Genomic DNA, 56156 nt, shown 5'->3' on the forward strand with positions numbered 1-56156 from the left:
AGCCCGCGAGGTGCGCGCCGAGGGCATCACCGCCTCCTTCGAGCTGGACGAGAACTCCCGCTGGCGGCTGCTGAACGGCCTCGACGACATCAGCATCACCCTGCGACATGAACCGGCCATCACCGCATACGAGACGCGGCGCCCGGCCTTCAAGCCGAACACCGTTCCGCCGGACCTGTCCGTCACCCACTGAAAGTTCGGCCGTACCAGGGGGCGTCCGACCGTATTCGAAGGACGTTCATGGGACGGGGCACGCAGTTCACCGAGCGCCTAGCCTCCTGTGCGGGCGCCCTCACGACACTGCTGCAACGAACCAAGAAGGTACAGCCATGCCCCTGCCGACCAAAGTCGTCACCGTCATCGCCAAGGATCTCCCCACGGGCGTCGCCCTGAACACCGCGGCGCTGCTGGGGATCAGTCTCGGCCGTCACGTTCCCGACCTGGTCGGCGGGGAGAGCCGGGACGCGACGGGACACGTCCGCCCCGGCATGAGCACACATGCCGTGCCCGTCCTGAAGGCCACCACCGAGCAGCTGCGCACCCTGCACGAACAGGCGAGCCGGCAGGCGGAGTTGGTGGTCGTCGACATGAACCACGTGGCCCAGGAGTCCCGCACGTACGAGGCGTTCCTGGACTCCCTCAGCGGCACCAAGCCGGAGGACATCCGTTACCTGGGGTTGATGCTGTTCGGCCCTCGGCAGGACGTGGACTCCCTCACGGGGCGGCTGAGCCTCTACCGCTGAAGCTCACCGCCGCCACCACTCAGAGGAGCCCCATGACCACCGACGCCGAGTCCCCTTCCGTCCACATACCCTCCGCCGCCCCGCGCAGGACGTCCGCCGTCCTGTTTCTGACGGTGCTCGCCGTGTGCACCGCGGTGACCGCATCGACCATCTATCTCGCCGCCCCGCTCCTGAACCAGATAGCCCGCTCCTACCATGTGTCCCCGTCCACCGCCGGGTGGATCGTGTCGGTCGCGCAGTTCGGCTACGCGGCGGGCCTCATCCTCTTCGTACCGCTCGGGGACAGCCTCTCCCGCCGACGCATGATCGCCGTCTTGTCGCTGACCTCCGGCGTCGCGCTCGCCGTGGCCGGAGTCTCGCCTGACCTGCGCCTGCTGGCCTGCGCGGTGCTCGTCGCCAGTGCCACCACCACGGTGCCCCAGCTGCTCGTCCCGCTGGTGTCCGAGCGGGCGCCCGCCGAACGGCGCGGACAGTACGTCGCCGCCCTGATCTGCGGCATGTTCACCGGCTGGGTGGCGGTCCGGGTCCTCGGCGGGCTCGCGGGACAGGCGTACGGCTGGCGCGCCGTCTATGTGACGGCGGGCGTGCTCACCGTTCTCGTCGGGCTCGCCGCGTACGCGGTGCTGCCGACCGAGACGCGCGCCCGCAAGAAGCCCCGTCCACTGGCCGCGATCGCCGATGTGGCGCGGGTGCTCGGCTCCTCGGCCGCCCTGCGCCGGGCCTGTCTGAGCCAGGGCGCGATGTACGGGGTGTGGTCGGCGCTGTGGACCACCATGGCCCTGCTCCTCACGGGGAGCACCTACCACTGGTCGACGGCGTCGGCGGGCCTGTTCGGCCTGTTCGGCCTCGCGGCCAGCGCGGTCGCCCCGGTCTCGGGCCGCCTCGTCGACCGGTTCGGCGCCCGGAAGGTCGCCGAGTACTCCCTGGTCGTCGTGGCGCTGTCGGTGCCGTTCTTCTGGTTCGGCAACCGCGGCATCGCCGCGCTGTGCGTGGCCGGTGTGCTGATCCACGCGGGTCTCGTGGCAGGGCACGTGGCCAACCAGACGCGCGCGCTCACCGCGACCGACACTCCGTCCACCGCCAACACCGCTTATGTCGTCGCGGTGTTCGGCGGCGGCGCCACCGCGTCGGCCGTCGCCCCCGTCGTCTACGGGGCCTGGCACTGGCACGGCGTGTGCGGCCTGGCGGTCGCCTGTCTCGCGCTGGGCGCCGCCGTGCCGGCGATCGAGCGCCGCTCCGCGGCCTGACTCCCCCGCACCCCACCACCCCGGCATTCCACATACTGAGACGCACGGATCACATGGCGGCTCAAGTCCCCTCGGACGATTGACGGTTCATTCGCTTCCACGCGAGCCCGGGGGCACCTTGCCGAATACCTGCGAGCTCTTTCGACGAATTTCCCGCAGGAAGTTTTCGGCCGCCCCCGGCGCCCTTCAGGCTGGGTTACGGTCCTGATCGAACACAGGCAAGCGGCCCGCACAGCCATCCTGTTTCCTGCCACCTGACCATGGGAGAAACATGCCGTCCTCTGCGGCGCGACGCATATCCGTATTCGACACGACCTTGCGCGACGGCGAGCAGGCCCCGGGCAATGCCATGACTCCCGAGCAGAAGCTCGAAATGGCCTTGCGTATCGAGCAGTTGGGGGCCGACCGGATCGAGGCCGGTTTCCCGGCCGCCTCGCCGCGGGACTTCGAGGCCACCCGGCTCATCTCGAAGAATCTGAAGCATGCTCAGTTCGTCACCTTCTGCCGGGCCGTACGCGCCGACGTGGCGGCCGCGGTGGACGCCGGCGGCACCGAGCGCCACCAGGTCGAGACCGTCACCGTCGGCAGCGACATCCACCTGGAGCACAAGCGGGGAATCACCCGCGCGGAGGCGATCACGGAGATCGTCGATGTCGTCAACTTCGCCAAGTCCTACGGGGTCGAAGAGGTCGCGGTGGCGATCGAGGACGCCACCCGCGGCGCCGACGACCACCTGCGCAACATCACCGAGGCCGTGCTCGAGGCCGGCGCCAGCTGCATCGTCGTCCCCGACACCGTGGGCGCCATGGTGCCCGGGGAGTACGGCGAACTCATCGCCAAGTTCCGCGCGTGGGCGCCGGACATCCGCCTGTCCACGCACTGCCACGACGACTTCGGCCTGTCCCTGGCCAACGCCCTGGCGGGCATGGAGGCCGGCGCCGACGAGATCCAGGTGACACTCGGCGGCATCGGCGAGCGGGCCGGCAACACCTCGCTGGAGCAGCTCGCCGCGACGCTCGCCTACAAGCAGGACTTCTACGGCGCGTACACGGACATCGACCTGGCCGGCATGTACGGGGCCTACACCGCGCTGCGCGAGATCATCAAGCTGGAGCAGCCGCGCAACAAGCCGATCGTCGGCACCTACGCCTTCGGCACGGCCGCCGGCATCCACCAGCAGGGACTGCTGCGCAACGCGGAGACGTACGAGTACGTCGAACCGGCCCGGTTCGGCCGCGAGACGGAGATCCTCATCGGCCGGCACTCCGGCCGCGCCGTGCTGCGCCACCTCCTCGACGACCTCGGGATCGTGCCCACCGACGAGCAGTTGGAGGAGCTCTACCGGGTGCACATCATCGACCGGCCCGGCAGCGACTGCGAGGACCTGTCGGTGGTGCGCGAGCGGCTCGACACAGAGCTCGCCTCCTGGCCGCGCGAGGCCCGGTGAGCACCGTGTCCCCGCACCCTTCCCTCGCCCGTCGCACCGCAGAAGAGCTGGTGCGCAGCTACTACGAGCGGGTCGATGCCGACGACGTGGACGGCATCCTCGCCCTCTTCTCCCCCGACGCCGTCTACCGCCGCCCCGGCTACGAGCCGATGAACGGACGCGGCGAGCTGGAGTCCTTCTACCGCAGCGAGCGGATCATCGAGCGCGGTACCCACACCGTCACGACCGTGACCGAGCAGCTGCCCCGGGTGGCAGTTTCCGGCGAGTTCACGGGACTGTTGAAGAATGGCCGCCAAGTGACCCTGGAATTCGCCGATTTCTTCACCCTCGGCCCCGACGACCTGTTCATTCGGCGGGACACGTATTTCTACGCTCCCTTGGTGTGAGTGAGGAAATAGTGGCTGGCAACGCCAAGACCATGGGGACGTCGGTGACCAGTCGGGCGCTGGCCATTCTGGGCGCGTTCGACGCGGTGCACAGTGGCCTTTCGCTCTCCGAACTGTCCCGGAGGGCGGGCCTTCCGCTGGCGACCGCCCATCGACTGACCGGAGAACTCGAAAGCTGGGGCGCACTCAGCCGCGGTACCGACGGCCGCTACCGCATCGGGCTGCGCCTGTGGGAACTGGGCGCACTCCACACGGCCCGGATCGAACTGAGGGAAGCCGCCCTGCCGGTCCTGCTGTCCCTGTCCGAGGCGACCCGCGGCGAGGTCGAGCTGATCGTCGAGGACGGCGGCGACTCCGTGTGCGTCGAGTCCCTGGGGGCACGCGGCGACAGCGCGCACTCCGCGGGACGGCGCAGGCTGCGCCGTCCTCTGGACGAGTCGGCCGGCGGTCTCGCGCTCCTCGCCCACCGGGGTGCCGACGGCGAGACGGTGCGGCCCTGGCTGCTGCAGTACCGCAAGTACGGCTGTGTCATCCACGCCGATGACGCGCGCCCCGACCGGACCACGATCGCGGTGCCGGTGGTCGACGACGACCTCTCGGCAGTCGCCGCGCTCACCCTGACCCTGCCGGAGACGACGGCTGTCGGACATGGCCGACAGCTGCTCATCCCCGCCACGTCCGCCATCCAACGCGCGCTCTCGCGCGCCAAGGCCGTCGCCGCCTGACCCGGCCGCGACCCGGGCGCCCGGCACACCCCAGGCCGGGCGCCTTCCCATGCCCGCACGCACCTCGTCCCAGTGGGGAACCGTGACCAAACAAATCGTCGTCGTCGGCGCAGGCGCCGCCGCCGTGAGCGTCTTCAGCCATCTCGCGACCCTGCCCACCGTGTCCCGCGTGACGTTCGTGTCCCCGGGCACGGTGGGGCTCGGCACCGCGTTCGGCACCACCGATCCGGCGCTGCTGTGCAACACGTCCGTGGACGTCACGTCGCTGCGCGCCGAAGGCCCCTCCGACCTGCTGTCCTATCTCGCCTCCCGCGGGCACCCCGCGCACCGGGACGAGTTCGTCCCGCGGTACCTCGTCGGCCAGTACTGCCGCGAGCGCTTTCTGCGGCTCGCCCGCGAGGCCCGCCGCCGCGGCGTACGCGTCGCCCACATCCGGGACCGTGCCGTCGGCGTCCGCCGCACGGACGGCGGCCAGTACCGGGTGGAGCTGGCCGACGGCGGTGCGGTGACCGGCACCGACGTCGTGTTCAGCGCCGGGGTCGACACCCCGTACCTGCCGCCGCTGGTGCGTGCGTACGCCGACGATCCCCGCCTCACCCCGTCCCCGCACCCCGCCCACCGGCTGCACCGGATCCCCGAGGACGCCCGGGTGCTGTTGCTGGGCACCAAGCAGTCGGCGATCGACGCGGCCCTCGTGCTGTGCGGCCGCGGGCACCGCGAGGTCGTCATGACGTCCCCGTCGGGCGCCCTGCCCGCCGTGCGCAACCGCCTGCGCCGCCCGGCAGCCCCGCGGCTGAGCGCCCGGACCTGGCCGCGGCCGGGACAGGGTGACGCCGCCTTCGACCGGGCGGTCACCCGGCTCATGGTGTCCGCCGTACGGGCCGTGGCCCCGGGCGAGCCGGTGCGTCCCGCCCTGGCCCGTGGGCACGCCGAGACGCTGCTGCGCGAGGAGCTCGACCGGGCCGTGCGGGCCGGCGTGCCGTGGGAGGACGTCATGTCCGAACTCATCGACACGCTGAACGCGTCCGTGCCGCACTGGTCGGCGCAGGACCGCGCCCGGATCCTGCCCCGCTACCGGCCCCTGATGTCCCGCTACATCTCGGCGATCCCCGTGCGCAACGCCGAACTGCTCGCCGGGCACCTGCGGACGGGCCGGCTCGCGGTCGCCCCGCGCACGCCGACCGCCGTGACGCCGCACGCCGACGGCTGGCGGGTGACCCGGCCGGACGGCACGGCCGAGGAGTTCGACCACGTGGTGTGCGCCACCGGCTACCGGGTCGGGCCCCTGAGCGTCGACGGCGACGGCGGGCTGCGGATCGGCGAGGGCGGCACGGGCCCCGCGCCCGAGCTCCTGGACGACCTGCGGCTGCGGCTCCGCCCCGGGCAGGACGCCGAGCGCGTCTGGGTCGTCGGAGCGGGCGCCGCGAGCCGCTACCCCATCGTCAACTACCTGCGTGCCGCGGCGCAGCACGCCGCCGTCGTGGCCGAGCAGCTCGCCCACCCCGACGGCTCGGCACCCCACCCCCTCGTGGAAAGGACCGCCCTGTGATCGCTCTCGTCAACCCTGTCTCCAGCGGGGCCCAGCTCGCCGACGCCCTGCTGGAGGAGGGGGCCTCTTTCGTCGAGGTGTACACCCGCGAGCACACCCCCGCGGCCCCGCTGCGCCCCCGTAAAGCCCTGACGCACCACGAACTCGACGCAACGGCGCATGAGTTGAAGGCCCTCGGTGTCACGGCGGTGGTCGCGGGCAGCGAGTTCGGGGTGACGCTCGCCGACGAGATCGCCGAGCGGCTCGGCCTCGCGCACCACCGGCACGAGCTGCGCGCGGCCCGCCGCGACAAGTACCGGATGGCGCTCGCGCTGGCGGACGCGGGCCTGCCGCACGCCCGCACGGCCGCCGTGCACAGCGCGGACGAACTCGGCAGCGTCCTGGCCGAGTGGGACGGCTACCCCGTCGTGGTGAAGCCGTTCAGCAGCGCGGGCGGCGACGGCTGCCGGATCTGCCCGGACGCGGCGGCGGCCCGCGCCGCCTTCGACGCCGTCGTCGGACGGCGCAACCTGATGGGCGAGATCAACGAGGGCGTGCTCGTCCAGGAGTTCCTGGAAGGCGCGCAGTACATCGTGAACACCGTCGGCGCCGGAGGTCGTCACCTGGTGGCCGAGGTGTACGCGGAGCGCATCGACCGACTGGACGGCGAGCCCGTGCTGCGGCACATCATCACCCGCACCGCCCTGGACGAGGCGGAGCAGGAACTCGTCGACTACGTGCGGCGCTGCCTGGACGCACTCGGTGTGCGCGAGGGCCCGGCGCACACCGAGGTCATGCTCACCGCCCGCGGACCACGTCTGGTGGAGGTCAACTCCCGCCTCATGGGCCCCCACCTGTCCGCGGACGCCTACCACGCCGCGTACGGCTACAGCAGCGCGCACCTCGTCGCCGAACGGCTGCTGCGCCCGGCCGACTTCGCGCACCGCTTCGACCTGCCCTACGGTCCCGTCGGCTCCCTCGCCAAGGTGTATCTGCGCGCTCATCGCAGCGGCACCCTCGCGGCCCTCGACGGGCTGCGGCTGATGCGCCGGCTGCCCGGGTTCCACAGCGTGGTCCGGCTGCCGGTGCCCGGTGACACCATCAGCCACGAGCATCTGACCACCGGCGGCTGCGGCATCGCCTTCTTCGTGCACGAGGACCAGGAACTGCTGGAACACAGTCTGGGCATCCTGCACGACCTGGAGGACTCCGGTGCCCTGTACCGCGTCACGGAGACGGGGGCGTGAGGGTGCCGGCGCTGTGCATCGTGGCCTCGGTGCTGCTGCAGGCCACGGTGTACGGCATGGTGTCGGGCCGGCTCTCGGCGGCCGACAGTCTCGCCCTGTCCTGTGCCGGGTTCGGCGCGGCGGCCCTCGTGTTCAACGTGGTGCTCCTGCTGCGCCGACGGGTCGACCGGGGCCAGGACCGGTCTGCCCGGCCGCCCTGGCGGGCGGGTTCGCTGATCCTCGTGAACGTCCTCACGGCCGTCACCTTCCTCAGCTTCTACGTGGCGCTGAGCTGGGTGCCGTCCGCGCTGGCGACCGGGGTCGAGACCGCGGTCGGCCCCCTCGTCATGGCGTTTCTGGGCCTCACCCGCCTCGGCTCCCGACCCGGCCGACGCGCCTGGGCGGGCGCCCTCCTCCTGGCGCTGACCGGGCTCGCCGTCGCCCTCAGCTTCAACGACAGCGTCGACCTGGGGCGGGGCCGGGCCCTCGCCGGACTCGGTCTGGTGCTGCTCGCGGGGATCGGCGCCGCGCTGCTCGCCCTGGTGTCGGCCCGCCTGGGCCGCCAGGGGGTCGACGCGGTGCGCGTCACGGCGCACCGCTTCCATCTGACGTACGTGTGCGGGGCGTTGCTGCTGCTCGGCACTGCCGCCGACGGGCAGCGGCCGACGTGGGAGGCACCGGAGCTGATCGTGACCGGCGTGCTCGCGGTGACCGTGCCCCTGTTCCTGCTCCAGGCCGGTCTGCAGCGGACCGATCCGATGGTGAGCATGGTCCTCCTCACCTGCCTGCCCGGCGCCACGTACCTTGCGGAGGCCTCCTTCCACGGCGGTTTCCGGCCGCTGACCCTGGCACTGATCTGCGCACTGGTCGTGGTCGCGGCCTGGTCCGCGCGCGGCGGCCGCCGGCCGGTGGCGCCGCGCGCGGTCCGGGAGCCGGCCGAGGTGGCGGCACGGTCCCGGTGACCGTGGCGCGTCAGCCGTCCAGCACCGCGAGGACCGCCGCGCCGGTCTGCTCGCAGCGCAGCAGGTCCTTGCGGGCGACATCGATCCACGTCTGGCGGACCGTGCGCGCGCCGTGCGGGAAGATCCCGCCCTCGGAGTCCGCCGACCGGATGTGCTCGACGTCGCCGGGCCAGTCGGCCACGCGCGTGTGGTGCGCGGCGACCAGGTGCCGGGTCCATGTCTCGTACGCCGCCGCCATCTGTTCCGCGCCCGCCACCGCCTCCCGCTCGTCGTCGCTCACCGGGCGCAGCGCGGCGACGGCGTGCTCGCGCACCTGAGTCACCAAGGTGTCGACCACGCCCTCCGGATCGTCGTCGAGCGCCGCGAGGACCTCGACCCCCGGCAGCCGGTCCCCGGGCACGCCGAACTGCCCCAGTGCCTGCCGGTGGCTGGTCACCAGGGGCGTACGGGTGTCGGGTTCGGCGTCCAGGAGCAGCAGCCGGGGCGGCAGGCCCGGTTCGGTGCCGCGCACCTGCGCGGCCACCGCGAAGGCGAGCGGCGCGGAGGCGCAGTACGCGGCCACCGCGGCGACCCGGGGCCCCGCGCCGTCGAGGAGCGCCCGCGCGTAGGCGTCGCCGCGCGTGTGCCGGGGCAGCGGCCCGTCCAGCAGGTTCCGTACGACGGCCCGTTCAGTGGGCAGCCGCAGCTCGGCGAAGCGCGCCTCGGCCCGGTAGCCCGGGTAGTCGAGCACCAGCAGGGTGGGCGGCTGGGGTCGGTTCATCGCTGTGCGTCCCTTCGGTCGGGGCCGGTCGGGCGTGCCGCCACCACGGCGCGCAGCTGACCGGCCATGAGTGCCTCGGAGGTGTCGAGCAGCCGCCCCAGCGTCTCCAACTGCCGTACGGCGAGGCGGGCCTGCGGTGCCGCGCCGTCCGGGGCGGGAGTGGCCGGGGGTGCGGGAGGCGCGGCCTGAGCGGGCCGCGCGGCCGGGTCCGGGACCGTGAAGCGCTCACCCTGGAAGGGCCGTCCCGGCAGGGAGACGCGCCGCCCCGCCGTCACGCGTGTCCAGTCGAAGCGGATGCCGTGCCGGTACAGCGCGCCCACGGCCTCGGCGGCGCTCCCGCGGCCGGAGGACCATCCCGTGCCGGGAAGCGCGGCGCGGCTCAGCCGGGTCAGCACGTCGCCGGGGCCCAGCTCGACGAAGTCCGTGTGCCCCAGCGCGTGCACGGCCGCGAGGGTGTCGGCGTAGCGCACGGGCCGCCGCGCCTGGCGCACCAGATGGTCCGCGTCGACGACGGTGCCGACGGGCAGGACACGACCGGCGGCGCTGTCGCCGCACTGCGTGTGCGAGGGGGTGTACCGGATCCGGGCTGCTGCCTCCCGCAGCCCGGGCAGCACCGCGTCCAGGCACGCCGAGTGGAACGCCCGGTCCACCGCCAGCTCACGGCACGCAAGGCCTCGTTCGGTGAGCCGGGCGGACACCTCGTTGATCAGGTGTGCCGGTCCGGACAGGACGTGGGAGCGGGGGCCGTTGGCCGCGGCGATGTCCACCCCGCCGTCCGCCGCGGCCTCGGCCACGGTCGTCGCGTCCGCCGCGACCGCCAGCATGCGCCCCTCGCACCGGGCGTCGGCCATGATCCGGCCCCGTTCCGCCGCGAACCGGATGCCGTCCTCGACCGGGAAGGCACCGGCCACGCACAGCGCGGCCAGTTCACCGAGGCTGTGCCCGAGTACGGCGGCGGGCTCGATCCCGTACGACCGCCAGAGCGCCGCCTGCGCCACCTGCACGGCGAACAGCGCCGGTTGGACGTCCGGCGCCGACTCCACGGCGGCCGGGGCGAGGAGGAGGTCGCGGACACCGGGGTGCCCGTCCGCGCGCAGGGACTCCTCGCAGGCGTCGACCACGTCCCGTACGGCAGGGTGTTCGTGGTACCAGCCGAGGGCCGCTCCGGCCACGGGCACCCCCTGGCCGCAGAAGGCGAAGGCGGGCTCCGTCGCTTCACGCGCGGGGTGCGCGGCGGCGGATCCGTCGAGGAACTCGTCGAGGCTGTCGGCCAGTTCATGGGCGTCGGTCCCGTGCACCACGGTGCGCAGCGGCAGGTGCGCGCGTCCCGTGGCGAGGCTCGTCGCGACGTCGTGGGCCGGGAGTGCCGGGTGGGCGCGCAGATGGTCGCGCAGGGCGCGGGCGTAGCGGTGCAGCGCGTCGGCGGAGTGCGCGCTGAGCGGCAGGACCGCGGGCCGCGGGGCCGCTTCGGTCCTCGGTCGCGGCGGGGGTTCCTCCAGGACGAGGTGGGCGTTGGTGCCGCCGAAGCCGAGGGCGCTGATGCCCGCCCGCAGCGGGGTGTCGCCCTCGGCCTGCCATGGGCCGGCCGCCGTGACGAGTCGGAACGGGCTCTGTGTCCACGGCAGTTCGGGGTCCGGCGCGGTGTGCCCGACGGTCGGTACCAGCGTGCGGTGGCGGAGCATCAGCACCGTCTTGACCAGGCCCGCCATCCCCGCGCAGGTGTCCAGATGGCCCACGGAGGGTTTCACGGAGCCGATTCCGCAGCGCCCGGTCTCCCCGTCCGTTCGCCGGTAGCCGCGGGCCAGCGCCGTGAATTCGACCCGGTCGCCCAGTTCGGTGCCCGTCCCGTGTGCCTCGACGTAGCCGACCGACGCGGGCTCGACCCCGGCCCGGTCGAGCGCCGCCCGCACCGCGTCGACGTGTCCGCGCACGCCGGGCGCGGTGAAGCCCGCCTTGGCGTCGCCGTCGTTGTTGACCGCGGAGCCGAGCAGGACGGCGTGGATGTCGTCGCCGTCCGCGAGGGCCCGGTCGAGCCGTTTCAGCAGCACCGCGGCGACTCCGCTGCCGCCGACGGTGCCGTCGGACGCGGCGTCGAAGGCCCGGCACACACCGCTCGGCGACAGGATGAACCCGGGTTCGCTCCGGTCTCCGCCCTCCTGCGGCAGGCGGACGGCCGCCGCCCCGGCGAGCGCCAGGTCGTTCTCGCCGGTCAGCAGCGACTGTGCGGCCAGGTGCACCGCGACGAGCGACGTCGAGCACGCGGTCTGCACGCTCACGGCGGCGCCGGTGAGTCCGAGCCGGTACGCCACCCGGCTGGCCAGGAAGTCCTGCTGGGAGCCGATCAGCCCCTGCATGCGGGCCGCGGCTCCCCCGTCCTCCGTCCCGGCCGCCGCAGCCGCGCCGCGCCGCGCGTGGTACGGCGGCTGCGGACCGTACAGGTTCATCCCGGAGCCCGCGTAGACACCGACCCGGCGGGCCGCCTCGCGGTCGGCGTACCCGCCGTGCTCGAGGGCGTTCTGGCAGACCTCCAGGAAGATCCGGTGCGCGGGGTCGGTCTGCTCGGCCTCCCGGCCGCCGATGCCGAAGAACGCCGCGTCGAACCGGTCGACGTCGTCGAGCACCCCGGCCGCGTGCCCGGCCTCCGGCCCGAGGGTGCGCACGGCGCAGACCCCGTCCCGCAGATTGCGCCAGTACGTGTCCAGGTCCGGGGCGCCGGGGAACCGGACGGCCATGCCGATCACCGCGACGCGCCGCTCGCCGCCGGGCGGGGCGGCGGCCGGGGCGGGCGCGGGGACGGGGTCCGCCGGCCCGGCGGACAGGTGTGCGGCCAGCGCGGACACGCTGGCGTGGTCGAAGAGCGTGCTGTCGGGCAGGTCACGGCCGAGCTGCCGTTGCAGGGCGAGGCGTATCCGCGTCAGGCCGAAGGAGCTGAGCCCCAGGTCGAAGAAGGACGTGTCCGGGTCGGCGGGGCCCGCCAGCATGTCCTCGACGGCCGTACGCACCAGCGCGCGCCACTCCCCCGCGGTGCGCGGCGCCATCAGGACTCCTCCGTTCGCAGCCGCCGCGCCAGCGCACGGACAGTGGGGGCGCGGAAGAAGTCCGCGACCAGGACGCGCTGCCCGTGCTCGGCCCTGATCCGCTCCAACAGCCGTACCGCGGAGAGGGAGTTGCCGCCGAGGTCGAAGAAGGAGAGGTCGAGGTCGAGTCGGTCCGCGTCGTCCCGGCCGAGCTCCACGGCCCACAGCTTGCGCAGCGCCCCGTGCAGGTGCGCGTCCGGGTCGCCGGACGTGGTCGCGTCGGCGGAGGGCACGGCGGGCGCGGCGCCGTCGCGCAGGGCGAGCAGCGCGTCCCGGTCGAGCTTGCCGTGCACGGTGTACGGGAGCCGCTCCAGCCGGGTCCAGGACTGCGGGACCAGGTAGCCGGGGACCGTCGCGGCCAGCTCCTGCCGCAGGGCGGGCAGCGGGTCGACGGTGTCGGGTGCCGTCTCCAGGGCGACGTAGGCGGCGAGTTCGGTCTCGCCCGACCGGTCCGGACGGGCGAGCACGGCCGCCTCCCTGACGCCCGGCAGCGCGGCGAGCAGACACTGCACTTCGTCGGGTTCCACGCGGTGACCGCGGATCTTCACCTGGTCGTCGATCCGCCCGAGGCAGTCGAGCAGCCCGTCCGGGCGCAGCCGCACCAGGTCGCCGGTGCGGTAGAACGGCCCGGGCAGTTCACCGACCGGATCCGCGACGAACCGCTCCCGCGTCAGTTCCGGCCGGTCGAAGTAGCCGAGCGCCACCTGGGCTCCGCCGACCAGGAGTTCACCGCGTGCCCCGACGGGGGCCGGGCGGTCCGCGTCGTCCACGACGCGTACCAGGACGTTGTCGACGGGGCGGCCGATCGGCGCGTGCGTCGTCGTGTCGTCGAGCGTGACCCGGTGCGCCACGACCACGACGGAGGACTCGGTGGGGCCGTAGTGGTTGTGCAGTTCGAGGTCCGGGCGTGCGGTGGCCAGCGCCCGCAGTTCAGGGGTGAGCACGAGCGGCTCCCCGCCGATCAGCAGCTGCCGCAGCGAGGGGACTTCGGTGAGGTGGGGCGCGAGGTGCCGCAGGGGTGTGTACGGGATGCTGAGCCGCTCGACCTCGTGGTGGCGCAGTTCCTCGGCGACGGCCGCCGGGTCGTAGCGCGTCTCGTCGTCGAGGGTGATCAGCGCGGCGCCGGAGGCCAGCGTCGCGAAGATCTCCTGCACGCTGACGTCGAACCCCGGCGAGGCCCACTGCGCCGTGCGCAGCGCGCCCAGGGTCCGCAGCTGCCAGCGGATCAGGTTGGCCGGTCCGCGGTGCAGCACGACAACGGCCTTGGGCTGCCCGCTCGTTCCGGAGGTGTAGATGTGGTACGCGGCCGTCTCCGGGTCGCGGGGCCGGTCGGGCGGCGTCGTCGGCAGTTCGGTGCCGACGTCGTCGACGAGCTGGACGGGGCAGGGCAGTTCGCCGCCCGCGCCCTCCTCGTCGGTGACCACGAGCGCGACCCGGCTGTCCGTCAGGACGAAGTGGCGTCGCCGGTCGGGCTGGGCGCGGTCCACGGGCACGTACGCGGCGCCGCACTTGAGCACGGCCAGGACCGCGGTGACGAAACGGGTGCCGCGGGGCAGCAGCACGCCCACCCGGTCCCCCGCGGCCACTCCCCGCTCGACCAGTCGGTGTGCGAGCCGGTTCGCTGCGGCGTCGAGCTCGCCGTAGGCGATCCGGTCACCGGCTCCGGCCACCGCCACCGCGTCCGGAGTCGACCGCGCCTGCTCCTCGAAGAGTTGATGCAGGCAGGCGGGTGTGTCCTCGGTCGGCTCGCCGTGGGCCACGGCCCAGTCCGCCCGGTCCCCGGTGGTCAGGGCGGGCAGTGCGGACAGCCGCTGCCCGGGCGCCTCGACGGCGTGGCGCAGCAGGTGCTCGACGTACTCGACGAGGCGTCGCACGGTGGACTCGTCGAAGAGGCGGGTGTCGTACTCGACGGCGCAGCGCAGGCCGTCGGCGCGGTCGGACAGGTACCAGGACAGGTCGAACGGCGCCTGCCGCCGGGCCACGTCGAGCGTCCGCGCGGTCAGCCCTGTGCCGGCGAAGTCGGGACGGCTCGCCGTGTCGTCCCCCTCGTACTCCACCATCACCTGGAACAGCGGGTGCACGCCGGGCTCCCGGTCGGGGGCGAGGGCGTCGACGACCTGGTCGAAGGGGGCGTCGAGGTGCTCGACGGCGCCGCTCGTGCGGTCCCGCGCGCGCCGCACGACGTCCGCGAAGCACGGGTCGCCGGACAGGTCGAGGCGGAGGGCGACGCTCTCCACGAACATGCCGATGACGTTCGCGGCGTCGGCCGGGCGGCGACTGACGGCCGTGCCGATGACGACGTCGTCCTGGTGCGCGAACCGGCCGAGCACCGCACCGACGGCCGCGAGCAGCGAGCTGAACACGGTGCAGCCCGCCGCACGGCTGAACTGCCGTATACGGGCTGCGAGTTCGGCGTCCAGGTCGTACGTGAACGCCTCGCCGGCGGCCGGGACCGCCTCCGTACGGGGACGGTCGAGCGGCAGCGCCAGCACGGGAGCGTCGGCCAACTCGCGCCGCCAGAAGGCCAGCGCCCGCTCGGCGTCGCCCGGTTCCGGCTCGTGCGGTTGCCACGAAGGTGCCGCCCCGAGGCCGTCCGGCTCCCCCGGCCAGGCCCGGTAGAACGCGGCGACGTCCGCGAGGAACACCGGCGTGGACAGCGCGTCGAAGACGATGTGGTGGGCGACGAGGTACAGCAGATGCCGGTCCGGTGCGATCCGGCCGAGCCAGGCCCGGAGCAACGGGCCCTCTCTCAGGTCGATGTCCGAGGCGTCCGCGAGATCGCGCAGCCGCTCCAGGGCGGTGGCGTCGTCCAGGCCCGTCACGTTCACGACCGGGCAGTCGAGGCGGACGGAGTCGAGCGTGATCTGCCGCAGGTCGCCGTCGGCCTCGTCGTCCCTGAAGACGGTGCGCAGCTGCGGGTGCCGGTCCACGGTGCGCCGCAGCGCCACCCGCAGCGCGTCCTCGTCGAGGGCGCCCTCCAGGAGGAGCGCCTTGGGTTCGTGGTAGGTGTGCCGACCGTCCTGCATCTGCTCCAGGAGCCACATCCTGCGTTGCAGGGCCGTGGCGGGCACGGAGCGCGGCGGTGTCTTCCGCAGCTTCGGGGCGTGCGGCGCGGGAGCCGCGTCCGTCTTACCGTCGGCCGGGCGCCGGGCGCCGCGTCTGCGCACCTCGTCGAGGTACGGCAGCGCGTCGAGCATCTTGCGCGGGTCGACACCGAAGTCGATGAAGCACCCCACTTCGTCCACCCCGGCGTCGGCGAGGGTGTCGAGCACCGGCGCGACGCTCGACGGGTCGCCGATGAGGGCGCGTTCGCGGCGGTAGCTCTCGTAGGCCCGGTCGAGGACGAACGTGAGGTCGTCCTCGGGGGTCGCGGCCAGGTCGACGTCGATCCCGAGGCTGTTGGCCATGGTGTCGAACAGTTGCAGCGAGGAGCGCAGATAGCGGCGGAAGGGCTCCCGCGCCTCGGCGACGGCGCGCTCGGCGTCGTCGGTGACGTAGCTGTGCACGAGTACGGTGACCCGGCCCGCCGCCGGGTCGAGGCCGTGTGCCGCCCGGGTCCGCCGGTAGCGGGCGATGTTGTCCCGCAGGTCGTCGATGCTCTGCACCATGAGGTTGGTGACCACGTCGAGCCCGGCGGCCGCGGCCCGCTCGAAGCTCTCCGGGTTGGCGAGGACCGCCACGGCCAGGGGCGGTTCCTGCTGTACGGGCCGGGGATGCAGCGTCACGTCGAGCTGCTCGCCGGTACCGGAGCGTACGGACACGGGGCGGCCCGACCACCACTGCCGGAACACGTCCAAGTGCTCGTAGAGGACGTCGCGCTGGCGGCCGTAGTGCTCCGGCGCGAGGACGAAGTCGCGGGCGTGCCAGCCCGACGCGAAGCCGAGGCCGACGCGTCCGCCGGACAGGTTGTCCACGACGGACCACTCCTCGGCGACCCGCAGCGGGTGGTGCAGCGGCAGCACGACCGATCCGGCGTGCAGCCGCACCCGTGAGGTGCGTGCCGCCAGGGCCGCGGCGAGGACCGAGGGGTTGGGGAACAGGCCGCCGAAGGAGTCGAAGTGGCGCTCGGGGATCCACACGGCGTGGAAGTCGTGCTCGTCGGCGAAGACGGCCGCGTCGAGCAGGTGACCGTAGTCGACGGCGGCGTCCCGGGCCGGATAGTCGCCGAAGAAGTACAGGCTGAAGTCCGGTCCGTCAGCGGCTTGTTGGATGCCGGGTGACGGTACGGGGGTGGGTGCGGCGGCGGGCGAGGCGACAGGTGCGGCGGGCGCGACCGGGATCGGGGCCGGCGCCGGGGCCGCGGCCGTGGCCGGAGTGACAGCGCTCTCCAGCGCCCGCAGCTGGTCTGCGGCGAGCCGGGCGAAGGTGTCCAGCATGTTCTCGGTGAACCGGAGCTGACCGTTGATCACGTCGAGCACGGAGCCGGGGTCCGCCGCGTCCGGAACCCGTGGCTGGGGCGCCACCGCCGGCGGCGTCACCATCGGCGGTGTCACCGTCTGCGGTGCCACCGTCTGCGGTGCCACCGGCGGTGGTCCCGCCACCCGGTCCGCCAACTTGTCCGGGGTCTCGGCCCCTTCGAAGAGCTCACGCACCGGAACCCGCACGCCCCACCTGGCCTCCACCTCGCGGGCCAGAGCCATCAGGGTGAGCGAGTCGGCGCCCGACTCCACGAACGTCCGCCCCGGGTCGATGTGCCCGCCGGGTACGCCGATCCGCTCGGCAACCAGATCGAGCACGTCCTGCCGCTGAGCCGTCACCGCGCACGCCCTCCCTCGACCTGACCGCTTCCGGTGCGGCCGCTTCCGGCACGGCGCCAGAACGCGCCGAGTCCGTCGATGTCCTCGATCGGATCGTCGACCCCGTGCTGTGCGCGCCAGTCGTGCACGGCCTCCCGGCAGACCGGGATGTGGTAGTCGTCGACGATGACGAAGCCGCCGGGCGACAGCTTCGGGTACAGGTGGACGAGGGTCTCCATGGTCGACTCGTAGAGGTCGCTGTCCAGGCGCAGCACCGCGAGCCGGTCGATGGGCGCGGTGGGCAGCGTGTCCTTGAACCAGCCGGGCAGGAACTCCACCTGTCCGTCGAGCAGGCCGTAGCGCTCGAAGTTCCCGCGGACCGTGTTCAGGTCCGTGGCCAGGAAGGCGTTGTAGCGGTCCGTGGCGAGTTCACGGTCACCGTCGTGCCCCGCCTCGTCGGCGGGCGGCATCCCCTGGAACGAGTCCGCGACCCACACCCGCCGGTCCTCGACGCCGTGGGCCTTGAGGACCGCGCGCATGAAGATGCAGGTGCCGCCCCGCCACACACCGGTCTCGATGAAGTCGCCCGGCACCGCGTCGCGCAGCACCGTCTCCACGCAGTGCTGGACGTTCTCCAGGCGGCGCGCGCCCACCATGGTGTGCGCCGCGCTCGGCCAGTCCACGCCGAGTCTGCGGTTGAGCTCGTCGTACTCCTTCGCCGGGGCCCAGCTCGCCGGGATCGGAGCGTCCTCGTAGATCGTGTTGGTCAGGACCCGCTTCATCAGGTCCAGGTACAGCTGCGCGGTCTCGGGCACGGAAACCTTCCGGTCAGGGCACCAGTGGCCCTCGACCATAAGGAGGCTTCGCCCCGGCGCCGCGGCCGTCTTCCGGCGAGCGGAAGCCCCGGTCCCGCCGCCCCCGTTCCGTGCCATGGTCACCGGGGCCGGGCGCACGGACCTGGAGGAGCCGCAGCGAAGGAGACGCCGCATGCCCACGCCGCGCGTGGTCGAACTGATCGCACACCAGGCCCGGCAGGCCCCGCACGCGCCGGCCTGCGTGACACCCGGGGAGAGCCTCGACCACGGCGGGCTCGACCGCTGGGCGTCGGCGCTCGCCCACGACCTCGTACGCCTGGGAGTGCGTCCTGGAGACGTGGTCCTCGTCCAACTGCCGCGCGGTACGGCGCTGGCGGCCGCCGTCCTCGGTGTCATGCGGGCCCGGGGCGTGCTCTGCGTGGTCGACCCCGGCTACCCGCAAGAACGCGTACGGCACATGTGGCGCACCGCCGGGGCACGGGTGGCCCTCGTCGACCGCACGGCCCAAGTGCCCTCATCGACCGGTGTGTCGACGCTGCACGACCCCGAGGCGTCCCGCGCGCGAGCCGTGCCGACATCGGCCACCCTCGCGCCGCCCGCGCCGGACGACCTGGCGTACGCGGTCTTCACCTCGGGGTCGACCGGCGGCCCCAAGGCGGTCGCCGTACCGCACCGTTCCCTGGACAACCTGATCGGCTGGACCCTGGCCGCCACGTCCGGCGCACCGCTGCGCACCCTGCAGTTCGCGCCCCTCGGCTTCGACGTCTTCCTTCAGGAGGCCTTCACGGCCTGGTGCTCCGGCGGCTGTCTGTACCTGCCCGCCGACACGGAACGCGGCGACCTCCAGAGCCTGCTCGGCCGGCTCGCCGAGTGGCGGATCCAGCGCCTGTTCGTGTCCCCGGTGGCGCTGACCCGGCTCGCGGACCTCGCGCACACGCTCGGCCCCTTCCCTGCCGAGCTGCGCGAAGTGGCGGCCGCGGGCGAGGCGTTGCGGATCACGCCGGGGATCCGCGAGCTCTTCGCGGCGCTGCCGGAGGCGCGGCTGCACAACCATTACGGTCCGGCCGAGACCCATGTGGCCCTCGCGTACACCCTGACGGGACCGCCCGCGCTCTGGCCCGACCTTCCGCCCATCGGTCACCCGTTGCCCGGCACGACCGCCCACCTCCGCCCGGCCGGACCGGACGACGGGGCAACCGAGCTGTGGCTGTCCGGCGTGGGTCTCGCGGACGGCTACCTCGGCGACCCGGCCCGCACGGCCGAGCGCTTCACCGGCCTCGACACGGAGCGGGGGACGGTCCGCGCCTACCGCACGGGCGACCTGGTGCGGAGCGGGCCCGGCGGCGTTTTCGACTACGTGGGCCGTGTCGACGACCAGGTCAAGATCCGCGGATACCGGGTCGAGCCCGGCGAGGTCGAGGCCGCGCTGGCGGGCCACCCGGCGGTCCGGGAGTGCGCGGTGACCGCCTGGCAGCCGTCGCCCGACGCCGAGCGGCACCTGGTGGCCCACGTGGTGCCACACCCCGGTCGGCCACTGGAGACCGCCGCGCTGCGCACCCACCTCGCGGCCCTCCTGCCCGACCACATGGTGCCCCGGCACGTCCTGCGCGCCACCGCTCTGCCCGTCTCCCCCAACGGCAAGATCGACCGCCGGAGTCTGCCCACGCCCCCGACCGCGACCGCAGTGGCCGATCCGGGCGACACCTCACCAGAGGCCACGGTCCGCCGCATCTGGAGCGACCTGCTCGGCGCCGAAGTCCCCGACACCGCACAGGACTTCAGGGACCTGGGCGGCACCTCGCTCTCGGCGGCCGTCGTGGTCACCCGCCTCCATCACCGTTTCGGCGTCCGGATCGATCTGCGCGAGTTCCTCCGCACACCCACGGTGGACGCTCTGTGCACGCTCATCCAGGAACGGACCCAGCGGTGAGGCCGACCGCACCCGCCTCCGCCTGGCTGCGCGCCTTCCACCCGCCCGCCCCGACCACGGCGAACGGCGAGCGCCGCCGGAGACTGATCTGCTTCCCGTACGCGGGCGGGTCCGCGGGCTTCTACTTTCCGCTGTCGGCGGCCCTCGCTCCGGCCGTCGACGTCCAGGCCGTGCAGTGTCCGGGCCGTCAGGACCGTATCGACGAGCCACCGGTCGAGAACCTGACCGTCCTCGCCGCCGAGATCGCCCGGCGTGTGGTGGCACTCGACGGCCCCGCGCCCGTCCTGTTCGGCCACAGCATGGGCGCGCTGCTCGCCTACGAGACGGCCTGCCGCATGGAGTCCGCGCACGGGGTCACGGCGGCGCGGCTGATCGTCTCGGGCATGACGCCGCCCGGCGACACGCGGCCCCCGCGGCTCGGCGACGACGACGAAGTGCTCGCCGAACTCGCCCGCGAGCGCGACATCGATCCCGCCCTGCTGCACGGCCCCGAACTGCGCACACTCGTCCTGCCCGCCCTGCGCGGCGACCACCGGGCCCTGCGCGCCTACCGCCCGAGCGCGAACTCCGCGGTGTCCTGCCCGATCACCGCGTTCACCGGCACGGACGACCCTCTCGTCGCCCCGGAAACCGCCACCGGCTGGTCCCGGCACACCCGGCGTGCCTTCCGGCTCCGGGTCTTCCCCGGCGGCCACTTCTACCTCGACGGCTTCCCGCCACCGGTCACCGCGGCCGTGAAGGCGGAGACGTTCCTGGCCTGAGGGCCCCGACCGCGCGAGAGGACCGCCCACCCCGATGCCCGTACTGCCCACTCGTCCGCCACGCCCGCCCCGGCGTCGGGCGCCGCTGCCCGCCTTCCTCCATCTCCTCTCCCTGGGCACGTTCTTCATCGGCACGGATGTCTTTGTGATCGCCGGCATGCTGCCCGACATCAGCCGCTCCCTGGACGTGGGCATGCCCGCCGCGGGCCAGCTGATGACCGTCTTCTCCCTCGGCTACGCGGTTCTCGGCCCGGTCCTGTCCACCGCTCTGGCCGGGCGTGCCCCGCGCACGGTGCTGACCGGCGCCCTGACCGCGGTGGCCGTGGGCAACCTGGTGTGCGCGAGCGCCCCTTCCCTGGCCATGGCCCTCCTGGGGCGGCTGCTCGTGGCGGCGGGCGCCTGCCAGTTCACTCCCTTCGTCGCCACGCTCGCCTCCGCGTCGGCGCCCGAGGACCAGCACGGCCGGGCGCTCGCGCGGGTCAACGGCGGCCTGGTCGCGGGGTCCGTGGCCGGCGTCCCCCTCGGCACCTGGGCGGGCGCGGCGGTGAGCTGGCGGATGTCGCTGACGCTTCTCGCCCTGGGCACCGCGCTCGTCGCCGTCGGCCTGTGGCGAGGGCTGCGCGGACCGGTGCCGCACCCGGCCCCTGCCGGCACCCGCGCCCGGCTCACGGCACTGCGCTCTCCCCGGATCCGTACGGTACTGACCATCACCGGGCTCGCCGTGATCGCCGAATACTCCGTACTGACGTACGCAGGCGCGGTGTTCGCCCGCGCGACGAACCACGAGGGCGGCCAACTCGCGCTGCTCTTCCTCGTGTTCGGACTCGGCGGCCTGGTGGGCAACGCGGCGGCGGGCGCACTCCTCGACCGCCCGTGGGGCCGCCATCTCGTCCTGATCTCCCTGGCCGGGATGACAGCCGCGTTCCTCGCCATGCCGTGGGCCGCGACGCACCTCGCCACCGCCCTGCCCTGCATGGCGCTCTGGGGCGTCTTCGGCTGGATGTACGCCACACCCCAACAGCACCGTCTGATCTCCCTCGCCGGCCAGGCCGCCCCGCTGGCGGTCTCGGTCAACAGCTCACTGATCTACGTGGGCGGAGCGGCAGGCGGCGCCCTGGGCGGCCTGCTCCTCGCCGAGCTCCCGGCCCACTGGGCCCCGGTCCCCGCGGCCCTCTTCTGCGTCTTGGCCCTCCTCCCGGAACTCCGCTACCGCGTCCAAGCGAAGTCCCGGTAGCAGGTCACCCCTGTGAGCCGAGGCCCTACGCCGACGCTTCCGCTCGACGCCCCCACGTATAGACGGGATCCGACCCGTCGCGCCGCGCGGCGACCCACGTGGGGTCGAGGCCGTCGGTGAGGGTGACGACCCGCGACTCGTCGAAGACGACGACGCGGTCCGCGATGCCCCAGGCGCTGTCGCGGCGCTCGAAGCGGTCGACGTAGCGGCAGCGGATGATCGCCAGGTCCTGCTCGCCGCCGGGCTCGGCGGGTGCCTGCCGCAGGAAGCACAGACAGTAGGACTCGACGTCGGCGCTGTCCTCCCCGGTGAACTCCACGAGCACGTTGGAGATGAAGTGCTGGGAGGAGTCGATGGTGCGGTGCCGCGCGCGGATGTCCTCGACGAGTCCCGCGGCGTCGCCCGTGTAGGCGCCGTGGACGTCGGTCGCGTCGTCGAAGTAGCAGGCCGCGATGGCGTCGTAGTCCAGTCGGTCGACCGCGCGGGCGTAGCGGAACAGGACGTCCTGGATCTCGAAACGGTCGTCGGCGCGGCTCATGCGGGGACCTCCTCGGCGCGGGACGACAGACCGGCGGCGCGTGCGGCGGCTTCGCGTCCGGCGACCCGGCCGAGCACCAGGGCGTGGGCGACGGAGTTGCCGCCGCCGACGTAGCGTTCGCCGAGGATTCCGCCCGCGGCCTCCCCGGCGGCGTACAGGCCGGGGACGGACCGGCCGTCGGTGCCGAGCACCCTGGTGGAGGCGTCGATCTCCAGGCCGGTGTGGGTGCAGACCAGTTCGGCGGGGAGCATGCGCACCGCGAAGAACGGCCCGGTGGCGATGGGCGCGAGGTGCGGGTCGGCGCCCTTGGCGGCCAGTGACTCGTGGCGCAGGAAGTCGGTGTCGTGGCCCTCGGCGAACAGCTCGTTGAACCGGCCGACGCTCGCGGTCAGGTGCGTCGCGGGTACGTCCATCAGGGCCGCGAGTCCGTCGAGGGTGTCGGCGCGCAGCACGACGCCCTTGGCGACCTCCTCCTCGATCCGCTCTGCGGTCCAGTCGGCGTAGCCCTCCGGCAGTGCGGTGCGGGCGGCGTCGTCGAACACCGACCAGACCCAGCCGCCGTGGTCCTTGAGGATGCCGGGGCTCACCGCGTACGGGGCGTCCTCGTCCATGCAACGGCGGCCGTCGGGGCCGACGTTGATGCGCGAGGCGGGCGGGAATCCGCTCTGCCAGTGGTGGTGGCGCTGGAACTGGGCGGTCACCAGGAGCAGTCCCCAGCCCTGGCCGAACAGGGCCAGGTCGTGCCGCTCGGCGAGGCCTACGTGGTCGCCCCGCGAGCCCGGTGCGGCGACCACGAACAGGGCGTCCCCGGCGATCTCCGCGTCGGGCAGGAACCGGCGGACGAGGTCGGGGTCGGCCGCGACTCCCCCACTGGCGACGACGACGGCCGCCGCGGTGGCCTCCTCGCCGTCGATGACGACACCGCGGACGACGCCGTCGCGGACCACCAGGTCCTCGACGCGGCTGCCGAGGGCGAGGTCCACGTCGAGGCGGGCGCGTGCCTTGTCGAGCACCTGGACGAGGCCGTAGCCCTGGTCCTTGGGCACGTGGCCGCGCCAGACGTCCTCCACTCCGGCCCGGGTCAGACCCGGCTCGTGGGCGCTGTGCGAGACCTGCGCGGGAATCTCGACGCCGAGGTCGAGCAGCCAGTCGACGACGGCGCCGGACTCCTCGCAGAACATGCGGACCGGGCCCGGCCGGACCCGCCAGCCGTTGAGGTCCATGTAGTGCTGGAACATGCGCAGCGGCGAGTCCTCGACGCCGAGGCTCTGCTGGACGCCGGTGGCCGAGGCGGTCAGGAGCCCCGCGGACAGCTGGGTGGACCCGCCGATCTCGTCCTCGGACTCCAGGAGCAGGACGCGCGCGCCGGCCTGGGCGGCCGAGACCGACGCGGCGAGTCCGGCGCCCCCGGCGCCGACCACGATGACGTCGTAGTCGTACGCCCCGTTGTCGGGCTCAGACATGCTGCGAGCCTCCGTCCACCGGGATGTTGGTGCCGGTGATGTACCGGGCGCTGTCGGAGAGGAGGAAGTAGAGGGCGGCGAAGACCTCCATGGGGGCGCCGATGCGGCGCAGCGGGACGGTGGTGAGCGCGCGATCCATCGCGGCGGGGTCCTCGCGGACCCAGCGGGTCATCTCGGTGTCGATGTATCCGGGCGCGATGGAGTTGACGCGGATGTTGTCGGGGCCGAGCTCGACGGCCATGCACGTGGTGAGGTGCTTCACCGCGGCCTTCGAGGAGTTGTACGTGGCGCGGGTCGGCCGGGCGCGCACGGCGGCGACCGAGGCCATGTTGACGATGGCGCCGCCGCCGACGGTGCGGAAGTGGCGGGCGGCCGCCTGGCCGCCGTAGACGACGCCGTTGACGTTCACGCCGTAGGTGAGGGCGAGTTGCTCGGGCGATATGTCGGTGAACTCGGCCTGCGGGAAGACGCCGGCGTTGTTGACCCACAGGTCCAGCCGTCCGAACTCGCGTAGCGCGGCGGCGACCATCGCGTCGCCCGCGGCCGGGTCGGTGACATCGGCGCCGACCCCGACGACGCGGCCCGCGCCGTCGACGCCCGCCAGGTTGGCGTTGATCTTCTCGGCGACGGCGGCCATCGCCTCCTGGTCGAGGTCCGCGCCGACGCCGTTGACGCCGCGGCGCGCCAGCTCCTCCAGGAACAGGGCGCCCATGCCGCGGCCCGCGCCGGTCACGACGACGGTGCGGCCGGCCAGCTCGGGGTTGAGGGCGGGGAGGGCGTCGTAGTTGACGCGGCCCGGGTTGTCGGCGGGCGTCTGGGTGGTCACGAGAGCTCCTTGCGGTGTGGTGCGGATGCTGTGGGCCCGGCGCCGTCGCGTGTCACGCGGCGGCGTACGAGCTTCAGGCCGGCGGGGTCCTCGGGTGCGCGGCGCAGCCGGTCGTCGATCGTGGTGACGCGGTCGATGCGGGCCGCCCCGGAGGCGAGGTCGTGGGTGGTGACGATGAGGAGGTTGGCGCGGACGTCGTACGCGCCGGGTTCGTCGGCGGGCCGGACCAGCACGTTGGTGATGACGTGGTGCAGGTGGGGCGCGGCGGCGTGCAGGTCGCGGGCGAAGGCGGCGAGTGCGGCGCGGCCGGTGACCGGCTCGTCGTACGTCGGGGAGTCGAACTCCCCGTCGGCGGTGAACGTGTCGGCCCATCCGTCGGCGTTACCGGTGTCGATGGCGTGCGACTGGGCGGCGTAGAGGTGCTGGACCTCCAGGAGGGTTTCGAGCAGCGGGGTCACGGCTTCGCCTCCAGGCCCGCGAGGATGCGGTGGTAGAGCCCGCCGGAGGTGAGGCCGCCGTCGACGACCATCTCCTCGCCGGTGATGTACGCGGCGTCGTCGGACAGCAGGAACGTGACGACGCGCGCCATCTCCTCGGGCGTCGCGAGGCGCCCGGCCGGGACGGACCGCAGGCTCTCGTCGACGAAGGAGGTGTCGGCGGCCTGGTGCAGGAGCGGGGTGCCGGTGAGGCCGGGGTGCAGCGAGTTGACGCGGATGCCGTGGGCGGCGAGTTCGAGCGCGCCGACCTTGGAGAGGCCGCGTACGCCCCATTTGCTGGTGCCGTACGTGGCGGAGAAGTAGCCGACCATGCCGGCGATGGAGGAGATGTTGACGACGGCCGCGCCGCCGTCCCGGGCGCCCCGCGTCAGGGCGGGGGTGAGGGTCTTGAGGCCGTAGAAGACGCTGGACAGGTTGATGTCCATGACGCGGCGCCACTGCTCGACGGTGGTGTCGGCGATGGACGCGCGCAGGCTGACCCCGGCGTTGTTGACGAGGCCGTGCAGCGGCCCCGCGGTCTCGATCTCGTCCGCCAGCGCCGTCCAGGAGTCGGGCTCGGCGACGTCGAGCCGGACGGCCCGGCCCGATCCTCCTGCCGCGGCGAGTTCGGGGACGAGGGCCTCGGCGGCCTCCGTGTCGAGGTCCGCCGCCCAGACATGGGCTCCTTCGGCGGCGAGGGCGAGGCAGTCGGCCCGGCCGAGGCCTCCGGCGGCGCCGGTGACCACGACCGAACGCCCGTCGAAGCGGCGGCGGTTGTCGGATGCGGGGTTCACAGCTGAAGCTCCGTCCCGCGCGTCTCCTTGAGGAAGAAGGTGGCGACGAAGGTCATGAGCGCGGTCGCGATGAGGTAGCCCGCGGGCGCGAGGTTGTTGTCGGTGACGTTGATCAGCAGCGTGGCGATGAAGGGGGCGGTGCCGCCGAGCGCCATGTTGGTGACGTTGTTGCTCATGGCGATGCCGCTGTAGCGGTAGCGCGCCCGGAAGAGCTCGGCGTACGCGGCGAACGAGACACCGTTGACCAGGCCGATGAAGAAGGTCAGCGAGCTCTGGGCGAGGACCGCGAGCACCGGCCCGCCGTCGCGCATCAGCATGAACGCGGGGAGTCCGATGACCGCGGTGACGCCGCTGCCGAAGAAGAACACGGGACGGCGGCCGATGCGGTCGCCGACGTATCCGGCGATCGGGAGGCTGATCACGGCGACGATCATGGCGATGCACGTGGACGTGAACGCGAAGTCGGCGGAGTGTCCGCCCTCGGTCTGGAGGTAGCTGGCGGCGTACACACCGGCGACGTAGTAACCGCCGACGATCAGCGCGCCGAGGAAGATGACGAGGACGATCTGGCGCCAGGCGTGCGCGAACACATCGGCGATGGGGTACTTGGCGACCTCGACGGTGTCGCTCTCCTTGACGGCCTCGAACTGCTCGGTCTCGGGCAGTTGGCTGCGGATGTAGAGGCCGATGACACCGATGACCGCGCTGAGCAGGAACGGGATGCGCCAGGCCCAGTCGTGCAGGGTCTCCTCGCTGACGCTGGAGGTCAGCAGGAGCGCGACGAGGGAGGCGACGAGCGAGCCGAGGTAGGTGCCGGTGTTGACGAACGAGGTGTGGAACGCGCGGCGCTGCGTCGGGGCGTGCTCGGAGACGAACGCGTTGGCTCCGCCGAGTTCACCGCCCGCCGCGAAGCCCTGGATGCAGCGGCACAGGACGAGGAGGAGCGTCGCCCACAGGCCGAGGGTGGCGTACGAGGGGATGAGGCCGATGCCGGTGGTGGCGACGGCCATCAGCAGGATGGTCCAGGTGAGCGCCTTCTTGCGGCCGTACTTGTCACCCATGTGACCGAAGAGGATGCCGCCGGGGGCGCGGAGGAAGAACGCCACGGCGAACGCGGCGAAGGTCGACAGGAGCGCCGTGTTCGGGTCGCTCTCGACGAAGAAGTGCGCCGCGATCAGGGTGGCCATGTAGCCGTAGATGCCGAAGTCGTAGTACTCGACGACGGTTCCGAGGATCGCCGCTCGGATGACCTTCAGGGTGGCGCGGGGACTCCCGCCGTCCGGTGGTGACGCGGCGGCTGTCGGCTCACTCGTCGGCGTCGGTTCTGTGGCCAGGTTGTCCATGGGTCGGTCCTTTGGGAAGCGCTGTGCGGATGGTCGATCGCCCTTCGGTCTCCTCACGTCTGCCGTCCGGCCCAGACCCAGGCGTACTTCTGGTCGTCGGCGGACCGTCCGCCCTCGCCGAGTTCGAGGGGGCGGAAGGTGTCGACCATGACCGCGGACTCCTCGAAGTACTCCGCGCCGAGAGAGGCCTCGATCGCCGCGGGCTGCGGGCCGTGGGCGTGGCCTCCCGGGTGCAGGGAGACGGAGCCGATGCCGATGCCGGAGCCCTTGCGGGCCTCGTAGTCGCCGCCGACGTAGAACATGACCTCGTCGCTGTCGACGTTGGAGTGGTAGTACGGCACGGGTACGGCGAGCGGGTGGTAGTCGACCTTGCGCGGCAGGAAGTTGCAGATCACGAAGTTGTCGCCCTCGAAGACCTGGTGCACCGGCGGCGGCTGGTGGATCTTGCCGGTGATCGGCATGTAGTCCTCGACGTTGAACGTGTACGGGTACAGGCACCCGTCCCAGCCCACGACGTCGAAGGGGTGCGTGTCGTAGACGAACCGGGTGCCGAGCACGCCGCTCGGGCCGCCGCGGTGCTTGACCAGCACCTCCACGTCACGTGCCTCGTCGAGGTGGACCTCGTCCGGCCCGTGCAGGTCCCGTTCGCAGTAGGGCGCGTGCTCCAGGAGCTGCCCGTACTTCGACAGGTAGCGCTTGGGCGGGGCGATGTGGCTGTTCGCCTCGATCGGGTAGAGGCGGCTCGGGCCGTCCGTGGTGTCGGGGACCCAGCGGTGCGTGGTGGCGCGCGGCAGGAGCACGTAGTCGCCCGCCCGGTAGGGCAGCACACCGAACACCGTCTCGACGACTCCCGCGCCCGCCTCGACGTAGACGCACTCGTCGCCGATCGCGTTGCGGTAGAGCGGGGAGGGTGTGCCGGTCACGACGTAGGAGATGCGTACGTCGCCGTTGCCGAGCACGAGGCGGCGCCCGGTGACGGCGTCGACGGTCCCGGCCTTCTCCGCGTCGAAGAGGTCGTGCAGCTTGAGATGGCGGGGCTTGAGCGGGTGATTGGGCGCCGTCGACTGGTCGGTCGGCTCCCAGACCTCGCTGGCGACGATCGCCGACGGGACGCCGCGGTGGTAGAGCAGCGACGAGTCGGAGGAGAAGCCCTCCTCGCCCATCAGCTCCTCGTAGTAGAGCCCGCCCGCCTCGTCACGGAACTGGGTGTGCCGCTTCGACGGCACCGCGCCGACTCGACGGTAGTACGCCATGACTCCTCCGGCTTAACCGATAAGCGAACACCAGTGTTCGCATTTCGATGATCCTGAGTTAGGGTGTGGCGCATGTCAATACCCCTCGTCTTCCGGCACCTCGTGGACGACGCCGCGGTGTTCCCTCCCGGCCTTGCCCCGTTGCCACGTGCCGTGACCGAGCACGCGGGGCACCTCACGTCCGCCCACGCCGGTCTCGTCGGCCCGCTCGTCGTCGCCGCGGCCGACCTGGACGACCTGCCCCGGCTTGCCGCGCCCGACCTGTTCCCCGCGGGCCTGCGGGTGAGCGTCGTGGCCGGGTGCGCGGCCGTCCCGGCGGTCCTTGAGGCGGTCGGCGGGACCGACCGGCTCGTGCTCGCCGCCCTGGAGCTCAAGCCGGATCCCGCGCTCCCGGTGGGCGCCCAGCTCGCCGACCTGGCCTCATTGGACCTGCCCGCGACCGTGTATGTCGAGGTCCCGCGCCCCGGCCGCCCCGCGTGGGAGGAGGCCCTCGCCGCGGTCGCCCGGCACGGCTTCCGGCTGAAGTTCCGGACCGGGGGCACCGAGGCCGCCGCGTTCCCCACCGAGGACGAGGTGGCGGCGTGGATCCACGGCGCCGTCGCCGCGGGCGTCCCCTTCAAGTGCACGGCCGGGCTGCACAACGCGGTCCGGCACACGGGCCGTGACACCGGCTTCGAGCACCACGGCTACCTCAACGTCCTGCTCGCCGCCGCGCGGGCCCGCGCCGGGGCCCCGCTGACCGATATCCGGTCAGCGCTCTCCGAGCGTGACCCGGAGACGGTGGCCCGCGCGGTCGGCGCGCTCCCCGAGGCCGACGCGGCCGCCGCCCGGACCGCCTTCACCTCCTACGGCTCCTGCAGCGTCCTCGAACCACTGGAGGACCTGGTCACCCTGCGCCTCCTGGAACCGACCACCGCCTGATCCCTCCACGCCACCACGCCTGATCCCTCCCGAGCCACCACGGAACTCCGAAAGGGCCCCACACATGACCACCCCGCCCGCCACCTGGGTCGAAGCTGCGGCCGACAGCGCGTACGACGTCGACAACCTCCCGTACGCCGTCTTCTCCACCCCCGACACCGGCCGTCGCGTGGGCGTACGGATCGGTGACCACGTGCTCGACCTGGGCGCCGCGGCCACCGCCCTGCGCCCCGAGTGGACGGCGCTGCTCGACGCCCCCGCGCTCAACCCGCTCATGGACGCCGGTGCCGCGACCTGGGCGGCCGTCCGCTCCTGGACGGTCGAGCTGCTCACGGACGCCGCGCACCGCGACCGCGTGCGGCTGGTGCCGCTGGCCGACGCCACCCTGCACCTGCCGTTCGAGGTCGGCGACTACGTCGACTACTACGCCTCCGTCGACCACGCCACGAACGTCGGCCGGATCTTCCGCCCCGACGGTGACGCACTGATGCCCAACTGGCGCCACCTGCCGGTCGGTTACCACGGCCGCTCGGGCTCCATCGTCGTCTCCGGCACCCCGGTCCACCGCCCCTCCGGCCAGCGCAAGGCCCCCGCCGACCCGGCGCCCACGTACGGCCCTTCGCTGCGCCTGGACATCGAGGCCGAACTCGGCTTCGTCGTGGGCCGTTCGGTGCCGCTCGGCCAGCGGGTCGCGACCTCGGAGTTCACCGAGACCGTCTTCGGTGTCACCGGCGTCAACGACTGGTCGTCGCGCGACATCCAGGCCTGGGAGTACGTGCCGCTCGGCCCGAACCTCGGCAAGTCCTTCGCCACCACCATCAGCGCGTGGGTCACCCCGCTCGCCGCACTGGAGCACGCCCGCGTCGAGCTGCCCGGCCAGGACCCGGCCGTCCTCCCCTACCTTCAGGAAGAGGGCCCCTCGGGCTACGACATCACGGTGGAGGTCGAGGTGAACGGCACCGTCGTGGCGCACCCGCCGTACTCCTGCATGTACTGGTCGCCCGCGCAGATGCTGGCGCACCTCACGGTCAACGGCGCCTCGTTGCGGGTCGGCGACTTCTACGCCTCGGGGACCATCTCGGGCCCGGAGGAGGACCAGCGCGGCTCGTTCCTCGAACTGTCCTGGGGAGGCAAGAAGACGTGGACGGCGGGAGGCCAGGAGCGCACGTTCCTGGAGGACGGCGACGAGGTCGTCCTGCGCTACTCCGCGCCCGGGGCCCGGGGGCGCATCGGCCTCGGCGAGGTCCGTGGCAAGATCCTCCCCACCGTATAGCCGAGATTCGCACAGCTCGGATTAACAGCTCAGATTCACCCAGCTCAGATTCACCCAGCTCAGATTCACCCAGCTCAGATTCACACTGCTCAGATTCACACTGCTCAGATTCGCAAGGAGGTGCCGTGGCAGCGGCGAACGACTCCGACAGCGGCGGCTCGCAGACCCTCGAGCGCGGATTGACCATCCTCGTCGAGCTCGGCCGCCACCCCGAGGGGCTGAACACCAGCCAGGTGGCGGCCGCGACCGGGTTCCACCGCTCCATCGCGCACCGCCTGCTCGTGTCCCTCCACCGGACGGGGTTCGCCTCGCGCGACGACGACGGCCGCTATGTCGTCGGCCCGTCCGTGGCCGGGCTCCTCGGTGGTACGGGGCCCAACCTGCGCACCATCGCCGAGCCCGTCCTGCACCGCCTCGCGCGCCAACTCGACGCCACGGCAAGCCTGGTCGAGGTCGTCGGCGACGCCGCGGTCACCACGCTCGTGGCGGAGCCGCCGACCGACGGGCCGCTGTTCTGGTACCGCCGGGGCAGCCGAGACCCGCTCGACCGCGGCGCCGGAGGCCTGGCCGCCCTCGCCTCCGGCCCCCCGGCCCCCTCCGAACCGGACCGCGTCGGCGAGATCCGCGAGGCCGGCTACGTCGTCACGCACTGCGAGGTCAACGTCGGCGCCCACGGCATCGCGGCCCCGCTGCCCGGCTGGCCGGTCCGCGCGGCGGTCAACATCGTCACGGCCGACCCGTCCCTCGCGGACAAGGCGATTCCACGGGTCCTGGACGCGGCTTCGGCGATCGGGACGCTGAACGACCACCTGTGAGACGGCCTGCGCGTGGGCAGGATGTCGGCGCCGCCCCGGCGAAAGCCGTGCGGGAGGGCTGCGCAGCCCTCCGCCCGGGGGGAGAATGGCGGCGTCCGGCTTCCCCTCGGGGGAGCCCCGCGTTTCGGGGGAATCGCGATGAAGGATGAACAGAACAGGGGACCGCTCGCCGAGAAGGCGCCGAGGGCAAGGCGCGGGCGTGGGCGTGGGCGCGGAAAAGTGTGGGTGCTGATCGCCGGCCTGGTCGTGGGACTCACCGGCTCGCTGGTCGCCGTCGGCTTTCTGACGGCGAACGGGGAGCACGGCGGCCAGCCGGCCGGGAACGCGCCTCCGTCCAGTGTGGCGCCCAGCCGCAAGCCGGAGCAGGTGGTGTTCCGGGACGACGTCGCCGCGGATCGACGGTCGCTGCTGGCCGGGGTCATCAGCTGCCCGGAGAGGCTTTCGGCAGATGTCGGCGACTCGGTCATTCTCGGCGTTCTTCTGAACGCGGTGCCCGCATCGGCCGTCCCCGAGTCCGCGCCGCCGTCGGGTGCCGTCAAGAGGTGGGCCTTCCCCGTGGGTGGGGTGCAGGGCGCCTCGCTGACCGCCGCGAGCAGTCACGTCGAGGTCCGGCCGCTGGGCGACAGCAAGGCCGAGCAGGTCATTGCCGAGACAGGGGACACCGCCTTCTGGGAGTGGGCTGTGGCTGCGAACACGCCCGGGGTGTACGCCCTCAAGCTGGGGATGACGACCTTCCGTGGCACGTCGGACCAGGCGCTCGCCGCGCTCAGTCCGCCGCTCACCATCCGCTTTCAGGCGCACAACACGGTTTCCCACAGCGTGAGTTGGCTGCGTACCGAGGTGGTGGCGTGGGGCGGTGCCGCTGTCGCGCTGGTGGCGCTGCTGGCGTTCCGGGCCCCGCTGCTGGCCTTCGTCCGAGGGCGCCGTGAGACACGGCAGGAGCGTCGCGACCGGGGGCGTGACGGCTACATCTGACGCACCTGACGCACGTCTGCCGCGGTGCACACCGGTCACCGCCCCGCCGCCCCGCCGCCATCACCCTCACCATCACCATCACCGGAAGGCGGTCAGTGGCTGTTCAGGGGGTTGCCGTACTTGTGGGCCGTGGAGAGGTACGGAAGGCCGAGGGTGCGGGGTGAGAAGGCCTTCGAGTTGGTGGCCGTGCCCTTGGGGAGGAGCCAGGCGGCGCCGAGGGAGGCGTTCTCGCCCGGGGAGCCGACGGTGACGTCGGGGACGGAGTCGGCGTTGTAGTCGCCCGCGGAGACCGCCGCGCCGAAGGCGTCGCCCGTCTCGGCGACGCCGGGGACGCCGGACGTGTCCTGGTTCCACGCGATCGACCTGGCGGCGCCGCCCGCGTCGAGCAGGCCACGGGCCCCGCCGTGGAGCAGCCAGGCGGCACCCGCGCGCGCCCTGCTGCCGATGGCCTCGCCGGGAGCGCCCGCGATCAGGTCGTCGCGGCCGTCGCGGTCGACGTCGGCGACGGCGAGGGCGGCGCCGAAGCGGTCGCCGTCCTCGGCCACGCCGGGGACGCCCGCCGTGTCCTGTTTCAGGGTCTGGGCGCGGCTGCCGAACGAGCCGTTCGCGGCGCTTCCGTAGTGGACGTGGACGCCGCCGCCCTCGGCGAGTTCCTCGGGGCCGCACGGGTCGTCGATGTTCTCGTCGGCGATCTCACGGCACTCGCCGAGCGCCAGGTCGTCGTGACCGTCGCCGTCGAAGTCACCGGCGGCCAGGGCGCTCACGCCGGCGTTGTCCGTGTTCCAGAAGTTGGCCATCCCGGCCTGCTCGGCGTCCCACTTCCAAAGACGCACGTGCGACTGCGTGTTGGGGGTGCCCGCGGTCCAGTACGCCACGGCCAGGTCCGCCACACCGTCGCTGTCGAAGTCTCCGGTGGCCAGGACGGGGGCGCGGCCGCCCATGGGCGCCGCGACGACAGTCGTGATCATGCTGTCCTCGCCCCGGATGACACGGGCGACGACCTTGTCCGTGCCGCCGATCACGATCTCTTTGTTGCCGTCTCCGGTACCGGTGAGGTCGGCCGCCGCGACCGACTTGCCGTACGCGGCCGACGACGACGGCCCGCTGAGGACCGACGCCCCCGGTCCCGGACCGTTCTTCGAGCCGCCCACGGCGATGACCAGGCCCACGTCCGTACCGCGGCCCGTGATGTCCTCGCCGGGGACACCGACGAGGAGTTCCGCGATGCCGTCGCCGTTGAGGTCCGTCAGGACCACGGAGGCGCCGAAGCGGTCGCCCGCCTCAGGGGATCCGGGCACCTCTGCGGTGGCCTGGGTGACGCGGACGCTTCCGTGGGCGCCGACGCCCCTCGGGCCGCCCAGGACCACGTTCACGTACCCGGCCTTGGCCCGGCCGCCGACGGTTCCGTCGGGAACGCCGACGGCGAGGTCCGCGTAGCCGTCGCCGTTGAAGTCGCTCATGGCGGTGCGGGGCGCGGCAGCGGTGGCACCGGCTGGGAAGGCGAACCCGGCGGTGGCCGCGACGGCGACGGCTGTGGCGTACATCAGGATGCGGCGTCTGTGTGGCACGGGGCACTCCGGTTCGGTCGACGGATGCGAGGGGGCATCTGGTGTGACCGTCGAACGGCGGAGCTGGTTGTACGCGGGGCGCGTTCGCGTGAGCCCCGCGTCGACCGCGAGTGCGGGGCGGCTACACCTCCGCCGTCCCGCGTGCGTGCTGTTGTCGTGCTGTCTCCAGCAGGGACCGCCACGAGTCGACCCCGGGGCGGCGGCGCAGGAGAGCACGGCGCTCGCGTTCCGTCATGCCGCCCCACACGCCGTACTCGATGCGTTGATCCAGTGCGTGGGCCAGGCACTCGGTGCGCACGGGGCACGGCGTGCAGATGCTCTTCGCGCTCGACTGCGCGGCGCCGACGAGGAACATCTCGTCGGGATTCACGGCGCAGCAGCTCGCTTGCTCTTCCCATTTCACAGCACCCGGTTGCCCCGGTTCGCGGCTTGTACGCCGTCTGCCGCGCAACCCGGCGATCACGTCATGGGCACCCGGGTTCACCGTCGACGCGACGTTCTGCTGCGCGTCCAGCCTCCGGCTCCCGCCAGATGGAGTGCAAGCGCGGTGAGGCCGAGGAGCATGACGTTCACTGAGGCGAAGACGTCGTTCGTCGCGATGTCGGCGGCGTTGATCAGAAATGCGAGGAAGAACAGCACGGCAGCGGCTATGGCGAACATGAGAAGTCCTGTCCCTCGTAGGTGTCGTTGACTCCCGTGTGCCCGCTTTCGTGTTCCGTACTGCTTCCGGGGTAACAGGAGGGAGAGCGAGGACGCAGTGTCGCGGCCCTTGTCGAACGACAGACACCATGGAGGCGTCATGGCCGGCATTCTCGACCGGATCAAGCAGTTCAGCCGCAGCCCGCAGGGCAGGCGGGTGATCGCGACGGCGCGCCGGACGGCCTCGGACCCCCGTAAGCAGGCCCAGGCTCGCGCATGGCTCGCTCGGCTGCGCCGCCGGTAGGCGCACGGCCCGGGACACCGGCACCCGGCGCACCGTTGAGCCTCGCACCGTCCCCCGCAGGGCGGTACGAGGCTCAACTCCTTTGCATACAGGTGCTATTGCTCTGCCATCAGACCGGTACGCAGCTCGGCGACGACACGGGCGATCAGGCGCGACACATGCATCTGCGAGCAGCCGATCACCTCGGCGATCTGCCGCTGGGTGCGTTCCTCGACGAAGCGGAGGTGGATGAGGCGGCGGTCCCGCTCGTCGAGGTCGGCGATCAAAGGCGCCAGGCAGTGGAAGTTCTCCACGAGTTCGAATCGTTCCTCGTCGAAGCCGAGGAAGTCGCCCAGCAGGACTTCGGCCTCGTTGTCCCTGCTGGTGGTGGCCGCGTCCAAGGAGACACTGTTGTAGCCGTTGGACGCCTTCTGCGCCTCGGCCACCTCGGACGGGTCCAGCTGCATCAGCTCGGCGAGCTCGGCCGTGGAGGGCAGCCGGCCCAGGCGGGCGCGCAACACCTCGGTGGCTCGGGACAGTTCGAGCCGGGCCTCCTGCAGACGGCGGGGCACGTGCACGGCCCAGGAGGTGTCCCGGAAGAACCGCTTGATCTCACCGGTGATGTACGGCAGGGCGAAGGAGGTGAACTCGACCTCACGGCTGAGTTCGAAGCGGTCGATCGCCTTGATCAGACCGATCGTGCCGACCTGTGTGATGTCTTCCATGTCCTGCGGCCCGCGGTGCTTGAACCGCGACGCGGCGTACTGCACCAGGGAGAGGTTCATTTCGATGAGGACATTGCGTACGTAGCTGTGCTCGTGCGTGCCCTCTTCGAGCCCGGCGAGGCGGGCGAAGAAGTGCCGGGCGACGCCCCGGGCGCCCTTCGGCGCTATCGAGGCCGGGTCCGCACAGGCACGCGCGACCAGACTCTCCTGGTCCGCGCCGGCCTCGTCGACCGCTCGGTGAGTCTGCTCGCGTTCTGTCACGTTGGTCATGCGTCCGCCTCTTCGAATTAGTGGTCTGCTGTCGTGCTCGGTCACCTGCCGCAGCCCGATGGCGTCCGGTGTGGTGTCGTGGGCCGGTCAGGGAGCGGGCCCGCCTCGGGTGTGGCCGTTCGCGGCCGCGAGGTGGCTGGTGCGCGGCGCGGTGATGGCGAGGACGGCCGTGTCGTCGTGCGGTCCGCCGTCGACCCATTGCGCGGCGACCATCTGGAGCCGTTCGGTGACCGCTTCGGCCGGCAGACCCGCGCACTCGGCCAGCGTGTTGTGCAGGCGCTGTTCGCCGAACATGACATCGCCGAGCGGGCCGCCGCGGGCTTCGGTGATGCCGTCGGAGTAGAGGAGACATGTCTCTCCCGGTGCGAGGTCCACGGCCGCGGTGGTGGCCTTGAGCCGGTCCGTCGGGAGGACACCGATCAGCACCCCCTTGGTGTCCGCCTCTTCCACCCGTCCGTCGGTACGCAGGATCAGCGGGGCGGGGTGTCCCGCGCTGGAGACCCGCAGCCGCACGCGGCTTCCTTCGCGCCGGGCCGAGGCCAGGGCGAGTGTCGCGAACCGTGTCTGATGCGAGGACAGCAGCGCGTTGTTGAGCAGCGTGAGCAGCTTGAGGTGGTCGGCGGCGAACGGCAGCAGCGCCTCGATCGTGTTGCGGATCTTCCCGGTCAGTACCGCGGCCTCGAGTCCCTTGCCGCACACGTCGCCCAGGACCACGAAGGTCTCCGCGTCGTCGCTGTCGGCGGGATGGACGTCGTAGAAGTCGCCACCGATCCGGTCGGTGGCCGACGCCGCCCGGTAGCGGCCGGAGAAGTCGATGCCGTGCACGCCCTCCAGGGCCGGGGGCAGCAGATCCCGCATGAGGACGTCCGTGATGTGGGCCTGCTCGGCATAGATCCGCGCCGAGGACAGGGCCACGCCCGCGCGGGCGGCGAACAGCCCGGCGAAGGCCTCCTCGGTCTCGGTGAACGCCGCTTCCCGGCTCTGCCGCAGCAGCACGAGGGCACCGGCCGGGACACCGTGTCCGGGCAGCGGCACCACCACGATGGAGCCGATCTGCGCGCGTTCGGCCGTGAACTGCTCCGGGACCGCCCAGTCGGGGACGAGACCCGGGTCGATCCATCGCGAGGGCACGGGTGGGAAGCCCGCCAGCGCCTCCGCGAGCCCCGGCATGCTCTCCGGGTCCAGCGCGGCCTTCTCCTGCTCCACCGGCCCGCCGGTGACACAGCGGGTGACGGGGTGCAGGCGGCCGGAGCGGATGCCGACGACGACCACCGCGTCCGCGAGATGCCGCGCGGCCAAGCGGGCGGTCACCTCCATGCACCGGTGCACGTTCAGCGATGCCAGAAGCTCGCTGGACACCTCTTGCAGGAGCCGTGAGCGACCCCTCTCGTCGTCCAGTTCGGCGCGTACGTCGCGCAGTTCGCGGTCGTCGACCAGCCACCACGACACTCCGCCGTCGGCCGCCCGGCTCGGGAACGCACCCACCGCCGCCCCGCCGATACGGCCTCTCACCACCACGGACGGACCCGCTCCGCCGTCCGCAGCGGTTCCGGCGACGTCGGCGTGCGCCTCGGTCAGCCAGGAAGGCGCCACGTCCGCGAGCAGCACACCGGTCCGCACGCCTTCGAGGAGGACGACGGCCTCATCGTTGCAGGACAGCACGCGGCCCGCCCCGTCCACCGTGACCGACGGGTACGACGCGCCGCGGCCGGCAGCGGGGCCGGTGCTTCGGGAACTCACTGAATCCGTTGGGGACTTCATCGCGCGGGTCCCGCACAGTGCGGGATCCCCACCCCCCTTCGCCGGAAGGCCCGGGGCAGCCATCAACGCCGATGGCCGCCTCGGGCCACTCCATGATCGTGACCAATCGTCATTGTTGCCATAGGGCAACAGTCGCACGATCGAAGGGTACGCGACAACCACGCCCACCGCGGTACCCCCACGGCCCCGCCGTCCGACAAGAGTTGTCGGCCCGTCACAAGTGGGCGCCGGGTACCCCGGACAGCGGAGACAAACCGAAATCGCAGGCAGAACAGGCCCTTTCGGTGCCCGTCGACACGTCCCGCCCGCGTCCGGACCCGAGGTGTTCCGCCAAACCTTCACGGCCGCTCCGGAGACCGACACGGCACCGGACGGATACTTTCCGCGTAACGGGAATACGGGGAGCAGGAGTACCGACAGCCTCATCTCGCGAGAGGTTCACTTCATCTCATGCACGACCGTGACGGCCCCGGTGACTTCACCGGCCCGCCGGCAGCACCCGGACCATCTCTCGCGCCGGAAACGACGGCAGCGGTCGACATGCTCGTGACCTTGTGGACGCGTACCGCCAGAACCGGCACGCCGCACCTCTCCGCCCTGCAACTCCAGGCGCTGCACACGACACGGGCCACACCCGGCATCAATCTCGGCACCCTGGCCGAGACGATCGGCACCGTGCCGTCGGCCGCCAGCAGACTGTGCGACCGGCTCGAAGCGGCAGGCCTGATCCGCCGCGAGCCCGCACCGGCCAACCGCCGCTCGATCGGCCTGACCCTAACCGGCCGAGGGCACGACGCGCTCGATGCCGTGTCCGCCCGGCGCGAGCGCCTGCTCGCCGAGGTGCTCGACCGCATGCCGGACGACGAACGCCGACAACTGCTGACCGGGCTGCACGGCTTCGCCGCGGCGTCACGCGCCTCTGACACCGACGGGTCGAAGCCCTCCTGAGGCGGTCGCCGGTCAACCATCGGCCTGTCCGGCGGCACGGAACGCAAAGGTGGGCCCGGCCGTCCCGGGCCGGGCCCACCTTTCAGCGCACGCCTTGTTCAGGCGCGCATCACCATCTGTACCACCGGCCCTTTCGGCCGCCGCTCGCCGCGGGCCGGATGACGAACCCGAGCAGCCACACCACGAGCACGATGACAGCGATCCACCACAGGGCCTTCAGCGCGAAACCCGCACCGAAGAGGATCAGAGCCAGAAGAAGAACCAGAAGCAGGGGAACCATTGTTATTACCTCCTGGCCACCCAGTGCTCGCATCCCACACCCACAAACACGGGAAAGGCGCGTTATCTTCGCGAGGTGAGGGGTATTCGACCCGGATTTGGGTGCCCCATTCCTCCCTGCTGACGTACAGAATCCAATGACGCCGAAGATGTTTGTCCCGCCGCTGAGCGGTCAATCGGAGGGCAGCACGTGACGTCGACGCCAAGGGAGTGTGAGCGGAGATGACCGCCGGCAAGAAGGCCAAGGCAAAGGCCGAGCAGGTCACTGGCGCCGCCAAGGAAGCCGCCGGACGCGCCATGGGCAACGAACGCCTCACGGCGGAAGGCCGCGCCCAGCAGATGAAGGGCGACGCACGCCAGGCCAAGGAAAAGACCAAGGACATCGGAAAGCACTGAATTCACTGCGCTCTGGCGCGTGGTGGGCGGCACCGTTCATGGAGCCGCCCATTACGCGTGCGCGGCCGGACATCAGGAGCCGGCGTCGCGGCCGAACCAGTCCAGGCACAACACCAGCGCGTCGTCGGCGACTTCGGGCCCGGATCCCGCATCCAGGTACTCGGACAGCTCGTGCAGGACCGCGCGGGGCACGGCGGCGGCCGGCAGGAGACGCGCCGCCTGGATCGCACGCGCCAGCCTCTTCTCGCCGAAGGCCTCGCCCTTGTCCGAAACCGCCGCGAACACGCCGTCGCTGACGAAGACCAGACGGTCCCCCGGCACCACCTGGAAGTCCTGGGTGACGTAGTCGGTCTCCTCGAACATGCCCAGCGGCAGCTGTTCGTCGAAGGAGATGTGCTCCACCGTCCTGCCCCGATGGCGCCACAGCTGCGGAGAGCCTCCGTCGACGACCTTGACGCGTCCGGTGTCCAGATCGAAGGAGAGCAGCAGCGTCGCCACGTACTGCTCACCGCGGTACTGGGCGTACAGGGCCTGGTCGGCCAGCGCCGCCTGGTCAGCGATGTCGATCCCCGCCCGCCGCGCGTTGCGCAGGGCGTTGACGGCCAGGCTGGTCAGCAGCGAGGCCTGGATGCCTTCGCCCATCCCGTTGGTGATGCTGAGGGTGAGCGTCTTCGCGGTCTCGGCCCAGTCGAAGTTGTCGCCGTAGATGGCGTACGCGGGCTCCAGTTGGGCCCCGATCGCGTACTCCTTGCGGCCGCAGGCCCGTCCGGGCAGGAGGTGCCACTGCACCTCCGCCGCCAGCGTGAGGCGACTGGCCCGACGGGCCTGGAGGTATACGTCCGTGTCCCGTTCCGCGACGAGGATCTCGTGTCCGATGACGTCGGCGATCTCCGTGACCTCGTCGACGACGTGCGGCGGGGCCTTCTCCTCCGGCAGCCGCACGGACAGGATTCCGAGCCGGTCGCCGTGCGCGGTCACCGGCACGTGCATCTCGAGGGAACCTTCGTGCAGGACGGTCTGCGCGGACTCACGGCCGTCGAAGGCCCGTCCCTGCGGGCTGCCGTGGACCGGCAGCGTCCGACCGCCGTCCGGGCCCGCGTCGACGGATCGAAGCACCTTGGAGCTGTAGTCGACGAGCAGCAGATCGACGTGCAGCGCTCCGTAGTGCTCGACCAGCGCGGCCCGCGCCGCGGGCAGGAGATCGTACGGTGCGGCGGTGCGCAGCGCGCGCTCCACGGCCAGGAAGTTGGTCACGGCAGCCTTCGTTGGTGGTGCGAGCACAGCTCAGCGGTGGTCGGAGAGATCACGGCGAGCACATCGTAGCCGCTGGGCAAATATTGCCATGGGGCAACGGTTCGGTGCATCTCCCGCCCGAAAGGGGGTCGGGAAAGCGGGATCAGGCAGTCTCGGACGTGTCGTCGTCCGCGGCCCGCTCCAGGCCGACGTGGGCCGTCGCGGCCTGCTGCAGCTGCTCCAACCCCTCGGACAGCATGCGGAGATGAGCAGGCTTCATCGTCCGCAGCACCGCCTCCACTTCGCGCGTGCGCGCCAAGCGCAGTTCCTCGAGCACCTTCGCGCCCTGAGCGCTCAAGGTCAGTTCGATCTCGCGCCGGCTCGTCGCACTGGGGACCCGCTCCAGCAGGCCGGCGGCCTCCAGGCGGTCGCACAGGCGGCTGACGGAGGACGGTCCCGTTCCCAGCACGTCTCCCAGCGTGCGCTGGTTGACACTCCCCTGCTCCTCTATCGCCTTCAAGGCGCGCAGCTGTGAGGGAGGGATGGGCCCCGACGGCGTCTTCTCCCGGGCCCGCCCCCACAGCACTTCGAGCAGCTCGCCCACGTGGTTCGCGGTGTGCGCCACCTGCTCAGGATTACGGGGAGGAAGATTGCGGGGCATTCATGCACCCTCTCTGTCGGAGAGTGACGTGGCTGACTGTCGGACCAGATTAGTCGGACCAGATTAGTGGAAGTGCTACCTGTTGCGCCGGGCGATGTCGGCGTTCAGAGCGGTGGCGAAGGTGCACCACGCCGCGTAGGGAATCAGGGCGGCGGACGCCGTGCGGTCGATGCGCGCGGTACGCCTCACCAGGTCCCACGACGAGAGTGCGGTGGCCGCGGTGACGGCGAGTCCCGCGTACGGGGTGCGCGCCTTGAAGAACGACCAGCCGAAGCCCGCGTTCAGTACGAGGTTCACCCCGAACGCCCGCCCCCACCGACGGCGCTCGTCTGCCGGAGCCTTGCGCAGAGCGCGCCCTCCGGCGCCCGCGATGGAGAGGTACAGCGGCGTCCACACCGCGCCGAACGCCCGGGGCGGCGGCTGCCACGGTGGCTTCTTCAGCGACCGGTACCAGGCGCTGCCGGGGTCGATGGCCAGCGAGCCCGCGACCGCCGCGGCCACCACTGCGGCGCTCGCCACGCCATGGCTTCGCAGTGCGCTCGGTGTCGACCGGTGCGCCGAGTCCGTCAAGGTAGTCAATAGCCGCATACCTTCGCCGTTCCCTGCGCACGAGCAAATACTCTGCCCGAAACCCTGTGGTCTCACGGCGTCGCGCGCTCCCGGCCACACTGCGGGCAAAACCGGAAGCGGCTACTCCCTCCGGCCGGCGGACGGACACAGACATCCGGCCCACGCCGCGTTGGACGAGATCAAGGACGACGAACCCACATCGCGCAGCATCCCCAGAGGCTTCTCCTCCTGGAAGGAGTTCCTGCGCTTCGTTCTCGTCGCCCTGGTGATCGCCGCGATCGCCGGACTGACGTCGGGAGGCCTCCGCATCGCCCTCCTTGCCACCATCACTCCGCTGCTGGTCCTCGCGCTCGCCTATCTGGACTCCCGAGAGTCCCGCGCCGCGCGAAGGTCCGGCCCCCGCGCGGCCGACAGGTGAGCGGCCGGGCGGGGGAAGACTGTCCCCGTCCGGCTCCGGCACGACGACATGGCTCTGCGCCGCCCGGACGGGCGGCGCAGCACACTCAACTCTCGCACCAATGGGCGTTACTCCGCCGCCATCAGCCCCTCACGGAGCCTGGCCACCACCTTCGAGATCAGGCGGGACACGTGCATCTGGGAGTAGCCGAGTTCGTCGGCGATGTCCTGCTGGGTGAGCTCCTCGACGAAGCGGAGGTGGATCAGGCGCCGGTCCCGCTCGTCCAGGTCCGCGATCAGCGGGGCGAGCGAGTGGAAGTTCTCCACGAGTTCGAAGCGGTCCTCGTCCATGCCGATGAACTCGGCGAGCATCGTCTCGGACTCGTCGTCGGCCCCGTTCACCGCCGCGTCCAGGGAGACGCTGTTGTAGCCGTTGGCCGCCTTCTGCGCCTCGGCCACCTCCGCCACGTCGAGCTGCATCAGCTCCGCAAGCTCGGCCGTCGAGGGCGAGCGGCCCAGCCGGGTGCTCAACTCCTCGTTCGCCTTGGACAGTTCGATCCGTGCCTCCTGCAGCCGGCGCGGCACATGCACGGCCCAGGACGTGTCGCGGAAGAACCGCTTGATCTCACCGACGATGTAGGGCACGGCGAACGACGTGAACTCGACCTCACGGGTCAGCTCGAACCGGTCGATCGCCTTGATCAGGCCGATCGTGCCCACCTGGACGATGTCCTCCATCTCCTCGGGCCCGCGGTGCTTGAACCTGGAGGCCGCGTACCGCACCAGGGAGACGTTCACCTCGATCAGCACGCTGCGCACGTAGCTGTACTCGCGCGTGCCCTCCTCCAGCTGGGCGAGGCGGTCGAAGAAGTGCCGGCCGATCTCACGGGCGTCCCTCGGACGGACAGATGAAGGATCGACATAGGCCCGCTCGATCAGACCCACCTCGACCCCGTCGGCCGTGAGGTGCGTCTGCTCGTCAACTGCCGCCGTGGTCATTGCCGCCAGCCCCTGTCTCTCGACGTGTGTTCTTCGGACGTCCCCGTACGCCTGCGATTACCCCCGAGTCATGCACGTATACATACGGTCAGGCATGTTCTGTGCACACTTCGTTCACGCCAGCGCCAGAACCGCCGTGACCGTCTTCCCGCCCGGCTCCCTGTCGACCCGCACGCGCGAGCACAGGCGCTGGACTATCTGCCAGCCGTATCCGCCCTGCCGGCCGGGCACCGGCGACCTTTCCTGCGGCACCTCACGGCTGGCATCGCTGACCCGCAATTCCAGCTCGTCCCCGACCAGTCGGGCGGAGAAGCGGGTCACCGCACCCGCGTGCATCAGCGCGTTCGTGACCAACTCACTGACCACGAGGAGCGCGTCGTCCCGCAGCAGCTGCGCGCGGGCCAGGGGCAGGCCGCAGCACACCTCCATCAGTACCGAGCGGACCTGCATCCGGGCGTCTGCGCAGCTGATCTCCTCGCCCTCCACCTCTGTTGCCGCTCCCCCCGCTTCAACAACGGTCGTCGCGCCGTCGGCTGTGGCGTCGTACATGTACGGTCACCGCTCTCATCGAATCGGTCCGTTTCCGTCTGCCCGACCCGGCAGGCACCACACGTTGCGCGGCGTTCACACCTGCCCTGTCACGGTCGGCGCGGCCCGTTCCGCAGGGGTCCGACGGGATCCGACGAGGAAACGGTGCAGGGCATGTGGGACGCTCTGCGGGTGAATTCCGACAGACAGAGCATCGAGCTCGCCCGTCATGAACGGGTGGTCATCGTCCCCCTGCGCAACGACCTGGACTTCTCGCACGCGCCCGAGGTCATGCTCGCGCTGGACAGCGCACGCTCCGACCCGGACACCGACGGCACGCTCCTCGACCTGGCCGGTCTGACCTTCGCCGACAGCACGCTGCTGAACCTGATCCTGCGCGCCCACACCGATCACCAGGCGGCATCGAGGCCCTTTGTCCTGGCCGGCCCCTACCAGAGCCCTGTCGAAAGGCTCTTCGACATCACCGGTGTCGGCGAGTTCCTGGACCGGGCCGACAGCCGCGAGGACGGGGTGCGGCGCATCCACGCGCTCCTCGACGACGACAACGCCCCGACGCCCGACGAACCGGCCCACTGACCGCGGCCACCGGCCGCGCCGGGCCCGCCCGGACGGGCGGGCCCTCACGGTGCCGGTCACTGCGCGCTGGAGCGCGCCGCGTCCAGTTCGGTGGCGGCGTCGGCCGTGGCGAGGGTGCCACCGGCGGTCTCCAGGTGGGCGCGCACGAACCACTGGAACTGCTCCAGGTCCCGCAGCTGCCCGATCAGCAGGTCCTCGGTGGCCGCGTCGATGGCCCCCACTTCCTTGACCGCGGCACGCAGGTCGCCGATCACACCGGTGTAGACGAGATCGAGCGCGCCGAGGTGGGCGATGGCGTCGGCCCGGCCCACGCTGTAGTCCTGCCACGTGCGCTCCGCGACCAGCGCGCCCGGCGTACCCTTGGCGACCCCGCCCAGGGTGGCCATGCGCTCGGCGATGTCATCGACCATGGCCCGGACGCTGTCGACCTGCGGGTCGAGCATTTCGTGCACGGCGATGAAGTGCGGGCCCACGACGTTCCAGTGCACGTGCTTCAGCGTCAGGTGAAGGTCGTTCAGCGCGTGCAGTCGCTGCTGGAGCAGCGCGATCATGGTTCCGGCATCCTTGGTCGTGATGCCGGGCACGGTGTACTTCGGGGCAGCCTCGGAGGTCAACGTCATATCTCCTGTCTCGTAGGGGATTGTCCCGCCCCCATTACCCGGCTTCCCGCTCGGTATGTCCGCACAGATGCCCACGAAAAAAGTGATGCGATCGAGCGGAAATGGTGCGCATGCCACGCGAAGGCCGGGGCAGTTGGTGTCCGACACCCCACAGGACAACAGAACAGGCGGAGCCTCGTGCTGAACCCCGACCCGAAGGCCGTCCGGACACTTCTGAGCCGGTATGCCGACGTGCAGTTGCGCTACTCGGAACGGCCGACCCAGGAACTCGAGCGGCAGCTCGACGACGTCACCTACACGTTGTGCGTCAGCACCGGGACCCGGTCCGTGCGGGACGCCCTGATGGCGGCCGACCGCATCCTGGAGGACGCCGCGGCGGCACACTCCGACGACGAGCCACAGGCCGCCTGAACTCTTCCGCCACGCGTGCTCGGCACGACGGCGGCATGCCATGATCCTACTCTGCAGTAGCTTCACGCTGCGCGTCGGAAACCGAAGGTCGACACTCGTCCACCGCATGCCGTCAGTTGGAGGAATCCCGTGGCCCGCGTCTTCACCGTGAGCGACAGCATCGACATCGCCGTGCCGGCGGACGCGGCCTACGAGGCCGTCAGCCGCCCCGCCGACATGGGGCGCTGGAGCCCGGAGAACCTCGGCACGACGGGCGAGTCCCCCGCGGAGCCGGCCGGTCTCGGCACCACGTTCGTCGGCCGCAACAAGCGCGGGGCGTTCCGGTGGGCGACCCGGTGCACGGTCACCGCGGCCGAGCCGGGTCGCCGCTTCGCGTTCCGCGTCCACGCGATCGGGCTCAAGCGGCCCTTCCTGCGCGGCCCCATCGCCACCTGGGAGTACCGGTTCGAGCAGGTCGACGGCGGCACCCGCGTGACGGAGACCTGGACCGACGACCGGCGCGCCTGGCCGACGTTCGCGGCCAACGCCTTCGACCGAGTCGCCACCTCGGGGAAGACGTTCGCCACCTTCCAGAAGCGCAACATCGAGGTGACGCTGCGCAACCTCAAGCGCGAACTCGAACTCGGACACGACACCGCGCACTAAGCGCGCCGGCCCTGCGGGTCGGCGCGGGTCAGCCCACCAGGTCGGGAGAGCGCAGCATCTCCGGCGGGATGCCCCACGCGTCGACGAGGTCGACCGCGAGGGGCCTGACCTTGTGGCAGAGGTTGTTGATCTCACGGCTGATCGTCTTGGAGCGCTGGACGGTCAGCCGGCCGTGTTCCATGAACCACGCCCGGTCGGCCTCGATCGTGGACAGGGCGAACAGGTCGCACAACAGCCCCAGTGCCACCTTGTTCCCGTCGTCCGGCAGCGTGCGCAGCTTGTCGACGAACGCCTCCAGGACCAGGCGCTCGACGTGCGCGCGGGCCACCGAGATCACGTGATCCTGTACGTGGGAGAAGACGGCACCGGGATCCCGCTTCTCGTCCACCCCGCGCTTGAGCCGCCGGGCCAGGCCGGCGAGCATGTGCTCCTCGCGGAAACGGACCATGGCGAGCTGGTAGTCCGGGTCGAGCAGACCGGCCTCCTGGTCCCACTCGTCGCCACCGGGCAGCAGGTCGCGCACGCGCTCCAGGAGCTTGTGCACCGAGGTCTTCTCGATGACCGTCTCCACGGCCTGCCCGGTCACGAACCGGACCATGCCGAGCTGGTCGAGGTCCTCGAACTCGTGCGCGTAGTTCGTGAGGAGCCCCTTCGCCACGAGCTGCAGCAGGACGTGGTTGTCGCCCTCGAACGTGGTGAAGACGTCGCTGTCGGCCTTGAGCGCGGCGAACCGGTTGACGGCCAGGTAGCCGGCGCCGCCGCACGCCTCGCGGCACTCCTGGATCGTCCGCGTCGCGTGCCAGGTGCCGAGCGCCTTCGTGCCGGCGGCCCGTGACTCCAGCTCCCGCCTGGCCTGCTCGTCGTCCTGGTCCCCCGAGAAGACCTCGTGCAACTGGGTGCGCACCACGTCCTGGGCGAAGTGCAGGGCGTAGGTGCGGGCGAGCAGCGGCAGCAGGCGGCGCTGGTGCATCCCGTAGTCGAGCAGCAGCTGCTCTCCTCCGTCCGCCGCCGCCTCGAACTGCCGACGGCGCACGGCGTACTTCGTGGCGATCGCCAGGGCGACCTTGGCCGCGTTGATGGCGCCGCCGCCGACGCTGACCCGCCCCTGGACCAGGGTGCCGAGCATGGTGAAGAAACGGCGTCCTGGATTCTCGATGGGGCTCTCGTACACGCCGTCGGGCGTGACGTCGGCGAACCGGTTGAGCAGCGCCTCGCGCGGCACCCGCACGCCGTCGAACCAGAGGCGACCGTTGTCGACGCCGTTGAGCCCCATCTTCCGGCCCGCGTCCTCGATCCGTACGCCCGGTGCCGGTGCGCCGTCGACACGGACGGGCACGACGAACGCGTGCACCCCTTCTTCCTTGTCGCCCACCTTCAACTGGGCGAAGACGACCGCGAGTTCGGCGTGCCGGGCGGCGTTGCCGATGTAGTCCTTGCGCGCGGCGTCGCCGTGCGTGGTGATCACGAACTCCTGGCGCGTGGCGTCGTACGTCGCCACGGTGCCGAGCGCCTGGACGTTCGAGCCGTGCCCGGTCTCGGTCATCGCGAAGCAGCCCATCAGCTTCCCGGTGATCAGGTCCGGCAGATACGCCTGGTGGTGCCGCTCGGTGCCCAGGTGGAGGATCGCGCCGCCGAAGAGGCCGAACTGCACCCCCACCTTCACCAGGAGCGACAGATCGCCGTAGGCGAGTGTCTCGAACGCGGCGATCGACGCACCGATGTCGCCTCCCCCGCCGTACTCCTTCGGGAACCCCATCCCCGTCTGGCCCGTCGCCGCCAGCTCGACCGCGAGCTCGCGCACCCGCTCGCGGAACGCGTCGATGCCGAGCTCCTCGGCCTCTTCGAGGACGGAGGCGTGCGTCGACAGGTTCGTACGCACCAGATCGCGGATCTCGGCGTACTCGCCGTCGAGCAGCGCGGTCAGGGCCGGTACGTCGACGTCGGACGGTACGTGGCCGCCGGAGGACTGGGAGGCGTCGTTGATCATGGACTTCTGGTACCCCGTGAGGACGGAATGCAAGCGGTCCGAGTTTCGCGCGGCCCGGGGTGGCGAGGGAGGGCAGGCTCGTCGGACGTCAGGCGTTGTCGGCGATGAAGCCCGTGATCGCGGTGACGACAGCTTCGGGCTGCTCGTCGGGGATGAAGTGTCCGGCGTCGGGCACGACGACTCCGGTGACGTTGTCGGCCCAGGGGCCCAGGGAGGCGGCCATGTCCGGGACGGAGCCGTGGCTGCTGGAGATTCCGAGGACGGGCACGGTCAGGTGCCGCCGCTCCAGCGCCTCGCGGTTCTTGCGCGCCGACTCCCCGGCGTCCCGGTAGTACGCGAGGGAGGCGCGCAGGCCGCCGTCGGCGGCGACGGACGCCGCGTAGTGGTCGAGCTCGGCGTCGTCGAACGTATCGGGAGACAGGGCCTTCACCTTCAAGAACCAGCCGACGTATTCGCGTTCGCGCCCGGCGAGCAGCGCCTCGGGCAGGTCGGGCACGGTGTGGAACGCGAAGTGCCAGGTCTTCCACGCCCGGTCCGGGTCGGTGGGGATCGCCTCGGGGAGCGTGATCCCGGGGATTCCGGCGTCGAGCAGGGCGACCGCGCGCAGCTCGCTCTCGAAGCCGAGCGCGAGGGAGAAGGCGACCCAGGCGCCGATGTCGTGGGCGACCAGCGAGTAGGTCGACACGCCGAGAGCCCGCACGGCGGCGTGCACGTGTGCGGCGAGCACGTGCGTGTCGTAGCTGCCCTCCGGACGCTCGGAGTGGCCCTGACCCGGCAGGTCGATCGCGATGACGTGGAACCGGTCGGCGAGGCCGGGCATCACCTTGCGCCAGGCCCACCACGTCTGCGGGAATCCGGCGAGCAGGACGACGGTCGGGCCGCTCGACCGTCCGCCTTCGACGGCGTGCAGGCGGACGCCGTCCGCGTCGACCCAGCGGTGGGTGAATCCGGCCAGATGGCGCAGGGGCAGCTCGGGGACAGGGTTGCTTTCGGGGACGTGCGGGCTGCTGGTTGCCGGGGCGGTCACGTGGATCCTCCATCGGTGGCAGGCGTGCGGTGGGTGCGGGTGGGCGACGGTGACCACTGCTGAAGGCTACATCATCTTGAACTGATCAGTTCAAGATAGAATGGTGGGCAGCACGGTCCGCACCATCGACGCATCAACGAGGAAGTGCCGCGTGGCAGGCAAGAAGCAGTTCGACATGGACACGGCGCTCGACGCCGCGACGGTCCAGTTCTGGCGCGACGGCTACGCCGACACCTCACTGGACGACCTGTGCCGGGCAACCGGCCTGAACCGCAGCTCCATCTACTCCTCCCTCGGCGGCAAGGACACGCTCTTCCTGCGCTGCCTGGATCGCTACACCGCGCGCTACGGCGAGCAGTACGACGCCGCCCTGTCGGGTGCGGCCTCGGACCCCGTCGGCGCCGTGCGTGCGTTCTTCGACGTCACCCTCAAGCGCCTCGCCGACCCCGAACTGCCCGACGGCTGCCTGATCGTGCAGTCGGCCATGGCGATCCCGGTGCTGAGCCCGGGCGTCGCGGCGCACGCCAAGCACGCGCTCGGCCTCCAGCACCGGCGCCTGCACGCCGCGCTGAAGGCCGGCCGACTGGCCGACCAGGACGCCGAGGCCTTCGCGATGCACGCGGCGGCCGTGAACCAGTCGCTCGCCGTCATGAGCAGGGCCGGGGCGAGCCCGGCGCAGCTGCGGGCCATCGTGGGCGTGACCGTTGACGCACTGTCACAGGCGGTGCCCGCGTGACGCATCAGCGTGTGCCGTCGGCCGGCAGCTCCAGGTGGAGTTCGTAGCCGCCGTCGGACGTCGGGCCGGCCGCGACGGTGCCGCCGAGGAGTTCGGCGCGCTGGCGCAGGCCGAGGTGGCCGTGGTGTGCCCCGGGGAGCCGGAGCGCGGGGCGGGTGGACGACGTGTTGGTGACGGTGACGTGGAGGGTGCCGTCGTGCCGGTGGATGCGGACGGTCGCGGTCGCGCCGGGGGCGTGCTTGCGGACGTTGGTGAGCCCTTCCTGGACCGTGCGGTAGACGGCGCGCTGGACAGTGGGCGGAAGAACGTCCGGTGGATCGGTCTCGAGCCGGACCGGTATGCCACTGTCGCTGATCAGCCGGCGGAGATCGGCGAGTGAGGGCTGCGGGGTCAGCTCGGTGGGTCTGCTGCCGGATGCGCGCAGGACGCCGACCATGTGACGCAGTTCGTCGAGCGTCTGCACGCTGAGATTGCGGATCACGGCCCCGACCCGCTGCGCCTCCGCGTCCCGGCCGCCCACCTGGAGTGCGCCCGCCTGCACGGCGATCAGGCTCACCTGATGGGCGACCACGTCGTGCATCTCCCGCGCCAACTGCGCACGTTCCTTCGCCAACACGGCCTGCGCGGTGAGGAGTTCCTCGTGCTCGCGCGCCTGCGTGATCTCGGCGAGTCTCAGCGACAGTTCTCGACGAGCCTGAACAAGCTGCCCGAGAAAGACAGGGGCGACGGCCGTGGCCAGGGTGTAGGTGATGTGGACCCACGTGTAGGTCTCGGACAGTTCCTCGGGCTCCAGAGTCGACCACGGCCAGGGCATGAAGTCGCAGAACGCGAAGGCGAGGGCGCACCCCGCGAGCAGTACCCGGCGGCTGCTGAGCGCGGCGAGTGTGTAGAGCGCCACCATGGTGGCGAGGACGGCGTCGCCGACCACAGCGGTGGGGATCGTGAGCACGAAGACCGGCAGCGGTCTGATCCGCCGGGCCGCGAGCGCCGCGGCCGACAGGAGCCCCGCCGCGGTGGCGAGCCGCTCCTCGCTGTCGACATTGGTCCACACGTCGAGCAGGGCGACACCGACCAGCAGCCCGTCGAGCACCGCCGGAGGCGGCCACCGGAAGTGCATCACAGCGCACCGCCCGGGCTGGTCCCCAGCAGACCCGCGCGTTGGGCGATCAGCGCCGCTCGGACGCGGTTGCCGACCCGCAGTTTGTCGAGGATCACGCTGACGTGCCCCTTCACCGTGCCGGCGCTCAGGTGCAGCCGTGCGCCGATGTCGGCGTTGGCCAGTCCTTCGGCCATCAGCACGAGGACAGCGCGCTCACGTTCGCTGAGCGTCCCCACGAGGTGGACGGCGGCGAGCTCGGGAGCCCCTTGGTCGAGGTAGCCGTTGACGACCGTTCGCGTCACCCGGGGCGACAGGGCCGTGCCGTGTGCGGCCAGGAGACGTATCAGGCCCGGCAGTTGTTCGGGGTCGGTGTCCTTGAGGAGGAACCCTGCGGCTCCCGCCCGCAGTGCGGCCGCGACGTACTCGTCTGCATCGAACGTCGTGAGCATCGCCACCACGGGCGGAGCCTCCAGGCGCTGCAGCTCGGCCAGCACCGTCAGACCGTCCACGTCCGGCATACGAATGTCGAGCAGCACCACGTCGGGCACCAACTCTCGGACAGCCGAAACAGCTTGACCACCCGTCACACCGGACACCGCCTCGATGTCGTCGGCGGCATTGAGGATGAGGGCGAAGCCCGTGCGCACGAGCGCCTCGTCGTCCACCACCAGTACTCGGATCATCGGCGCTCCGCTCGTCGTCCGGCCCTCCCCTGTTCCGTACCATCCTCGGGGCCGGTTGTCCTCACGGCAGTGTTCGTTCCGGACGATCGGCTGGATGCTTTCGGACGATCGACGGGGTGGATCCGGAAGGCCGACGGGTGGGCCACCGCGCGCCATGCGCGAAACCTGGGGTGATGGCACACAACGCATCCCCCACCTCTCAACAGGCGGCGTGGACCGAGGCGGCGGCGGAAACCCCCTCCCCCGCCGCCGCCTCTTCACCGACCAGGCGCTTGATCGGCATCGACCTGGCACGCGGACTCGCCGTCCTCGGCATGTACTCCGCCCACGTCGGCCCGGACGTCACGGTGGGCGGCCCCGTCGGCTTCCTGCTGGAGACGGCGCGCGGGCGCTCCTCCGCCCTGTTCGCGCTGCTGGCCGGGATCTCGCTCGTCATCATCACCGGCCGCCCACGCCCCCGCACGGGTCGCTCCGGCCGCCAGGCCGTGGCCAGGGTCGTGATCCGCGCCCTCGTCCTCCTCGCGCTCGGCTACGCCCTCACGGCGCTGGACACCGAGGTCGACGTGATCCTCAGCTTCTACGGCCTGCTCTTCCTCGTAGTCCTTCCGTTGTACCGGCTACGGGCGTCGACGCTGGCTCTCATCGCCGCCGGCGGAGCCCTGGTCCTGCCTCAGTTGCTCCACGCGATACGCAACTCGATCGCGCTCGACGGAGGTTGGGCGGACACCGTCGTCCAGGCAGACCCGCTGGCTCGGCTCACGGACACGGACGGGCTCGTCGAGTTGCTCTTCTCCGGTGCGTACCCGGTCCTCACGTGGGCGCCGTTCCTGATCGCGGGCATGGCCGTCGCACGGCTCGACCTCGCCCGCCCCCGGACCCGAACCCGGCTTGCGCAGGTCGGTGCGTCGCTCGCCGTGCTCGGCTACGGACTGTCCTGGCTGCTCCTGCACCTCGTACCGAACGCCCTCACCACGATCGCGGGGGCCACGGACGGAGGCTCCGCCACATCGGCCTGGTGGTCCGACACGGTCGGCGAGCCGGGGAACGCGACCCCGCTGTCCTGGCTGCTGGTGGCCGCACCGCACAGCCAGACCACGTTCTCCATCCTGGGCAACACCGGAGTCGCGCTCCTGACGGTGGCCGCCTGCCTGACCGTCACCGACCGACTCCCCCGCCTCACGCGCGCCCTCTCCCCGGTCTCCGCGGTCGGCAAGATGGCCCTGACCGCCTACGTCCTGCACATCGTCGCCCTCTACCTCCTGCTCAACGTCTGGTACGTGGCCCCAGTCGACGGCGACGGACTGTCCGCCCTGCCCGTCCTGCTGGCCTTCATCACGTCCGCGCTGCTCCTGGCGGTGCTGTGGAACCGCCACTTCCGCAGGGGCCCACTGGAATACCTCCTCCACGCAGCCACCTGGCCCACACGCCGCGGCAAGCGCCCACCACCCACCCCGCCCCACCCCTCAAACGAGCCGCGCGACGCCTGACCCCTGTGCACGCCACAGCCTGCCCTCACCGCCGCACGGCAAGTCCCCGCTCGTCATGGGTGGCGGCAGGCCAGGGGCGCCGCGTGCGGCTGAGGGACCGCTGGATCCAGTCGGCGATGGTGTCCAGCTCGGCGTGCAGTTCGCCGCTCTCGATCCGGATGTCCGGCGCATCAGTGCGCCGCAGGAAGGCAGGGAGATTAAGGAGCTGCTCCCGGATCCAGGTGACGGGATCCGCCGTCAGTCCGGCGTCGAACACCCGGTCTCCGGGCTCACCGTCCTTGACGACCGGGTGCCAGTGAATGCGGTCGGCACGCCCGGGAGCGGACTCCAGGAGGTCGAGCCGGCAGAAAGCGGGCCGGAGCGACCAGCGGTCCGACGCGTAGATGCTGCCCTCGTGATGCTCGTCCACGGCCCGGAACTCGACCCGCAGCCCTCTCTCCCGGACATCCGGTCCCGTCTCGGCCGGATCCAGGAAGTCGATCTCCTCGGTTGTGATCGCCAGTTGTCCGAACTTCCAGACCATGTGCATCTCGGCTCCTCCTTGCCATCCGTACACACCAAACATTCCAGACCACGACGGCCTCGTGGGTGGTTCCGGGGGGGAGCTGAGGTCGAGCGGTGGCCCGCGGAACACGGCCTGCCGCGAACCGGCCGGAGTCGGCGAAGCCCCAGCGTGGCGGAACGGTCCCGGGGCGCCGTGTTCTACGGTGCCGGGATGTTGCGAGTTCGGGAGATGACCGAGAACGACATCGACGCGGTTTCAGCGATACGGGTACACGGTTGGCAGGCCGGTTACGCCGGCATCCTCCCGCAGCCGTACTTGGACGGTATGACCGTCGAGGACGACGCCCGTGAACGCAGGGTCCGGTTCGGCCGATCGCCGCGCGACGTGCTGAACCTGGTCGCCGTGGACGACCGTGCGGGGGTGGTGGGCTGGGCATGTCTGGGGCCCTGCCACGGCGACGCGCCCCCGGGAACCGGCGAGGTCTACGCCCTGTACGTCCGCCCCGAACTCACCGGGAACGGCATCGGCACCGTCTTGATGAACGCGGTTCATTCGCACGCCAACGACCAACGTCTCAGCGCATTGACGCTCTGGGTGCTGCAAGACAACGTACGCGCCCGCCACTTCTACGAATCGCTCGGCTACGCCGCCGACGGATCCTCTCAAAGCGACAGCTATGGCGGCACGTTGATCCCCGAGGTGCGTTACCGACGCGCCCAGCCCTGACGGCTCACAGCCCAGTTGCGTCGGGCGAAGGGCCGGCGGACGTTCAGGCGGCATGTGTCTCATCCGTGCAGTGCCCGATAGGCGGCCAGCGCCCCCGGGTGCAGTGCGATGCCGCCCGTGCCGATCAGGCTGCGGACGTCGAGGAACTGGGTGCCGACGGCGTTGCCCGGGACGAGGGAGCCGGCGTGTTTCACCAGCAGGCGGGTGAGCGCCTCCGCCACGTCGCGGTGGAGGTCGGGGCGGCACACCAGCAGGTTGGAGACGCCGATCGTGGCGACACCGCCCGCCGCGCGGTACGCGCCCTGCGGCAGCGGCACCTGCTCCAGGCCCGCCGCGGCGCGGCTGTCCCGGTCGCCAAGCCGGGGCAGCAGCTCGGCGAGCGGCAGGAAACGCAGACCGGGCCGCTCGTCCAGCTCCTTCAGCGCCGGCAGGGGGACGCCGCCCGCCACGAGCAGTCCGTCGACGCTGCCGGCCCGCATGGCGCCCGCCCCGTCGCTGAGCGGCAGATGACGCACCCGCACGTCCGTGCGGGCCGACAGACCCGCGGCGCGCAGCAGCCGTTGCCCGAACACGGCCGCGCCCGAGCCCGGAGGCCCCAACGAGACGACGTGTCCGCGCAGGTCGGCCACGGTCCGCACGCCCGCGTCCGCGCGCACGGCGAACTGGAGGTACGTCTCGTAGACCCGGCCGATCGCCCGCAGCGGCACGGGGCGGGGGAACACGTCGGTGCCCGCGGCGTCCCGCGCGGTCGCGGTGAGGGTGAGCGCGAGGTCGGCCCGGCGGTCGCGCAGCAGCTCGATGTTGTCGACGCTGCCCGCGGTGGTGCGCACACGGCAGCTCAGGCCGGGGTGCGCGGAAGTGAGTTGATCGGCCAGGAGGTGGCCGAAGGCCTCGTAGAACGCGGTCGGTTCCCCGGTCGCCAGGCGCAGGACACCGCTGGGCCCGCGGCCGCGCCCGGACACGTCGCCGGTGAGCGCGCCGCCGAGGGCGACGGTCGCGGTGGCGCCGAACGCGGCCCGCAGGGCGGTGCGGCGGTTCACCGGGCACCACCCGCCTCGTCCGCCCGCGGCAGGACCGCCCGCGCGCACAGGCCGTGCGGCCGGGAGGGGCGCAGCTCCAGGCGGCCGCCGCGGCCCGCCAGGAGCTGTTCGGCGATGGCGAGGCCCAGGCCGGTGCCCGTCGTCGAGCCGGTCTGGCGGCCGGAGCGCCAGAACCGCTCGGTGGCGCGGGTGAGTTCCTCCGCGTCCAGGCCGGGGCCGTCGTCCACCACCGTGAGGACCGCGTGCGGGCCCTCGGCGGCACAGCGGAGTGTGATCCCGGAGCCCCGGCCCGCGTATTTGATGGCGTTGTCGAGGAGGACGTCGGTGATCTGGACGAGCTCGTCCTCGGTACAGGCCACCAGGACGGGGGTGGCGGCGCGCAGGACGAGGCGTGTTCCCGCGCGGCGGGCCACGGGCTCCCACCGGCCGTGCTGCTCGGCCGCGACCGCCGCCGCGTCGCAGGCGGCGAACGGCCCGTCGGTCATGGCCAGTTCACCGGCACGGTGTTCCGCCGTGGCGAGTGCCAGCATGTCGTCGAGCAGGGTCTCCAGGCGGTCGACCTCGGTGGTGACCCCGGTGTAGGTGCGGTCCGCGGACGCGGGCAGGTGGGTGTGCAGGGCGTCGACGCGGAGCCGGAGCGCCGCCATGGGGTTGCGCATCTGGTGGGAGGTGTCGGCGACGAGACGGCGCTGCTGTTCCAGGGCCGCGGTGACCGTGCTCGCCATCCGGTTGAATCCGGTGGCCAGCTGGCGCAGTTCGGGCGGGCCGGTGGCGCGGGTGTGCTCGGGGGGCAGTCCCGCGGCGAGCTGGCCGACGGCGCGGTCGAGGCTGCGCAGCGGCCGGACCACCCAGCGGGTGACCGCACGCGCCAGGGCCGTGCAGGCGAGGGCGACCAGCGCCGCGGCGGCGAGGACGGCGGCCCAGCGCCACGTGATGTCACCGGCCGCGGTGCGCACGGAGGCCCGCAGGACCACGGCTCCGGAGACCCTTGTGCCGGTTCCCGCGGGCTCGGCGAACATCCGGTGTCCCCGCGACCACGGCGTCAGCGAACCCTTCGGATGTGCGGTCTGGTTGCGCAGGGCG

The 56156-nt window shown here is 71.9% G+C and carries 56 protein-coding genes and 1 pseudogene (1 of these 57 running past the window's edge); 26 read left to right on the plus strand and 31 right to left on the minus strand.

Features of this window, described 5'->3' with window-relative positions; genetic code table 11:
* From ACY34M_RS38290 to ACY34M_RS38330, 9 genes and pseudogenes are all read left to right on the plus strand, one after another.
* Positions 1-193: pseudogene (locus tag ACY34M_RS38290) on the plus strand (hypothetical protein); the annotation flags it as partial.
* Positions 194-329: 136 nt separating this feature from the next.
* Positions 330-743: a DUF2000 domain-containing protein gene (locus tag ACY34M_RS38295; RefSeq protein WP_462723071.1), complete on the plus strand. Its 414-nt coding sequence runs from the start codon at positions 330-332 to the stop codon at positions 741-743.
* A gap of 32 nt (positions 744-775) precedes the next feature.
* Positions 776-1990, plus strand: coding sequence for an MFS transporter (locus ACY34M_RS38300; RefSeq protein WP_462723070.1), 1215 nt, complete (start codon positions 776-778; stop codon positions 1988-1990).
* A 271-nt stretch (positions 1991-2261) separates the two neighbouring features.
* Positions 2262-3437 (plus strand): LeuA family protein, encoded by a 1176-nt coding sequence (locus ACY34M_RS38305; protein ID WP_462723069.1) that lies wholly within the window; start codon positions 2262-2264, stop codon positions 3435-3437.
* A 5-nt stretch (positions 3438-3442) separates the two neighbouring features.
* The gene (locus ACY34M_RS38310) at positions 3443-3823 is read left to right on the plus strand and encodes a nuclear transport factor 2 family protein (RefSeq protein WP_462723068.1); all 381 of its coding nucleotides are present in this window, start codon (positions 3443-3445) and stop codon (positions 3821-3823) included.
* The gene (locus ACY34M_RS38315) at positions 3820-4548 is read left to right on the plus strand and encodes an IclR family transcriptional regulator (RefSeq protein WP_462723067.1); all 729 of its coding nucleotides are present in this window, start codon (positions 3820-3822) and stop codon (positions 4546-4548) included. The genes ACY34M_RS38310 and ACY34M_RS38315 overlap by 4 nt, the downstream gene beginning before the upstream one ends.
* Positions 4549-4630: 82 nt before the next feature.
* On the plus strand, positions 4631-6097 hold the full coding sequence (locus ACY34M_RS38320) for an FAD/NAD(P)-binding protein (RefSeq protein ID WP_462723066.1): 1467 nt from the start codon (positions 4631-4633) through the stop codon (positions 6095-6097).
* Positions 6094-7323, plus strand: coding sequence for an ATP-grasp domain-containing protein (locus tag ACY34M_RS38325; RefSeq protein WP_462723065.1), 1230 nt, complete (start codon positions 6094-6096; stop codon positions 7321-7323). Before ACY34M_RS38320 ends, ACY34M_RS38325 begins: the two co-directional genes overlap by 4 nt.
* Positions 7320-8264, plus strand: a complete 945-nt coding sequence (locus tag ACY34M_RS38330; protein ID WP_462723064.1) for an EamA family transporter — start codon at positions 7320-7322, stop codon at positions 8262-8264. Before ACY34M_RS38325 ends, ACY34M_RS38330 begins: the two co-directional genes overlap by 4 nt.
* Before the next feature lie 10 nt (positions 8265-8274).
* Here the strand turns inward: ACY34M_RS38330 and ACY34M_RS38335 are convergent, their stop codons facing one another.
* The 4 genes from ACY34M_RS38335 to ACY34M_RS38350 are packed head-to-tail and all read right to left on the minus strand — an operon-like array spanning position 8275 to position 17652.
* Positions 8275-9024 (minus strand): hypothetical protein, encoded by a 750-nt coding sequence (locus ACY34M_RS38335; RefSeq protein WP_462723063.1) that lies wholly within the window; start codon positions 9022-9024, stop codon positions 8275-8277.
* Entirely contained in the window at positions 9021-12062 is a 3042-nt protein-coding gene (locus tag ACY34M_RS38340; protein ID WP_462723062.1) for a type I polyketide synthase, read from the minus strand. Before ACY34M_RS38340 ends, ACY34M_RS38335 begins: the two co-directional genes overlap by 4 nt.
* Positions 12062-16858, minus strand: a complete 4797-nt coding sequence (locus ACY34M_RS38345; RefSeq protein WP_462723061.1) for a MupA/Atu3671 family FMN-dependent luciferase-like monooxygenase — start codon at positions 16856-16858, stop codon at positions 12062-12064. The genes ACY34M_RS38340 and ACY34M_RS38345 overlap by 1 nt, the downstream gene beginning before the upstream one ends.
* Positions 16855-17652, minus strand: a complete 798-nt coding sequence (locus ACY34M_RS38350) for a TylF/MycF family methyltransferase (RefSeq protein WP_462723060.1) — start codon at positions 17650-17652, stop codon at positions 16855-16857. Before ACY34M_RS38350 ends, ACY34M_RS38345 begins: the two co-directional genes overlap by 4 nt.
* Before the next feature lie 172 nt (positions 17653-17824).
* On the opposite strand from ACY34M_RS38350, the gene ACY34M_RS38355 reads away from it, so the two are divergent.
* From ACY34M_RS38355 to ACY34M_RS38365, 3 genes are read left to right on the plus strand one after another with little or no spacing between them, the layout of a single operon-like run.
* Positions 17825-19582, plus strand: coding sequence for a non-ribosomal peptide synthetase (locus ACY34M_RS38355; RefSeq protein WP_462723059.1), 1758 nt, complete (start codon positions 17825-17827; stop codon positions 19580-19582).
* Entirely contained in the window at positions 19579-20343 is a 765-nt protein-coding gene (locus tag ACY34M_RS38360; protein ID WP_462723058.1) for a thioesterase II family protein, read from the plus strand. The genes ACY34M_RS38355 and ACY34M_RS38360 overlap by 4 nt, the downstream gene beginning before the upstream one ends.
* 34 nt (positions 20344-20377) lie before the next feature.
* Positions 20378-21577 (plus strand): MFS transporter, encoded by a 1200-nt coding sequence (locus tag ACY34M_RS38365; RefSeq protein WP_462723057.1) that lies wholly within the window; start codon positions 20378-20380, stop codon positions 21575-21577.
* Between the two features lie 25 nt (positions 21578-21602).
* Here ACY34M_RS38365 and ACY34M_RS38370 read toward each other — a convergent pair whose 3' ends face one another.
* From ACY34M_RS38370 to ACY34M_RS38400, 7 genes are read right to left on the minus strand one after another with little or no spacing between them, the layout of a single operon-like run.
* The gene (locus ACY34M_RS38370; protein WP_462723056.1) at positions 21603-22115 is read right to left on the minus strand and encodes a nuclear transport factor 2 family protein; all 513 of its coding nucleotides are present in this window, start codon (positions 22113-22115) and stop codon (positions 21603-21605) included.
* Positions 22112-23578: an FAD-dependent oxidoreductase gene (locus tag ACY34M_RS38375; protein WP_462723055.1), complete on the minus strand. Its 1467-nt coding sequence runs from the start codon at positions 23576-23578 to the stop codon at positions 22112-22114. The genes ACY34M_RS38370 and ACY34M_RS38375 overlap by 4 nt, the downstream gene beginning before the upstream one ends.
* Positions 23571-24404: an SDR family NAD(P)-dependent oxidoreductase gene (locus ACY34M_RS38380; RefSeq protein ID WP_462723054.1), complete on the minus strand. Its 834-nt coding sequence runs from the start codon at positions 24402-24404 to the stop codon at positions 23571-23573. Before ACY34M_RS38380 ends, ACY34M_RS38375 begins: the two co-directional genes overlap by 8 nt.
* A complete protein-coding gene (locus tag ACY34M_RS38385) occupies positions 24401-24862 on the minus strand; it encodes a nuclear transport factor 2 family protein (RefSeq protein WP_462723053.1) in 462 nt (153 codons plus the stop codon). Before ACY34M_RS38385 ends, ACY34M_RS38380 begins: the two co-directional genes overlap by 4 nt.
* Positions 24859-25674, minus strand: coding sequence for an SDR family NAD(P)-dependent oxidoreductase (locus tag ACY34M_RS38390; RefSeq protein WP_462723052.1), 816 nt, complete (start codon positions 25672-25674; stop codon positions 24859-24861). Before ACY34M_RS38390 ends, ACY34M_RS38385 begins: the two co-directional genes overlap by 4 nt.
* Positions 25671-27017 carry an MFS transporter gene (locus ACY34M_RS38395; protein WP_462723051.1) on the minus strand — a complete coding sequence of 449 codons (1347 nt, stop codon included), beginning with the start codon at positions 27015-27017 and terminating at the stop codon, positions 25671-25673. Before ACY34M_RS38395 ends, ACY34M_RS38390 begins: the two co-directional genes overlap by 4 nt.
* 53 nt (positions 27018-27070) lie before the next feature.
* Positions 27071-28270, minus strand: a complete 1200-nt coding sequence (locus tag ACY34M_RS38400; protein WP_462723050.1) for a homogentisate 1,2-dioxygenase domain-containing protein — start codon at positions 28268-28270, stop codon at positions 27071-27073.
* A gap of 72 nt (positions 28271-28342) precedes the next feature.
* On the opposite strand from ACY34M_RS38400, the gene ACY34M_RS38405 reads away from it, so the two are divergent.
* Positions 28343-29191, plus strand: coding sequence for a hypothetical protein (locus ACY34M_RS38405; protein ID WP_462723049.1), 849 nt, complete (start codon positions 28343-28345; stop codon positions 29189-29191).
* Between the two features lie 64 nt (positions 29192-29255).
* Positions 29256-30464 (plus strand): fumarylacetoacetase, encoded by a 1209-nt coding sequence (gene fahA / locus ACY34M_RS38410; RefSeq protein ID WP_462723048.1) that lies wholly within the window; start codon positions 29256-29258, stop codon positions 30462-30464.
* 21 nt (positions 30465-30485) lie between these two features.
* Here fahA and ACY34M_RS38415 read toward each other — a convergent pair whose 3' ends face one another.
* Positions 30486-30644: a pentapeptide repeat-containing protein gene (locus ACY34M_RS38415; RefSeq protein WP_462724135.1), complete on the minus strand. Its 159-nt coding sequence runs from the start codon at positions 30642-30644 to the stop codon at positions 30486-30488.
* On the opposite strand from ACY34M_RS38415, the gene ACY34M_RS38420 reads away from it, so the two are divergent.
* Positions 30590-31279: an IclR family transcriptional regulator gene (locus ACY34M_RS38420; protein WP_462723047.1), complete on the plus strand. Its 690-nt coding sequence runs from the start codon at positions 30590-30592 to the stop codon at positions 31277-31279. The genes ACY34M_RS38415 and ACY34M_RS38420 overlap by 55 nt on opposite strands.
* A gap of 225 nt (positions 31280-31504) precedes the next feature.
* Positions 31505-32254 (plus strand): hypothetical protein, encoded by a 750-nt coding sequence (locus ACY34M_RS38425; protein WP_462723046.1) that lies wholly within the window; start codon positions 31505-31507, stop codon positions 32252-32254.
* Positions 32255-32346: 92 nt separating this feature from the next.
* On the opposite strand, the gene ACY34M_RS38430 is transcribed toward ACY34M_RS38425, so the two are convergent.
* From ACY34M_RS38430 to ACY34M_RS38440, 3 genes are all read right to left on the minus strand, one after another.
* Entirely contained in the window at positions 32347-33822 is a 1476-nt protein-coding gene (locus ACY34M_RS38430) for an FG-GAP-like repeat-containing protein (protein ID WP_462723045.1), read from the minus strand.
* Between the two features lie 121 nt (positions 33823-33943).
* On the minus strand, positions 33944-34273 hold the full coding sequence (locus ACY34M_RS38435; protein WP_462723073.1) for a WhiB family transcriptional regulator: 330 nt from the start codon (positions 34271-34273) through the stop codon (positions 33944-33946).
* Between the two features lie 29 nt (positions 34274-34302).
* Positions 34303-34482, minus strand: coding sequence for a hypothetical protein (locus tag ACY34M_RS38440; RefSeq protein WP_462723044.1), 180 nt, complete (start codon positions 34480-34482; stop codon positions 34303-34305).
* 139 nt (positions 34483-34621) lie between these two features.
* Here ACY34M_RS38440 and ACY34M_RS38445 point away from each other — a divergent pair, with 139 nt between their 5' ends.
* The gene (locus ACY34M_RS38445; protein ID WP_462723043.1) at positions 34622-34765 is read left to right on the plus strand and encodes a hypothetical protein; all 144 of its coding nucleotides are present in this window, start codon (positions 34622-34624) and stop codon (positions 34763-34765) included.
* A 95-nt stretch (positions 34766-34860) separates the two neighbouring features.
* Here the strand turns inward: ACY34M_RS38445 and ACY34M_RS38450 are convergent, their stop codons facing one another.
* Positions 34861-35739: a SigB/SigF/SigG family RNA polymerase sigma factor gene (locus ACY34M_RS38450; RefSeq protein ID WP_462723042.1), complete on the minus strand. Its 879-nt coding sequence runs from the start codon at positions 35737-35739 to the stop codon at positions 34861-34863.
* Between the two features lie 87 nt (positions 35740-35826).
* Complete coding sequence (locus ACY34M_RS38455) at positions 35827-37500, minus strand: PP2C family protein-serine/threonine phosphatase (RefSeq protein WP_462723041.1); 1674 nt, start codon at positions 37498-37500, stop codon at positions 35827-35829.
* Positions 37501-37950: 450 nt separating this feature from the next.
* On the opposite strand from ACY34M_RS38455, the gene ACY34M_RS38460 reads away from it, so the two are divergent.
* Positions 37951-38448: a MarR family winged helix-turn-helix transcriptional regulator gene (locus ACY34M_RS38460; RefSeq protein ID WP_462723040.1), complete on the plus strand. Its 498-nt coding sequence runs from the start codon at positions 37951-37953 to the stop codon at positions 38446-38448.
* A gap of 109 nt (positions 38449-38557) precedes the next feature.
* Here ACY34M_RS38460 and ACY34M_RS38465 read toward each other — a convergent pair whose 3' ends face one another.
* Positions 38558-38728, minus strand: a complete 171-nt coding sequence (locus tag ACY34M_RS38465; protein WP_223775182.1) for a hydrophobic protein — start codon at positions 38726-38728, stop codon at positions 38558-38560.
* A gap of 221 nt (positions 38729-38949) precedes the next feature.
* On the opposite strand from ACY34M_RS38465, the gene ACY34M_RS38470 reads away from it, so the two are divergent.
* The gene (locus ACY34M_RS38470; protein WP_462723039.1) at positions 38950-39123 is read left to right on the plus strand and encodes a CsbD family protein; all 174 of its coding nucleotides are present in this window, start codon (positions 38950-38952) and stop codon (positions 39121-39123) included.
* Positions 39124-39195: 72 nt separating this feature from the next.
* Here the strand turns inward: ACY34M_RS38470 and ACY34M_RS38475 are convergent, their stop codons facing one another.
* The 3 genes from ACY34M_RS38475 to ACY34M_RS38485 form a co-directional block, all read right to left on the minus strand.
* Positions 39196-40377 carry a PP2C family protein-serine/threonine phosphatase gene (locus ACY34M_RS38475; RefSeq protein WP_462723038.1) on the minus strand — a complete coding sequence of 394 codons (1182 nt, stop codon included), beginning with the start codon at positions 40375-40377 and terminating at the stop codon, positions 39196-39198.
* A 142-nt stretch (positions 40378-40519) separates the two neighbouring features.
* Entirely contained in the window at positions 40520-41017 is a 498-nt protein-coding gene (locus ACY34M_RS38480) for a MarR family winged helix-turn-helix transcriptional regulator (protein ID WP_462723037.1), read from the minus strand.
* A 75-nt stretch (positions 41018-41092) separates the two neighbouring features.
* Positions 41093-41536, minus strand: a complete 444-nt coding sequence (locus ACY34M_RS38485) for a TspO/MBR family protein (protein WP_462723036.1) — start codon at positions 41534-41536, stop codon at positions 41093-41095.
* 220 nt (positions 41537-41756) lie between these two features.
* Between ACY34M_RS38485 and ACY34M_RS38490 the strand changes: the two genes are divergently transcribed.
* Positions 41757-42005 (plus strand): hypothetical protein, encoded by a 249-nt coding sequence (locus ACY34M_RS38490; RefSeq protein WP_462723035.1) that lies wholly within the window; start codon positions 41757-41759, stop codon positions 42003-42005.
* 107 nt (positions 42006-42112) lie between these two features.
* Here ACY34M_RS38490 and ACY34M_RS38495 read toward each other — a convergent pair whose 3' ends face one another.
* Together ACY34M_RS38495 and ACY34M_RS38500 are read right to left on the minus strand one after the other, a co-directional pair.
* Positions 42113-42982, minus strand: a complete 870-nt coding sequence (locus ACY34M_RS38495; RefSeq protein WP_462723034.1) for a SigB/SigF/SigG family RNA polymerase sigma factor — start codon at positions 42980-42982, stop codon at positions 42113-42115.
* Positions 42983-43096: 114 nt separating this feature from the next.
* Entirely contained in the window at positions 43097-43531 is a 435-nt protein-coding gene (locus tag ACY34M_RS38500) for an ATP-binding protein (RefSeq protein ID WP_462723033.1), read from the minus strand.
* A gap of 171 nt (positions 43532-43702) precedes the next feature.
* Between ACY34M_RS38500 and ACY34M_RS38505 the strand changes: the two genes are divergently transcribed.
* The gene (locus ACY34M_RS38505) at positions 43703-44107 is read left to right on the plus strand and encodes an STAS domain-containing protein (protein WP_462723032.1); all 405 of its coding nucleotides are present in this window, start codon (positions 43703-43705) and stop codon (positions 44105-44107) included.
* Between the two features lie 56 nt (positions 44108-44163).
* On the opposite strand, the gene ACY34M_RS38510 is transcribed toward ACY34M_RS38505, so the two are convergent.
* Positions 44164-44721, minus strand: a complete 558-nt coding sequence (locus tag ACY34M_RS38510) for a Dps family protein (protein WP_462723072.1) — start codon at positions 44719-44721, stop codon at positions 44164-44166.
* Between the two features lie 183 nt (positions 44722-44904).
* On the opposite strand from ACY34M_RS38510, the gene ACY34M_RS38515 reads away from it, so the two are divergent.
* Both ACY34M_RS38515 and ACY34M_RS38520 read left to right on the plus strand, forming a co-directional pair.
* On the plus strand, positions 44905-45138 hold the full coding sequence (locus tag ACY34M_RS38515; RefSeq protein ID WP_462723031.1) for a DUF5133 domain-containing protein: 234 nt from the start codon (positions 44905-44907) through the stop codon (positions 45136-45138).
* A 129-nt stretch (positions 45139-45267) separates the two neighbouring features.
* Complete coding sequence (locus ACY34M_RS38520) at positions 45268-45783, plus strand: SRPBCC family protein (RefSeq protein WP_462723030.1); 516 nt, start codon at positions 45268-45270, stop codon at positions 45781-45783.
* A 28-nt stretch (positions 45784-45811) separates the two neighbouring features.
* Here ACY34M_RS38520 and ACY34M_RS38525 read toward each other — a convergent pair whose 3' ends face one another.
* Both ACY34M_RS38525 and ACY34M_RS38530 read right to left on the minus strand, forming a co-directional pair.
* Positions 45812-47770, minus strand: coding sequence for an acyl-CoA dehydrogenase family protein (locus tag ACY34M_RS38525; RefSeq protein ID WP_462723029.1), 1959 nt, complete (start codon positions 47768-47770; stop codon positions 45812-45814).
* A gap of 88 nt (positions 47771-47858) precedes the next feature.
* Positions 47859-48797, minus strand: coding sequence for an alpha/beta fold hydrolase (locus ACY34M_RS38530; protein WP_462723028.1), 939 nt, complete (start codon positions 48795-48797; stop codon positions 47859-47861).
* 151 nt (positions 48798-48948) lie between these two features.
* Here ACY34M_RS38530 and ACY34M_RS38535 point away from each other — a divergent pair, with 151 nt between their 5' ends.
* A complete protein-coding gene (locus ACY34M_RS38535; RefSeq protein WP_462723027.1) occupies positions 48949-49533 on the plus strand; it encodes a TetR/AcrR family transcriptional regulator in 585 nt (194 codons plus the stop codon).
* Positions 49534-49537: 4 nt separating this feature from the next.
* Here the strand turns inward: ACY34M_RS38535 and ACY34M_RS38540 are convergent, their stop codons facing one another.
* Together ACY34M_RS38540 and ACY34M_RS38545 are read right to left on the minus strand one after the other, a co-directional pair.
* The gene (locus ACY34M_RS38540; RefSeq protein WP_462723026.1) at positions 49538-50650 is read right to left on the minus strand and encodes a sensor histidine kinase; all 1113 of its coding nucleotides are present in this window, start codon (positions 50648-50650) and stop codon (positions 49538-49540) included.
* The gene (locus ACY34M_RS38545; RefSeq protein WP_462723025.1) at positions 50650-51315 is read right to left on the minus strand and encodes a response regulator; all 666 of its coding nucleotides are present in this window, start codon (positions 51313-51315) and stop codon (positions 50650-50652) included. The genes ACY34M_RS38540 and ACY34M_RS38545 overlap by 1 nt, the downstream gene beginning before the upstream one ends.
* Positions 51316-51488: 173 nt before the next feature.
* Between ACY34M_RS38545 and ACY34M_RS38550 the strand changes: the two genes are divergently transcribed.
* Positions 51489-52802 (plus strand): DUF418 domain-containing protein, encoded by a 1314-nt coding sequence (locus ACY34M_RS38550; RefSeq protein WP_462723024.1) that lies wholly within the window; start codon positions 51489-51491, stop codon positions 52800-52802.
* Positions 52803-52827: 25 nt separating this feature from the next.
* On the opposite strand, the gene ACY34M_RS38555 is transcribed toward ACY34M_RS38550, so the two are convergent.
* On the minus strand, positions 52828-53331 hold the full coding sequence (locus ACY34M_RS38555) for a hypothetical protein (RefSeq protein WP_462723023.1): 504 nt from the start codon (positions 53329-53331) through the stop codon (positions 52828-52830).
* 204 nt (positions 53332-53535) lie between these two features.
* Between ACY34M_RS38555 and ACY34M_RS38560 the strand changes: the two genes are divergently transcribed.
* Positions 53536-54033: an N-acetyltransferase family protein gene (locus ACY34M_RS38560; protein ID WP_462723022.1), complete on the plus strand. Its 498-nt coding sequence runs from the start codon at positions 53536-53538 to the stop codon at positions 54031-54033.
* A gap of 59 nt (positions 54034-54092) precedes the next feature.
* Here the strand turns inward: ACY34M_RS38560 and ACY34M_RS38565 are convergent, their stop codons facing one another.
* Together ACY34M_RS38565 and ACY34M_RS38570 are read right to left on the minus strand one after the other, a co-directional pair.
* The gene (locus ACY34M_RS38565; protein ID WP_462723021.1) at positions 54093-55073 is read right to left on the minus strand and encodes a TAXI family TRAP transporter solute-binding subunit; all 981 of its coding nucleotides are present in this window, start codon (positions 55071-55073) and stop codon (positions 54093-54095) included.
* Positions 55070-56156 carry the 3' portion of a sensor histidine kinase gene (locus ACY34M_RS38570; RefSeq protein ID WP_462723020.1) on the minus strand. Its footprint extends 320 nt past the window's final position, so the window shows 1087 of its 1407 coding nt (coding positions 321-1407); the start codon falls outside the window, past its right edge; the stop codon is at positions 55070-55072. The genes ACY34M_RS38565 and ACY34M_RS38570 overlap by 4 nt, the downstream gene beginning before the upstream one ends.

Source organism: Streptomyces sp. EDA2-14 (assembly GCF_054963755.1).

Coding starts and splice junctions, on each gene's coding strand:
- ACY34M_RS38295 (WP_462723071.1), top strand. CDS start 330: ATGCCCCTGCCGACCAAAGTCGTCACCGTCATCGCCAAGGATCTCCCC.
- ACY34M_RS38300 (WP_462723070.1), top strand. CDS start 776: ATGACCACCGACGCCGAGTCCCCTTCCGTCCACATACCCTCCGCCGCC.
- ACY34M_RS38305 (WP_462723069.1), top strand. CDS start 2,262: ATGCCGTCCTCTGCGGCGCGACGCATATCCGTATTCGACACGACCTTG.
- ACY34M_RS38335 (WP_462723063.1), bottom strand. CDS start 9,024: ATGAACCGACCCCAGCCGCCCACCCTGCTGGTGCTCGACTACCCGGGC.
- ACY34M_RS38340 (WP_462723062.1), bottom strand. CDS start 12,062: ATGGCGCCGCGCACCGCGGGGGAGTGGCGCGCGCTGGTGCGTACGGCC.
- ACY34M_RS38355 (WP_462723059.1), top strand. CDS start 17,825: ATGCCCACGCCGCGCGTGGTCGAACTGATCGCACACCAGGCCCGGCAG.
- ACY34M_RS38365 (WP_462723057.1), top strand. CDS start 20,378: ATGCCCGTACTGCCCACTCGTCCGCCACGCCCGCCCCGGCGTCGGGCG.
- ACY34M_RS38370 (WP_462723056.1), bottom strand. CDS start 22,115: ATGAGCCGCGCCGACGACCGTTTCGAGATCCAGGACGTCCTGTTCCGC.
- ACY34M_RS38375 (WP_462723055.1), bottom strand. CDS start 23,578: ATGTCTGAGCCCGACAACGGGGCGTACGACTACGACGTCATCGTGGTC.
- ACY34M_RS38395 (WP_462723051.1), bottom strand. CDS start 27,017: ATGGACAACCTGGCCACAGAACCGACGCCGACGAGTGAGCCGACAGCC.
- ACY34M_RS38400 (WP_462723050.1), bottom strand. CDS start 28,270: ATGGCGTACTACCGTCGAGTCGGCGCGGTGCCGTCGAAGCGGCACACC.
- ACY34M_RS38405 (WP_462723049.1), top strand. CDS start 28,343: ATGTCAATACCCCTCGTCTTCCGGCACCTCGTGGACGACGCCGCGGTG.
- fahA (WP_462723048.1), top strand. CDS start 29,256: ATGACCACCCCGCCCGCCACCTGGGTCGAAGCTGCGGCCGACAGCGCG.
- ACY34M_RS38440 (WP_462723044.1), bottom strand. CDS start 34,482: ATGTTCGCCATAGCCGCTGCCGTGCTGTTCTTCCTCGCATTTCTGATC.
- ACY34M_RS38445 (WP_462723043.1), top strand. CDS start 34,622: ATGGCCGGCATTCTCGACCGGATCAAGCAGTTCAGCCGCAGCCCGCAG.
- ACY34M_RS38450 (WP_462723042.1), bottom strand. CDS start 35,739: ATGACCAACGTGACAGAACGCGAGCAGACTCACCGAGCGGTCGACGAG.
- ACY34M_RS38455 (WP_462723041.1), bottom strand. CDS start 37,500: ATGAAGTCCCCAACGGATTCAGTGAGTTCCCGAAGCACCGGCCCCGCT.
- ACY34M_RS38460 (WP_462723040.1), top strand. CDS start 37,951: ATGCACGACCGTGACGGCCCCGGTGACTTCACCGGCCCGCCGGCAGCA.
- ACY34M_RS38465 (WP_223775182.1), bottom strand. CDS start 38,728: ATGGTTCCCCTGCTTCTGGTTCTTCTTCTGGCTCTGATCCTCTTCGGT.
- ACY34M_RS38470 (WP_462723039.1), top strand. CDS start 38,950: ATGACCGCCGGCAAGAAGGCCAAGGCAAAGGCCGAGCAGGTCACTGGC.
- ACY34M_RS38480 (WP_462723037.1), bottom strand. CDS start 41,017: ATGCCCCGCAATCTTCCTCCCCGTAATCCTGAGCAGGTGGCGCACACC.
- ACY34M_RS38495 (WP_462723034.1), bottom strand. CDS start 42,982: ATGACCACGGCGGCAGTTGACGAGCAGACGCACCTCACGGCCGACGGG.
- ACY34M_RS38500 (WP_462723033.1), bottom strand. CDS start 43,531: ATGTACGACGCCACAGCCGACGGCGCGACGACCGTTGTTGAAGCGGGG.
- ACY34M_RS38525 (WP_462723029.1), bottom strand. CDS start 47,770: ATGATCAACGACGCCTCCCAGTCCTCCGGCGGCCACGTACCGTCCGAC.
- ACY34M_RS38540 (WP_462723026.1), bottom strand. CDS start 50,650: ATGCACTTCCGGTGGCCGCCTCCGGCGGTGCTCGACGGGCTGCTGGTC.
- ACY34M_RS38545 (WP_462723025.1), bottom strand. CDS start 51,315: ATGATCCGAGTACTGGTGGTGGACGACGAGGCGCTCGTGCGCACGGGC.
- ACY34M_RS38550 (WP_462723024.1), top strand. CDS start 51,489: ATGGCACACAACGCATCCCCCACCTCTCAACAGGCGGCGTGGACCGAG.
- ACY34M_RS38555 (WP_462723023.1), bottom strand. CDS start 53,331: ATGCACATGGTCTGGAAGTTCGGACAACTGGCGATCACAACCGAGGAG.
- ACY34M_RS38560 (WP_462723022.1), top strand. CDS start 53,536: ATGACCGAGAACGACATCGACGCGGTTTCAGCGATACGGGTACACGGT.